This window comes from Actinomyces qiguomingii (assembly GCF_004102025.1).
GTDB classification, from domain to species: domain Bacteria; phylum Actinomycetota; class Actinomycetes; order Actinomycetales; family Actinomycetaceae; genus Actinomyces; species Actinomyces qiguomingii.
This window is the reverse complement of record NZ_CP025228.1, coordinates 3,573,634-3,630,181: the sequence shown is the minus strand read 5'-3', so window position 1 is coordinate 3,630,181 and position 56,548 is coordinate 3,573,634. Positions and strand designations below refer to the sequence as shown.

Here is a 56,548-nt window from a genome sequence, read left to right as displayed (position 1 = left end):
GGGCAGGTACGGCACCGCCGTCCTGTCGGCTCCGGTGCCGGAGGGCGTGCGTGAGCGCGTTCTGGCGGCCCTTGGGGGACCCGACGGTCAGGCCGCTTCGGGCGAGGGCGAGAATGCGGCCGCCATGGCGGACGGATCTGATGGTGAGGCGGCGAGGCAGTCGGTGGAAACGGCCGATGGGCGCACCGCGAAACCCCCCGGCGGCGATGAGCTGCTTGAGACCGGCGTGTGGGTCGACCCCGACTACGTGCCACCGCCGCACACCGGTGTCAGGACGCAGGATGCGGAGGAGACCGCCGTCGATCCCCTACCGCCGCATCAGGCCGCGCCGTATCCGGAGCCGGCGCCCGGCTCGGGCCGGCGTCGGCGCCGCAGCTCGTCGGCGGTGACCCCGGAAGCGTGCGCCACGGCGGACTCGGCGCGGTACACGCCGGATGCGGCCCCGCAGGAGACAGGATCCGGGGTGGGGCCGGCGCCGCCCCCACCGCAGACGCCCAAGTCCGCAACCTCGGCGGCGCAGGCCGCCGGGGCCGTCGCCGCCGAGGACTCCTCCGGCCGGAAGGTTGACGACGCCGTCGCGGATGACGCCGTCGCGCCCTCCGCGGGGGAGGCCACCCAGGCACTCACCGATGTCGTTGGCGCGGGGCGGCCGGAGACGCAGGCCGCAATGGTGTCCGCCGCCATGTGCGCCGCCGGGCACCCCAACCCGCCCGATGCCGTCGCCTGCCAGTCCTGCTCCGCCCCACTGACCGGCGTCATCAGCCAGGTGCCCCGCCCGGTGCTGGCGGTCCTGACCGTCTCCACCGGACAGACCGTCCCCGTACGCGGCGATGTCATCGTCGGGCGGGCGCCCCAGGCGCCCCCGGGCGCCGCGGCCGGCACCCAGCTGGTCGCCGTGCCGAGCCCGGCTCATTTCGTGTCCCGCTCGCACCTGGAGATCACCGTGGCCGGCTGGAACCTGCTGGCCCGCGACCTGGGCTCTGCCAACGGCACAGTTCTGGTGCGCTCGGGCATGCCCCCCGTGCTGTTGGCCTCCGCCCTGCCCACGCCGCTGCTGGTAGGAGATTTGCTCGACGTCGGCGACGGCGTGACCCTGTGCGTCGAGCCGCCGCTGTGAGCCGCCCCCCGGTCGGCCGCAGCCGGAGGTCTGGGAGACGCCGTCGCAGGCCGGGCGCTCGCTAAGCGGAGCGATCGCGGCGGCTATCCGTTACGCTGTTGTTAGTCGATTAGGCAAGGCAGTGAGCCGACGCGCGCAAGGAAGCGAAGGACCGAATGGAGGAACCAATGACTGACCTGACCTGGACCGAGCTGCCCGAGGTCGACCCCGATCGTCCCGACGAGCTCGTTGTCGACTTCTCCGGGGAGGTCTACCGTGCGGGTACCGATGAGACTTTCGTCATAGGTCGTGGAGGCGACCTGGACATCGACGACAACCCCTATTTGCACCGCCGCTTCCTGGTGCTGCGCCACGACTCCGGCCTGTGGTGGATCGCCAACGAGGGCTCCCACCTGTCGGCAACGCTCACCGACGGCGACGGGCTGGTGCAGTCCCGGCTCGCCCCCGGGGCCAGCATGCCGCTGGTGTTCTCGCGCGTGATCCTGACCTTCTCCGCCGGCCCCACCACCTACGAGATCGATCTGATAACCGCTGAGGCGGGGCGCTTCACCGGCATTGAGGGAGTGCAGGAGTCTCGCGGTCAGACCACCATCGGTGCCACCCCCATGACCCGTTCCCAGCGTCTGCTGATTCTGGCGCTGGCCGAGCCGGTTCTCAAGCGCGCCGGGACCGGTGCCGCGGAAATCCCCTCATCGGCGTCGGCGGCCGCTCGTCTGGGCTGGTCGCTGACCAAGTTCAACCGCAAGCTCGACAACGTCTGTGAGAAGCTCGACCGGGTCGGTGTGCGCGGACTGCGCGGTGGGCGCGCCGGCGGCGTCGCCTCCAACCGGCGGGCGGCGCTTGTCGAGCACGCCGTATCGACCCTCATGGTCACGGCCGAGGACCTGCCCCTGCTCGATGAGGAGTATCAGGTGAGTCGGGCCGCCGAGGGCTCTGCCAGCGGTGAGGCGCGTATCGACACCGCCCCGGTGCCGCCGCCGGGCGGGAGCCGAGCAGGGGAGGATGCGTGAGAGAACCGGAGTCGATCACGCCCGATGCGGCAGTAGATCTTGCGGCCGACTCGCCAGATGCCGGCGGCTCGGGCGCCGTCGAAGAGGCGCGGACGGATGACGGGGCCGTTTCTGGGCGGCTGCGGCGTCGACGGCGGTGGTGGCGTGCGCTTGCGGTGCTGATCGTGCTCGCGTGCCTGGCGGGGGGCGGTCTGGTCGGCGCCGAGCACTACGCGCGCGAACGCATCGGCCCGACCGTGCGCGCGGCCCTGCCCGGATTGTCTGATGACGCCGTCGTTGCCACCGAGGGCCTGGTTCTGCCGCAGTTGTTGCGCCATGAACTGACGACCCTGAGTATCCGCGCCGACAGTCTTACTCTCACGTCCGACACCGCCGATGGCGCGGATTCCGGTCTGGCGGCGGTCACCAGCCTGGAATTGAATGATGTGACGGCGGATCTCACCGGGGTGGGCACGCGGCCTCCCCACCGGGTCGACCGCATAGACGCATCCGCCGTCATCGGCTTCGCCGAGCTGGAGTGGATCGTCGCGGCGGCCGTCCCCGACGCCCCCGATCTGACGATCGCGCCGCACACCTACGGGTCCGCCACCGAGCCGGGCCAGGTCAAGGCCGCCACCACCGTCCTCGGACTGGAGGCCTCCCTGACCATCGAGCCGAGGGTGACCGATGCCGGCGGTCTGGAACTGCTGATCGTCAATGTGAACGTGGCGGGAATGAGCGTCGACGTGGATCCGGATGATGACGGTTCCTTCGGGGTGCCCTCGGTGCTGTCGCACTTGGGGCTGACCACACCCGTGATCGAGGTGGGGCCGGAGGTGCTGCCCGACGGGATGACGCTGTCTGAGGCCTATATCTCCCGTGATGGTGCGCGTCTGACCCTGTCCGGCACCGAGGTCACGCTCGCCGACTGGTAGCCGGGGGCTGTACCGCCCGGCCGTTACGTCGACCGAACTCGGCAGTAATATCTACCGAACTCGGCAGGGCAGTACTTCCCGCCACACTGCCATGAAACCTACAGGCGGCTCGTGTAGCCTCCCCGAGACAATGTTCTTGCGGCGTCCGGTATTAGGCGGGCGCTCCGGTGAAGAGCCAGAGGAGAGCCATGAGCATTCAGCCAAATCCGTCAGGAGTCGGCCCCGGCATGTCGGGCGCCGGATCCATTGGCGGGGCTACGCCGGGTCCGGTGTCCCCGGCCGCTCAAGCCGTCATCCCGCCGTCCGTGCCGCCTTCGGCGCAGTCCCTCCCCAGCCGGTCTGGTTCCGGACGCCGCTCCCGCCGGGCCGCCGGGCGCAGCGGTGCCAGCCCCGACACCGGTTACCCCAGCACGCAGTCCCTGCCCTCCTCCGCCGAGCTCGAGCGGGAGGCCGAGCGGACCTCCCGCTCCAATGCCTCCCCGCGCGCCGACGTCGAACGCGCCGGGGAGCTGCTGGGTCGCGTCACCCAGATCTTCTCTCAGCGCCTGGTCGGCCAGGAGCAGCTGCGCCTGGCCCTGGTGTCCACCATGATCGCCGGTGGGCATATCCTGCTGGAGTCCGTGCCCGGCCTGGCCAAGACCACCGCCGCCCAGACGCTGGCGGCCGCCGTCTCCGGCAGCTTTCACCGCATCCAATGCACCCCTGACCTGATGCCCAATGACATTGTCGGCACCCAGGTCCTCAACTACGCCACCGGCGAGATGACCACCCAGCTCGGCCCGGTCCACGCCAATATCGTCCTGCTCGATGAGATCAACCGTTCCAGCGCCAAGACCCAGTCGGCCATGCTGGAGGCCATGCAGGAGCGGCAGACCTCCATCGGCGGCGTCGTCTATCCCCTGCCCCACCCTTTCATGGTGCTGGCCACCCAGAACCCCATTGAGGAGGAGGGCACCTACGTTCTGCCCGAGGCGCAGATGGATCGCTTCCTGATGAAGGAGGTGCTCACTTACCCCAAACCGGCGGAGGAGGCCGACGTCCTGGATCGCATCTCCATCGGTGCCTTCGAGGAGCCCATCCGCACCCCCCCGATCTCCACCGAGGACGTGGAATGGCTGGCCGGTGCGGTTGAGCGCGTGTACGTCGACCCGGTCATCAAGCACTACATCGTCGCCCTGGTCAACACCTCCCGTGGCGGCGGTCCCCGGCCCGTGCACGGGTTGGATCGGCACGTGCGTGTAGGCGCCTCCCCGCGTGGCGGTATCGCCCTGATGAAGATCGCCCAGGCGGTGGCCCTGCAGGCCGGCCGCACCTACGTAACCCCCGACGACGTGCGCCTGCTGCGCCACCCGACTCTGCGCCACCGCCTGGTGCTGACCTATGACGCCTTGGCCGACGACGTCGCCCCGGAGTCCATCATTGATGCGATTTTCGCGGCCGTGCCCACGCCCTGATCGGAGTGTAGGCAATGACCTTCGACCCAGTCTCCGCAGGCGCTCAGGAGCCGTACCCCGCCCGTCGGCGGTCCGGATCCCGGGTGGCGCGTGTGCGCGGTCGCCTGTCGCTACCCACCCTGCGCCGCTCCACCACACTGCTCGATGGCCGCCACCGTTCGGTGTTCATCGGCCACGGCCAGGACTTCGATGACCTGTCCGCCTACCGTCCCGGTGACGATGTCACCGACATCGACTGGAAGTCCTCCGCCCGCCTCGGCCAGCCGGTCATTAAGCGCTACCAGCGCGAGTCCAATCTGCCGCTGGTGCTCGCCGTCGACACCGGCCGCACCATGGCCGCACAGGCGCCCAGCGGCGAGGACAAGCGTGACCTGGCCCTGGCGGTAGCCGAGGTCTTCGCCTATCTGGCGCGGCTGCGCGGGGACACGGTAGCGCTGGTCGCGGCCGACACCTCCCGGGTGGTTTCGCGCCCGCCGCGCTCCGGCAGTGAGCACGCCGAGATGATCCTGTCCCTGCTTCAGCGCCAGTTCGATGACCTGACCAGTGGCGACGCGCTCGTCCCCGGCGCCCCCGGCCCGGCCCTGTCCACCCTGCTGGAGCGGGTGAGCACCTGGCACCGCCGGCGCAGCCTGGTCGTGCTGATCACCGACACCTCCCACCCCGACGCTGCTGGTGATCCCGCGGTGGTCGACCGGCTGCGTCGCCTGTCCGCCCAGCATGAGCTCATCACCATCCAGATTGCCGACGACGTCCCGCTGGCCCCCGGCCGTGGCCGCACCCGCGATGTGGAACTCGATGGCGAAATCCCCGCCTTCCTGCGGGAGGACGTCGCCCTGGCGGCCCGGCTCACCGCCGCCGACGATGCCCGCCGGGCCGCCGTGACGGCCCTGCTCGACGCCCGTCACATCGAGCACGCCGCGGTGCGCTCGGATGCCACCTTGGTTGACTCCATTGCCGCACTGCTGGCCCGCCAGCGCCTGGCCTCCAGTCGGGGTAGAAGGAGGCACTGATGGAAGTCAATCCGCCCGTGCTGATGCCGCTGTGGATGCCGATACTCGGGGTGGTCGCCCTGATCGCCGCAGCCGCCATCGTCCTGCGCATATTCCTGATCACTCGCCGTGACACCGCCCGCACGGTCGGGGACATCCCCATGGCGGCTTCAGAACGCGGCCAGTGGGTGCGCCGGGTCGACGACGCCGCTGCCCGCTACCGAAGTCACGAACTGGACCTGCGCGGCCTGCACCTGGAGCTGGCCGGTACTCTGCGCGGCTTCGCCACTGCCCGCAGCGGCGAGGACATCGTCTCTGCCACGGTGCTGGAGATACTCGATATGGCCGACACCGCCGGACCGCCTTCGATCGCCGAGCGGCTGCGTCTGGTACGCGCCAACCGTCGGCCCCTGGACACCAACCCGCTCGGGCATGTCGGTGAGCTGTTGGCCGTGTGGGAGCAGCCGTCCTTCGATCGTGATCCCGACGCCGCGGCAGACGCGGCGATCGGCCAGGCCAGGGAGGTGGTTGCCCGGTGGTGATGTCCTGGCTCGTCTGGCTGATCGTCCTGCTCGCCGTCGTCGTCCTGGTCATGGCGGCCACGGGGTGGCCGCACCGGCTTAGGCGGCCGCGGCCTGAGCGCGGCCCCGCCCCCCGGCGGGTGGCCAATTCCTCCGCTCTGCTGACCAGCCCGGTGTTGCGCGAGCGCCTGACCCGCCGCCGGATGCTTTACGCCTGGATGGGGGTCGCACTCGTCGTCGCCCTGGCCGCCTCTGCAGCCCTGGCCGGCCGGCCCGTCCAGCGCATCGTGCGCAATGAGTCCCTGGCCAGCCGCGACATTGTGCTGTGCCTGGACGTCTCCACCTCAATGGTGACCACGGATTCGAAGATTCTGGACACCTTCGCCCAGCTGCTGGACACCTTCGAGGGGGAGCGGGTGGCGCTGGTCGCCTGGAACTCAACCGCGCAGACGATGGTTCCGTTGACCGACGACTATGAGCTGCTTAAGGATCAGTTCGAGGAGATCGCCGACGTCCTGGACTTCCGGCCCAGGCGCGGGGACCCGGCCTTGGACCGCTACTACCAGACCTTCCCCGGCACCCTGTCCGAGGACGTCGTCGGCTCCTCCCTGGCTGGGGATGGGCTCGCCTCCTGCACGCTTGCCTTCGACAACCAGGTCTCCGACCGCTCCCGTTCCATCATCCTGGCCACGGATAACCAGATCATCGATCCCTTCCGCCAGCAGATCTACTCTGTTTCCGCCGCCGCCGACCTGGCTCAGAAGGACTCCATTCGCCTGTTCTTCCTGTTCGGCGCCGACCCGGAGATGGCCGATCCGGACGTGTCCGGAAAGGACGTGGATGCGGCACGTGAGGATCTGCGCGATATCACCGCCGAACATGACGGGCGCTTCTACGAGGTCGACGACGCCGACACGGCCGGCCGGATTGTGGAGGAGCTGGAGTCCGACCAGGTTGACGAGCTGAACACCAACACACAGGTGCGCATCACGGATGTGCCCGAGCGGCCCGCCGCTGTCCTGGCCGCCATTGTGGTGGTCTTCCTGGCCGTGGCCGCCTGGAGGCGCGCATGAGACTGGTTCCCCTGTTCGGTTGGCCGCTGACGCTGGTGGCCGTGGCCGTGGTCGCCGCCGCACTGATCGCCTCCGCCCGCTGGCTGCTGCGCGCCGGCGCCGACCCGGGCGCGCGCACGAGCTGGTGGCGGCGCACGGCGCTGGGAGTGGTCACGGTCCTCATCCTGGCCGGCCCCAGCCTGCCGGTGTCCGAGGCGGTGCTGGTGTCCAATGTGGAGATTTACCTGGTGGTGGACCGCACCGGATCCATGGCGGCCGAGGACTGGGCGGGCGGCCCTGACGCCGGCGGCGGCACCCGCCTGGACGGGGTGCGCGCCGATCTGACGGCCATCCGCGAGGCCTACCCCGACGCCCGTTTCAGCGTGATCGCCCTGGACTCCGCCGCCGCCCGCGAACTGCCCCTGACCCGCGACACGGACGCGGTCAGCGCCTGGATCGGAGCCCTGCAACAGGAGGTCACTGACCGTTCCCGGGGCTCGTCTCTGGAGCGCGCCCTGCCGCTGCTGGCGCAAACGCTCACCGCAGCGGCCGAGTCCAACCCCGAGAACGCCCGGCTGGTCTACATCCTGTCCGACGGCGAGGCCACCGACGACGGCGCCGGCGCTGCCGAGGCGGCGGCCGCCGGGGTCAGTTGGGAACAGTTGGGGGAGCTCACCGATGGCGGCGCGGTGCTCGGCTACGGCACCGAGGACGGCGGGAATATGCGGGCCTTCAATGGCACGGACGATCCGGAGGCCGATTACATCACCGACCCGGATACCGATCAGCCCGCGGTGTCCGTGCCCGATACCGGCGAGTTGCAGGCGGTGGCCGATGCTCTGGGTTTGACTTATCTGCAGCGCACCGGCACCAATGACGAGCCCGCCGGTGCCTTCACCGATCAGGATGTCGACCAGGTGCTGTCCGACGGCCGTGAACGCAAGCATTACGTGCGTTACGTGGTCTGGCCGCTCGGCCTGCTGGTCGCAGGCCTGCTCGTCTGGGAGGGCGTGGCGCTCATGGGCGCGGACCGGGCCGTGCGGGATCTGACCCGTCCAGCCGCGGACGCCCCGCCGGCGGGTCAGGTAGGAGGAGCAAGATGACTCAACCCGGATACACCGCCCCTGACGACCCGCGCGTTGGCTCGGGGGCGGGCCTGCCCGGGGGTGACGACGCCTTCCGCCCCGGCGCCCACGGTGAGCAGGAGGCCGCGGACTATGCCGCACGTGTGGGCATTAGTGGTGCCACCGGCGCCGACACCGAGTCCGTCCACCATCGAAGTGCCCGACTCGCCCGGCGTCGTCGGCTGTTGACCTGGCACGGGATACCGGCCGCGGTTGTGGCCGCCGCCGCGGTGTGGTTACTGGTGCTCGTGGGGATCACCTTTGCCGGTAACCATGCCGCCCTGGGGGGCGATTACGCGGCCGCGGTGAGTCGGTATCGAGCGGTGGCGCGCCTGAATCCCTGGCTGGAGCAGTGGCGCGTTCACTACAACCTGGGCACTGCCCAGCTGATGAACGACCAGTTGGACGCCGCTGTGGGCGAGTTGGAGGAGGCGCTGGGGACCGCCCCGGCCGCCCAGCCGATTCAGGTGCAGGACGATGAGGGGAACACGGTGACGATCCTCGACCCGGCGGCGCCGGAGTGCCTGGTGCGCAAGAACTTGTACGTCACTCATCTGTCGCTGGCCGCAGTGGCTGCGGCGGCCGGAGATTCCGGCACTTCCGAGGCCGAGATTGAGGCCGCCGTGGAGGCAGCCGGACAGTGCGAGGTGCCGCCTCCGCCGCAGTCCTCTGAGGAACCAGAGCCGGACCCCGACGCATCCTCGTCTCCTTCCGCCGAGCCGACGCCGTCGGATGGGGCTTCTTCCACGCCTACCCCCCAGCCGACTTCCACCGGACAGAGCGATCAGGAGTCGACGCCGTCGCCGAGTCCGTCACCCACTCCCACCGACTCCAAGCGCAGGGAGCTGGAGGACCGCAACAGCGACGCCAATGCCACCGACGGCGCCCGCATAGACGGCGGAGACGGCCGCAAGTGGTGAGGCGCCGCCGGTGGGCGGCCAGAGCTTGCGGCCAGTAGAACTTGCGGCCAGTAAACTTGCGGCCAGTAGAACTTGCGGCCAGTGCTGTGCGCGCCCGCCGGTGGAGCTCGGCCTCGGCGCGCCTCAGCCGGCGGCCCGAGCTGGACGGGGCGGGGACTGCGTGCCGTGCGGCTGGTGTACGGACGGCACGGCGTGGTCCGGTTCGGGTGCCCCCACGGCGCGCAGCACAAACATGTCGAGAGCTTCCAGGTAGGCCGCGCGGGCACGCGGGTCGGTCGGCGTGGGGCGGCCGCCTAGGACGCAGGCGTGAATCAGCGGGATGAGCAGCGCCGGGTCCTGGCGGGGGATGGCACCGGCCTCCATGGCGTCGGTCAGGATGCGGGTGAGCATCTGCGTCATGTGTCCGGCGTGGGCATGCAAACGGCCGGCGGTGTCGCGCGACACGGAATTGGCTAGGGGGCCGGTGGTGGGGAAGTGGTAGTGACGCTTGACAAGGGCCTGCTGGCGCACATAGATGCGCAGCCGGTCGATGGGGTCGGCCACATCGGTGAGGATATGGGCAAGTTCCCTGGCGTAGCGGCCCGTCTCGTGCTCCATGAAGGCCAGGAGGAGATCCTCCTTGTCCGTGAAGTGGTTGTAGACGGCGGTGCGGCCCACGCCGGCGCGGGTCGCCACGTCGGACAGGGTGATCTTGTCGAAGGGCTGCTTGCTCAGCAGGTCGGACAAGGCGTCGAACAGGGCGCGGCGGGTGCGCTCACGGTGTTCGGCGAGGGAGTTACCCAAGATCTTCGGCATGAGGACATACTAACCCACGAAGTGACGGAATGAAGGGAAGTGTCAGCAACCGAATGACGTCACCTTCTCCCTTCGCCTGCGTGAGGTCAGCCGGGACTGCTCGCGATTCATGTTCCGGGGTGTGCTGGCGGTGACATGCCGGTTCATTGGCCGGGCTGTCGGTTGGGCGGCGGGTTGGGTTGCGGGCAGGAAGTCGGTCGGATGGGCAACCAGATGCGTGGGCCGTTCTCCAGGCCCCAACCCGGAAGAGCCTGTCATCCACAAGAAGACCCAGGCGGATGCGGAAACGATCCTCACCGCCCCGGTCGCAGTAGTTGAAATAGCCCTAGGATTCGTGATGACCTAAGTATGTTCCCTGTTCAACCGACTGTAAAGCTAGAGACTCAAGTGGCCCGTATTAGCTGCCTGTGAGCAATCCCGTCGTTCTCTGCTGCCACTGTAGCTGCGGTGGCGATCGGGGTGACCTCGGCGAAGGCCGATGACCTAACTGCAGGTATGCGGTCTACCGTATCCATTTCGGATGATGACCTGCTTAAGGGGCTCTTCGGGTTTGAGGGTGTGGTGGTTCGGGTGTGGGGTGGTTGTCGGTGTTGGGCGTTGTTGTTTGCCCGGGTGGGCGCGGTGGTGGGGAGGCGTCGAGGAGGTGAGGTTGGCCGGCGACGATGTGACCCGGCCTTCCAGGATGCCGCCCGGGAGGGCGGTGTCGACGGCCGGCCGGCGTCCTGGAGGTCTAACCCGCGTCCTCGAACGATCCTCGGCCCGGGAGCGACAACTACCTGGCCAGCCCGAAAACGACCCTCGCGGCCAAGCCCTGCGCCGAACCACCACGGGCTATCGACGCGGGCATGGTGCCCCGGTCCGGCGTGTCGTGGGCAGGCCCGCCGTCAACCCCTCGGCGTTCGCACCGGAACCCCCGCACTCCCACCGGAACTCCCGCACTCGCACCGGGGCCCCCGCACTTGGAGCAGGTTTCTTCTGTTGGGCCGCATCCCTGCACTTAGGCCGTCTGAAAGCGCGTCTGAGACGGTCCAACCGCAGACAAGCGGTTCAACCGCAGGAGCCCGGTCCAACCGCAGGCAGGCAGTCCAACTGGGAGCGGGCGGTTCAAATCCCTGGACGAGGGGGCGCCCACGAGCGCCTGGGAGCAGCACGCCTTGCCTACGCCATCTAGGCAGGGGCGGGAAACATGCTGGCGCCGGGCGGCGATCCACCGGGACACGGTCTGGGCAGTGGCGTCAGGTACGTCAAGAGTGGCACGATAGGACGGCACGCGGGGCCTCTTTTCGGGCTTGGTTTTTTGGTCGAAACACATGCTGCCGGAAGGCTCCGCGTGCACCCACCAACGACACATCCACCTTCCCGCACCACCCCAACGATCCCACCCCCCGCCCTCAACCCTGACGAGAAAGGCTCAACCATCGAGTTCGGTTGGTGGGGCTGGCGGGGTGGGGGAGGTGTCCGGATTCGGCATGAACGATGTTCCTCTGTCCGGCGTCGCCCACCAGGTCTGCATGGTTCCAATGAAGCTGAGGGCGCCTGCCGGCACGGGTGGGGTGTTTGTGCCGATTCTGGGCACTTTGGTTCTCAGGTGCTGGCTGATCGCCATCACATGGCGAGCAGGCCAGTGCCTTTGGTCACCCGCCTGACCGGCTGCCCGGCCTCGTACTTGGACCGTGTCCCTGCGGTTGGACCGCGCTACTGCGCTTGGACCGTCTGAGAGTGCGTCTCAGGCAGTCCATCCGCAGCCAGGTGGTCCATCCGCAGCCAGGTGGTCCATCTGACCGCGCCGGCGCACCCGTCACCTCATGCCACTTCCAACTCGGCATGCTTATCTTCGCGCCTACCTCAACCGGTGGGATCGGTGATCGTGTGGCGGAGGACTTCGAGGATCGGCAGGTCGGCGGGCAACCATGGCAGGGTGCCGACCTGGTCTAAGGCCACCCAGTGCACGGCGGCGTGGGCGGCGCCGAGACGGGGAGGAGTGTCTGCGGGCTGGGCCAGCCACACACGCATCCGGTGTCCGTGCATTGCTGGCCAGGCGGGCTGGTCATCCTCGGGAAAGTGCGCGGTCTCGAAGGTGTCCGCGGGGGCGGTCGGCATCGGCGGCTCCACCGCCAGATCGGGGGTAGGAAGGATCTCATCTCCCAGGCGCACCGTGAGGTTGAGCTCCTCAACCAGTTCCCGCATCAGGGCCGCAGTCGGCGTCTCTCCCGGTTCCACCTTTCCGCCGGGAAACTCGTACTGGCCGGCATGCTCGGATGGATAGGCGCGGGCTGCGCACAGCAGCTCCGATGGCGGGCAGGCGCCCGGCAGACGGTCGACAATCGCGGCTGCCACCACCAGGCGGCCGGGGTGGGTGCGGTGTGACATGGGTCGACCCTAAGTTACGTCGCTCCTCCGGTCCCCGGGTGTCACCGACGTCGGGCAGTGACCACTAGCATCCCCGCACAGGTCCGCCTGGCAGACTGTTGCCGGTGACCACTATCAGCATGTTCCCGATCGGCGCTGCGGCACTCGCGGCAGTGAGCCCGACCTCCGGCGCAGCCGTGCACCCGGGAACCGCTTCCGTTTCCGACGTCGCCAGTCTATGGGACGAGGTCTTGCTGCGTCTGGCGGCATCCGCTGCGCCCAACCCGCGACTGCTGTGGCCGGCGGCCGCGGTGGTGGCCCTGGCGTGGGCGTTGCCGCAGGTGCGCCGATGGTCCCGGGCTCTGACCACACTCGTGCACGAGGCCGGGCATGCCGGAGTCGGCATACTGGTCGGACGCCGCTTCCACGGCTTCGTGGTGGAGGGAGACCTGTCGGGCCGGGCGATCACCTCCGGCCGCAGCCGCGGCCCCGGCCGCTGTGTGACGGCCTGGGCGGGCTACCCGATGCCGGCGATCATCGGGGCGGGGATGGTGCTGTCATCCCTGTCGGGATGGGCAGGGCTAGTGTTGGCTATGGCGCTCATCACCCTGATTGCCCTGCTGGTGATGAGCCGTTCGCTGCGCACCGCGGGCCTGGTGGCGGCGTCGGGGGCGGTCGTGGCGGCTTTGTGGTGGTGGGGCGACGACGTCGTGGCGGTGCCTCTGCGTGCGGGTGTGGTGGCGGGAGTCGGGTTGCTGCTGCTGGCCGGTGCCTGGGAGTCGCTAGGCGATGTCGCCCACTCGCGCGATGCGGGCGCCGACCATCGCACGCTGGCGGCATTGACGCCCTTGCCCGCCGGCTTGTGGTGGGTCACGTGGCTGCTGATCGACGCCGGTGCGACCTGGTTGGTGGTACGCGCGGTAAGCGGACTGTGGTGAAGCCCCGGTACGGGGATGATGTGGTGGGGGTAACAAGCGGCCCGAGATGGAGCGGGTGACGGGAATCGAACCCGCGCTGTCAGCTTGGGAAGCTGAAGTTCTACCATTGAACTACACCCGCGTGCCTCACCGGGGTGAGGTGCCGGTATAGGTTACCACGCCGTCGGCCCGGCGCAATGCGGGCGAGTGCTCGGCGAAGGCCATAGTGGGGAGAACCACCCACCGTTCAAGGTGCACGCAGGCTTAAGGACCTGGCAGCATTAGTTTCATGACTTCTTCGCCCTTCAGCGCACCCGAACCGCAGAACATAGCCGACTCGTCCGGGGCGAGTACGACTAGCTATGCTCCCGCTGAAGGGACGGCGGCTGCCAACCAGCAATTCAACGCTTCAGGTGGCGCCTACCCGCCCGGGTATGAGCAGACACAGCAGTTCGGCCAACAGCAGCCCTACTATCAGGACCCCGCCGCGGCCTACGGCCAGCCCTACGCCACGTACTACAACCAGAAGTCCAAGGTTGCTGCGGGCCTGCTGGGCATCTTCCTCGGCGGCTTCGGCATCCACAACTTCTACCTGGGCTACAACGGCAAGGCGATCGCCCAGCTGCTGATCACGTTGCTGTCGTTTGGCTTGCTTGCTGTGGTGTCGGGGATCTGGGGCCTGGTCGAGGGCATCATCATCCTCACTGCCACCCCCGGCGCCCAGCCGTGGGGCGTCGATGCCAGAGGCGTGCCGCTGAGCAGCTGAGTCGGCCGCGGCGCCCCGACCCGGGTGCCGAGGCGTCGCCGACCTGGCACAATCGGGTGCGTGCTGCTTTCCGACCGTGACATCCGTGCAGAACTCGAATCCGGTCACGTCGGCCTCGAGCCCTACGACCCGGAGATGATTCAGCCCGCCTCCATCGACGTGCGCCTGGACCGCTGGTTCCGCCTGTTTGACAATCACCGCTACCCGGTGATCGATCCCGCCGTCGAGCAGGACCGGCTCACCCACCTGGTCGACGTCGGCCCCGACGAGCCGCTCGTACTGCATCCGGGCGAGTTCGTGCTCGGCTCCTCCTATGAGCGCGTCACCCTGCCCGATGACATCGCCGCCCGGCTGGAGGGCAAGTCCAGCCTGGGGCGCCTGGGGCTGCTCACCCACTCAACCGCAGGTTTCATCGACCCCGGTTTCTCCGGGCATGTCACCCTGGAACTTTCGAACACCGCCACCATGCCCATCAAGCTGTGGCCGGGCATGAAGGTCGGGCAGCTGTGCTTCTTCAGGCTGTCCTCGCCCGCCGTCGCCCCCTACGGGCAGGGCGCGACCGGTTCGCGCTATCAGGGGCAACGGGGTCCGACGGCGTCGCGCTCACACCTGTCCTTCCACCGTATCCGCATCACCGACCCCGGACCCCCAGTCGACGACGAGTCGGCACGTGGCTGGGCGTCGGACTCCGAAGGTGCCGAGGCATGAGCGCGCCGCAGGACACCCCGCGCGGCCCCGCCCGATCCGGCACCGACCGGACCGGCGCCGCGGCGGGCGATGCCGCCGTCGCGCTCCCGGATTTCTACTCCGCGGGCGCCGACCTGGCTGCCACCCTGCCGGATGCGGCGCTTTCAGCCGTTGTTTCCTTCCCCGTGGGCCGCGCCGACACCCAGCATCTGTTGGTGCTCGCCGACGACGTCACCGTCGACGAGGTCGAGGCCCTGGCACTGTCACAGGATGAGCACGCCGGCTGGGTGGGGGCCTCCCGCCTGCAAGTGGCTCCCGGCGCCGAACTGCAGGGGCCCTGGGACGTCGATGCGGAACTGCGTCGGGTGCTGGACCTGCCCGAATGGGTCAGCCAGGTCATGGTCCTGAACTGCCTGCCACAGCGGGCTGGGGCCCTACCTGCGGCACTGACCGGCGTCGACCCGCTCACCGACGCCTTCCCCCTAGCACAGCCGACCGGAGCCGAGCTGCTGGCCCTCACCAGGTTGCGTGCCATCGCCCGGCGCCTGGCGGGCGGGTTGCGACTGGCCGGAGACCCGGCCGAGCCTGGCGGCCCCACCACTCCGGTGCTGGTGGTCCCCAATCCTGAGCGGTCTACCACATTGACCGTGTATTCGCCGGTTTGGATCGTGCCCGACGGCGTAGTCGCCCTTGCCGCCCCGGTGGCTCCGGGCGCCCGTCTGCTGCTGCAGGCCGAGCCGCCGCAGGGGCCCACCGGCCTTGCCGCCGTCCCACAGGAGGAACTGGTTCGGCTCGCCGAAACGCTCGGGGAGGACGTGTTGGACGCTGCTTGGCGGGATGCTGAGCGCCGTCGTCACGAGCAGGCGGATGAGGAGGCGCGTGCTCGGGCGGCGGGCGCTCCGGTGGAGGAGCTGCGTGACGGGTACGGCGTGGTGGCCAACGTGGATTCCGCCCATTTGGATTGGGGCGTGGTTGAGATTCGGGTTCAGGCGGCGGAGGAGGTGCCGCTGGCCGTGCGCGGTGAGTCCTGGTCGCGCGACGGCGTAATCGCCTACCAGGTGGTCTGGTCGCCGTTGGAACCGGCTGACGCCCATCGCGAGGAGCTGCCCGACGGCATTCGGCAGGCACGTACGGCCGCCCGCGATCTCATCGAGAACATTGCTGCCGCACTGCAGGCTGCCGCCGGGGGAGTGGTGGTTGACGACGACGGATTCTTGGTCGGCCTGTAGACCTAATTCGGTTTTATTCGGCCATTTCGTCGGCCCTGTCGGTTATTGCTGGCGGGGCCATTGGTTGAGGGTTTGGGTGTAGGTGTCGGGGGTGCCGTAGGTGAGGATGGCGCCCTCGGCTACGGGCATGGTCTTGTTGGCTAGGGCGTGGGCCTGGGGCCAGTGGGGGGAGTCGCGGTGGAAGAACATCTTCCAGCCGGGTCCGTAGTCGTATGGTTCGGGGTCGGGGTTGAGAGGCTCGCCTTGTCTGCTCAGTGCGCCGATGGTGGGGTTGATAATGCGGGCGCCGGTGTATATCAGCCAGTCGGCGAAGTCCTCATCGGTGTCAATACGCGCCCCCAGTGCGGGGCCCGTCTCCAGTTCTATGGAATGGGTGTCGGGACGAGTCAGGCCCAGTTGGATGTATAGGTTGCTGCCTCCGGTGCCAATGTCGCCGCTGAAGAATGATCTGATGACGCCGGGGAGTTCGGGGTCGGCGCTTGCGTAGACGGCCTGGCGGAGTTGGTCGAGGGTTTCGATGTTGGGGTTGGCCTCGGCCTGGGCCTTGGTGCGGGCGGTTTCCCGCCACCGGTGGAAGGTGGGGTCATACGGCTTGATCGCCTGCATGAACTCCCACGCCCTGGCGATCGACTCATCCATGTGCTGGTCCAAACCCGGACGGTAGATGTTGAAGTCTAGATACCATTTCATGACGGCTGGCCTTCTTGTGGGTTTTGGGGGCGGGGCCATTGGTTGAGGGTTTGGGTGTAGGTGTCGGGGGTGCCGTAGGTGAGGATGGCGCCCTCGGCTACGGGCATGGTCTTGTTGGCTAGGGCGTGGGCCTGGGGCCAGTGGGGGGAGTCGCGGTGGAAGAACATCTTCCAGCCGGGTACGTAGTCGTATGGTTCGGGTCCGTCGATGTTGATGTTGCGGGGCTTGTAGTCTTCTCTGGTCAGTGCGCCGATGGTGGGGTTGATAATGCGGGCGCCGGTGTATATCAGCCAGTCGGTGAAATCCTCATCGGTGTCAATACGCGCCCCCAGGGTATGCCCTGTTTGCAGGCTTATGAAATGGGTGTCGGGACTGGGCATGCCCAGCTGGATGCTGAGGCTGCTGCCGTCGGCGTCGATGTCGCCGCTGAAGAATGATCTGATGACGCCGGGGAGTTCGGGGTCGGCGCTTGCGTAGACGGCCTGGCGGAGTTGGTCGAGGGTTTCGATGTTGGGGTTGGCCTCGGCCTGGGCCTTGGTGCGGGCGGTTTCCCGCCACCGGTGGAAGGTGGGGTCATACGGCTTGATCGCCTGCATGAACTCCCACGCCCTGGCGATCGACTCGTCCATACGCCGGTCCAGGCCCGGACGCTGATTCTTGAAATCTAGTTCCCATTTCATGGTGTCTTTCCTTTCCTGTTGGCTGCGGTTGTGGACTGGTTGTGGTTGCTGGTTAGTAGTAGTTGGGCGGGGTGAAGAACAGCTTGACCTCGGAAGCGAATTTACCTTTTGTTTGGAGGTACAGGAGTCGGTCGTAGAATTCTTTTTCGGCTATGTGCCAGTGTATGGGGGTGTTGGTGCCGGTGGCGCGCACTGCCGCGACCTGCTCCCACGCCTGGTCGACGGCGTCATCGACAACATGTTCGCCCCAGGGTTTGTTCATGAGGTTGGCCAGGCCCTCGCCCTTTGCCTCGATGAGCGCGCCGTCTTTGAAGCCGTCGAACTCCTTGCCGCCCACGAAGTAGGAGTCTTGCACGCGTACGCCGGTGACCTGCTCCTCATAGGTCGCCGAGCGCCAGGAGGGGCTGTTGTTCTTGCCCTTGCCCCAGGTGCCCACCCCGCCCTCACTGGACCCGCGTACGGGTTTGCGCACGCCGGGGTAGTGCTTGCCGGCACGCGGATCGAACAAACCGGGCTTTACCCCACCTGTCTCATCGGCCAGGTGGGCGCGCACAGCCCGGTTGCGTTGTTTGACGTAATTACGCCAGGCGGCCCGGTCATTACGCCACAGCCAGTACTCGTAGCGCGCCTGGCGGGCGGCCTGGCGGGACGCCCAGTGAGCGCCGCGGGCGACCTGCCCGCCCATGGCGCTGGCAGTGCCTCCACCCAGGATCGTCAGCCCCGCCAGTGCCAGATCCATGACGATCTCAGCGGGCGTGTGAGTAGACAGGTAACGCCGCACCGTCCCCAACGGGTCGCGCATCAGATCAGCGGCCCCGTGGGCGGCGTCGAAGAAGGTGGCAGCACCCATGCCGAGCTCGAAGGCCAACCCCAAGGTCCCGCCGGTGAGCACCACCACCGCCCCGACGAAGAACACCAAGGCGGCCTTCTGCTCCAGGCTCAAACTCTCCCACCAGGTCCCCAAGGCGTGGAGAATCCCCGCCAACCACCACAAGGAGCCCGAGTCGTTCAACTGCGCCTCCAACACGCCGGCCAGGGCGGGTGTCAGCGCCACCAGGCCGGCCGCCGCTCCCAGCACCCCCATACCGGCGAGCCGCCAGGGCCACCAGCGCTGCGGCACGGAGTCCAGGACTGCGCGAACCGCCTCCTCCCGCCCAATACGCAACCTCGCCGGAGCGATCGCCAACAGCCCCGGCCGGCGAGTACCGGCCGCCTCCAACAGCGTGCGGTACGCCCACCGCCACTCAATTCCGGTGGTGGCTACCAGATCGATCGTCACCGCCCGCAACGACCGCCAACGGTCATAACGCAGCGCCTTGATACGCCGCAGACGCCACGGCCCCCACCGGCCACCGCCGTCGTCGCCCTCAAGCGACAGCGTATAACCCCCCTCCCACAAGACGCGCACGTCCAACAGCCACGCCACACCGAGCAGTCCCAGCAGCATCCAGCCGCGCCCGTGCCCGCCCAGCGTCAGCGTTGAGGTAGCTCCCACCGGCCACCACGGCGCCTGGTCCCCGGTCTGCGACCAAGGCCCATAGTGACTGGCGTTGCGGCCAGCGTGATCCACCATCACGACCCACAGTGCCCACAACGGCGCCAGCGTGCACGCGGCGCGCACCACCACCCGCCTCCAACCGACCATGCCTCCGCACCGGCGCCACACGGCGATTGCCGTCCCCAACGTCCCGGCCACCAGGCCGGTGAGGATCGCGTGTCCCGCGAAAACCAGATACTCCCCCGCCTGCCCCGAAAACGGACTGAGGGAAAACATGGTCGCACCCAAGCACTCCAAATCACCGACACCCTGGTAGGAACATGTCAACAAATCCAGCGCACCGAACAGGCTCGGCTGTGTCTCCAAGATGACGATACGACGCGCCATCTCCTCAACCGCCTCAAACCCTGCACCACAGGCAACACCCAGCACCAGCCAGTCGCTCGCCAGCAGCCGCCGTATCCGCCCCGGAGCCGCCAAAGCCAGCGCCGCCAGCGGCACCAGCTTGCCCACCTCCTCCACCAACGGGGCCACCACCACCGAAGCGGCCGTAGAGGACACCCCCACTTCCGCCAGTTCCGAGATCCACGTGCTTGTCGCAGCGATAACCCCCGCCCACACCATCGCCGCCGCCAGCATCCCGGACACCAACGCCCAAGACACTGTCTTCGCCCGTGCCAGGACAAACCAGCACAGCAGCAGCCACAGGCAGCCGATCCACGCGCCCAGGGCCGCCCTCAACGTCGGCGATACAACCAGCCCCACCAGCACCACCACCGCCGCCAACCACGAACACACCACACGAAACCGCACCAAACGCCCGAACCAGACCGTATCGCTCAACCGGTCGCGCAGCACCTCCCACCACTCCGCACGACCCTCAGTCAATGAAGCAGACGACGATCCAGCTGCCGCCATGGGGGATGAAGCCATCAGGGAGCCTCTCGGTACGATGTGCAGATACGAACCCGCGGCAGTAAATCACAAATCAGAATCCAGGTACTACGCAGGGGTCTGCTAACGCACATGTGTAACGCGCGGTTGCTAGGTCCTGCCGATCCTTGCCGTGACGCCCGTGCGCGTATGCCGGCCCGCCCTGGCCGGGGCAACGGGGCGACCGCCCGCCCTAACGGCGGACGCTGTCGACCTGTCGCAGCACGCCCTCGCCGCGGCGCGGCATCAGATGGGACTCCTGGGCGCGGGCGGCCGTCTCACTCCAGCGCCAGCCATTGAAGGCCGCCGCCTCCGCCAGCGAGCGCGACCAGGCAACCGGCTCTTCCCCGCGCTCACGCCCCACCGCCAGGTAATGGCGCAGCAACCCGGCACTGGCCAGAGCATCATCGAGCGCAGTGTGGTGTCGCCCGATCTGAACCCCGGCAGTCTCACAGCAGGTCACCAGTCGCCGTGACGGGGTGGCCATGAAATGCCGCGCCAGCTCCATGGTGCACACCCTCGGCACCCGCGCCCCGCGCTCCAAATGATCCAGACCGCCCAGCGCCTGGGTGAGAAAACCGACGTCAAAGCGCGCATTGTGGGCCACCACCGCCCGTCCCGCCAGGTCGCGCACCAGCAGGTCGGCGACGTCGGCCAGGGTCGGAGCCCCCGCCAGATCCGCGGCCACGAGCCCATGAATATGTGTGGGGCCCACGTCGACGGTGTCTCCCGGGTTCACCAGGGTCGACCAGCTCCGCTCCACCGCCCCGTCCGGTCCGGTCAGCACCAGCCCGATCTCAATGATCCAGTCCGCCGCCGGAGACAGTCCCGTGGTCTCCAGGTCGACTACGGCGTAGCCCACCTCAGAAAGGTCGCCGCCCACGGCGGCCTCAGCCGGACGGGGTTGAAGGGTCTGACGCAGCGGCAGACGCGCGCGGTGATAGAAGGGCATCGAGACCATCGTAGGCCTTCGGCGTTGCCGGGTCCCTACCCGTCGCGTCGCCCCGGTCGTCTGGCCCGGGGCCGGGCCGAGAGGGATAGAGTCGAGGTTATGACGACCACGCCCGACAATGAGCCCGCCGCGCCGGCTGGAGTCACCAGCGCCCCCACCGACGCCTTGACCACCCCCGCGACCACCCCGGTCACCAACACCACCATCGCCACCCAGCTGGCCCACCGCACCATCCGCGCCTACACCTCCGAGCCGGTGGCTGAGGACGTGGTGTCCACCCTGCTAGATGTCGCCCGTCAGGCTGCCAGCTCCTCCTTCCAGCAGCAGGTCACCGTCATCCGGGTCCAGGACCCCGCGGTGCGCGAACAGCTCCACCTCGCCTCCGGCCAGCCCTACGTGGGTGGGGAGCGCGGCGAACTGTTCGTGTTCGTCGTGGATCTGCACCGCAACGCCGTCATCCGCGAACGGGCCGGTGCCTCCCTGGAGCCGCTCGAGCGCACCGCCCTGTTCCTCCAGGGCGTTGAGGACGCCGTCATCGCCGCCCAGAACATGGTGGTCGCGGCCGAGTCGCTGGGCCTGGGCACCGTCTACCTCGGCTCCATCATCGGTGATGTGCGCCGCGTCATCACCGCCCTGGGCTTGCCCAAGCGCACCTACCCGCTGCTCGGCCTGCTGGTGGGCCACCCCGCCCAGGAGCCCCAGTACAAGCCCCGCCTGCCCCGCGAGATCGTCACCTCCGTGGACACCTACCCCGACCTTGACGCCCACGTCGACGCCTTGGCCGCCTACGACTCCGAGGTCCAGCAGTACTACGACCTGCGCGACACCAACAACCGCGTCGACTCCTTCACCACCCAGATCACCCGCGCACTGGGCGGCGGCCCGGCCTCGCAGGCCCCCGTGCTAGACGTCCTGCACGAGCAGCTGCTCTGCCTGCACTGAGGAAGCGCTGTGCCTACCGCGTCCGCGCCGGAGGCCCTCCCCGCTGGGTTTGGCGCCGTGCCCGCCCCGGTCGGGCCAGAGGCCCTCCCCGCTGGGTTTGGCGCCGTGCCCGCCCCGGTCGGGCCGGAGGCCCTCCCCGCTGGGTTTGGCGCCGTGCCCGCCCCGGTCGGGCCGGAGGCCCTCCCCGCCGTAACGGCTTTCGACTTCCCCATCGCGCTCATCGCCAATGAACTCCGCACGGACGCGGACACCGGCGCCCCCTCAGCTCCCGACACGCGACCCCGCTTCCGCACCCTGGCCGAGGTGGGCGATGTTCGCGCCATATTTCCACTCGCCTCCCTGACCAAGCCGCTGGTCGCCTGGAGCGCACTGGTCGCCGCCGACCGGCACCTGCTGGACCTCGGCGCGCCCGCTGCGCCCGGGCTTCCCGGCGCCACCATCTGCGACCTGCTCGCCCACGCCTCCGGTATCGCCTTCGACTCCGACTCCGTCTTGGCGCCGCCGCGCCACCGCCGCATCTACTCCAACCGTGGCTTCGAGATCCTCGGTCGGCTCTTGGAGGAGGCGACCGCCACCCCACTCGAGGCGTGGGTAGAGACCAGCGTACTCGAGCCCCTGGGCATGGAGAGCGTCCGTATCCCCAGTTCGCCTGCCCACTCGGGGACGGGTTGCGCCGCCGACCTGGCCGCCTTCGCCCGCGAGCTTGCGGCCCCAACCCTCGTCTCGCCCGCTCTTGCCGCAGCCGCACGCCGCCCCGTCCACCCCGGCCTGTCGGGCGTACTGCCCGGATACGGGCGTCAGGTCGCAAATGACTTCGGCCTCGGTCTGGAGGTCCGCGGCGCCAAACAGCCGCACTGGACCGCCCCGACGAGCAGCCCCGAGACCTTCGGCCACTTTGGCCAGTCCGGATCATTCATCTGGGTCGATCCGGTGGCTCGCCGCCAGGCGGTGTTCCTGGGCGCGCGCTCCTTCGGCGCCGTGCACCGGGAAAATTGGCCCGCGCTCAACGCCCAGCTACTCGCCCTGTGACTCGGACATCGCAGCCGCGCACGCTTAGCTGCTCGCCTCAGTTGTCCCGATTAGGACTTTTCATTGGAAAACAGCCATTATTGGAATTGCCCGGTTTTCGGTGCCGACGCTCCCATGTGCGGCGAAGGTGCCGGCGCACATGGGAGCCTTCCAGCGCTCGCGACTCGCTCGGCGAAACCGCGGAATTTCGCGGTTCTTGTGACACGCGCCGACGGCTAAGCGTGCGGCACTGGTATTAGTGCGTCTTGGCGTGCCGTGGGAAGGCCGGCGCGGATGCGGACCCCGGGCCGTCCCGCTCAGTCGAGGTCGACCACGACGGGCACGTGGTCGCTCGGGCCCTTGCCCTTGCGCTCGTCCCGGTCGATGGAGGCGCCGCGTACGCGCGCCGCGAAGGCCGCCGAGCCGTAGACAAAGTCGATGCGCATGCCCTCATTACGCGGGAAACGCAGCTGCTGGTAGTCCCAGTAGGTGTAGTTGGTGACGCGCTCGCGCGTGACCTCGGTCAGGCCGGTCGCCTCCAGCTCCTCCAGCGCCGCCCGCTCCGGGGCGGACACATGCGTGGCGTCCTCGAAGACGCTCATATCCCACACGTCCTCGTCTCGCGGTGCCACATTCCAGTCGCCCACCAGCGCCAGTGACTGGCCCGGCTCTGTCGCCAACCAGGCGGCCGCGGCGTCGCGCAGCGCCGCCAGCCAGGCCAGCTTGTACCGGTAGTGCGGGTGGGTCAGTTCCCGCCCATTGGGCACGTACAGGCTCCACAGCCGCACCGGGTCGCCTGTGGAAGTGCCGCCCACGGTGGCTGCAAGTGCCCGCGCCTCCACCACCGGCTCAGCCCCCGTCTTCGCCGCCCAGCCGGGCTGCCCGGGGAAGGCGGTGACAACATCTACCAGCCCCACTCTGGAGGCGATGGCCACGCCATTCCACTGGTTCAGCCCATGCACGGCCAGTTCGTAGCCGGCCGCCTCGAAGGGGGCGCGTGGGAACTGATCGGGGCGGCACTTGGTCTCCTGCATGGCCAGCACGTCCACCTCCCGGCGCTCAAGGAAGTCCACGATCCGATCGACTCGGGTGCGGGCGGAGTTCACGTTCCAGGTGGCCAGACGCATGCAGCCAGGCTACCGCGGTCGCTTGCCGACGGTGACGTGGTCGGGCGATTAGGCTCCCCCCATGGGAACCGCACTCATTACCGGTGCCACCAGCGGCATCGGCCTGGAACTGGCCTGGCAGCTGGCCGAGGCCCACCACGACCTCGTCCTCGTCGCCCGCACCCGGGAGCGATTGGACCAAATCGCCACCCAGATAAGCCAGGCAGCGGGCGTCGGTGTGCAGGTGATCGCCGCGGACCTGTCGGTTGCTGACAACGTCACCCGCGTAGCCGAGCGGCTGCGCGTTGGGCGTCCCGCCACCGGCCTCTCGGCGGGAGCTGCGCGCCCGGATGTTCCGCACACCGTCGAGCAGGTGGCCGCCCGGCCCATCGACCTGCTGGTCAACAATGCCGGTTTCGCGGTCGGGCAGTCCTTCACCGCTGGGGATCTGGGCCAGGAGCACCGCGCGCTGAACGTCATGGTCGGTGCCGTCCTGGAACTGACCCATGCCGCCATCCCGGGCATGATCGCCCGCGGTCACGGGGCGGTCCTGAACGTCTCCTCCGTGACGGCACTGACCGCCATGGGTACCTATGCGGCGCATAAGGCGTGGGTGCGCACCTTCACCGAGGGGTTGGCTAGCGAACTGCGCGGCACGGGCGTCACGGCCACCGTGGTCAACCCCGGCCTGACCCGCACGGAGTTCCACGATCGTGCCGGCATGGAGGCGGATTGGCCCCGAGTCGCCTGGCTGCGCACGCAGGACGTGGCCCGAGATGCGCTCGCGGCGGTGCGGCGCGGTCAGGTCATCTGCACGCCATCACTGCGTTATCGCGGCGTCAACGCACTGCTGCGGCTGGCGCCCCGCGGAGTGGTGCGGCGCGTTGCGGGCCACGCCGGCGCGCGGACTCGCTACTGACCGGAAGGATCATGACTTTCGTGACGCGCTGTGATATCCTTGGTGAGGTCAGCAAGCCCTGTGTCGGTCCGCTTCCCCGGCGGACGGGGCGTGACATTCCCGGAGCGTGAGGGGGTGCCGCGTGGTACGTCTTGTTAAGGCGATATGGCGCGGTTACACGCGCCTGTTCACCGGCTGGGCGCGGGTAGCGCTGGCGGCGCTGCTGGGCGTCGTACTGGGGGTGGGCGGCTTCACGGTGTACTACTCGGGAGTGATCGACTACCTCGGTGACGATCCGGCCACCTGCGCCAACTGTCACGCGATGGATGATCACTACGAGGCCTGGCAGCGCAGCAGCCATCACGACGTTACCACCTGCAACTCCTGCCACCTGCCGCATGACAACGTGGTCCACAAGTACCTCAACAAGGCTGACAACGGCTTCTGGCACGCGCTGAAGTTCACGTTCCAGAACTACCCGGAGAACATGCAGATCCGCGAGCACAACCGTGAGATCACCGAGGCGGCCTGCCTCTACTGCCACGGCGACTTCGTCGACCAGGCCACCAACAGTTCCACCCACAAGGACGAGACGGTGTCGTGCATCCGCTGTCACGATGGCGTCGGGCATATGAGGTGATGCGACATGAGTACCCAGAGGGATGACGCTGCGATGGATGACCCCGAGAACCACAAGGCCGCCGAGGCGGATGACGTCGAGACGACCGCCTCCGAGCCGGATGACGCCGCCGAGGCGGATGAGGTGACCGACCCCGATCTGGATGACGGGGAGGACACCGACTCCACCGCGGGCGCCGCCGGCGGGAAGACCCGCTCCGACCGGTCCCGAAAATGGGTGCCGGCCGTGGTGCTGGTGACCGTGGCCGTGGCCGCGGGCGCCCTGACCTGGCTGCTGACCACGATTTTCGAGCACAAGCAGGAGTCGGCGGCCTCCTTCACCGAAGTGGTGGAGCTGACCGACACCTCCTACGATCCGCAGGTGTGGGGGCAGAACTTCCCCATCCAGTACGAGCAGTACCGCAAGACCATCGAAGACACCGACGGCGACTTCATCGCCGTCACCCCCACGGCCGACGACCCGCGCGAGTACCACACCGTTTCACGCATTGACGCCGAGACTCGGGCGCAAAGAATGTGGCGCGGCTACCCCTTCTCCTACGATTACACCGAGCCGCGCGGACACGAGTGGGCACTGGTGGATCAGCGCTACACCGAGCGCACCGATGATCGATTCAACCAGCCCGGCACCTGCCTGAACTGCCACGCCTCCATGCCCGCGGTCTACGACGAATTGGGTGACGGCGACCGTGAAGCGGGTTTCCACGCCATGAACGCCATGAGCTTCAAGGACGCCTACGAGCACACCTCCGGCTCCATCGCCTGTATCGACTGCCACGATCCGCAGACCATGGAGCTGACCATCACTCGTCCGGCCTTCGTCGACGGCATCCGCAAGGCCAAGGCGGCCGAAGGCATTGCTGACTATGACGTCAACCGTGACGCCACCAACCAGGAGATGCGCACCTACGTGTGCGCCCAGTGCCACGTCGAGTACTACTTCGCCGGCGACTCCAAGACCCTGACCTTCCCGTGGGACAAGGGACTGACGGTTTACGACGCCATGGACTACTACGACGAGATCGGCTGGACCGACTTCACCCACGAAGAGTCCGGAGCCGACGTACTCAAGGCGCAGCACCCCGATTTCGAGACCTGGGCGCAGGGCATTCACGCCGCCAACGGCGTGACCTGTGCCGACTGCCACATGCCCTACAACCGGGTCGGTGCCGCCAAGGTGTCCAACCACCAGATCATGAGCCCGATGGCCAATGACGAGACCATCAACGCATCCTGCCTGACCTGCCACCACTCCACCGCGCAGGAGATGCGCGAGCGGGTGGACGGCATCCAAACGCGTTGGCAGGGATCGCTGAATGTCTCCTTCACCGCCCTGGACGCACTGATCACCGACATCACCGACGCCGCTGCGAACGGAACCGCCTCCGCGGATGATCTGGACAAGGCCCGCGACTACCAGCGCAAGTCCCAGTTCGTAGTCGACTACTCCTTCTCCGAGAACGGCCGGGGCTTCCATGCCCCCGACTACTCGATCTCCATCCTCAACCAGGCCACCGACTGGGCCCGCTCCGGGCAGTTGGTGCTGCGCGGCGTGGACGTCGAGAACGGGGTCGGCCCGGTGGTCTCCTTGCCGAACATGCCCGGTGACGGGAACTGACGGGGCGCCTGCACGGTATGGGGCAAGCGCGGGTGAGTAACGGGCATTCGGCGAGTCAGGGTGCCGGCGGACCAGATCGGGAAGAGCTGGCCGCCTTCCTCGCCCAAGCCCCGGAGGGGCTGAAGGAATGGGCGGCCGAGCAGCTGGCCGGCCTCGGTGAGGACGGCGATCCGGGCGACGACGAGGTCCCGGCCGACACCGAGGACGAGGCCGATGTGGAGGATGTTCTCGCCGAGGATGAGGAGATTGACGCCCCGCCTGCCGCCACCGGCCGGCGCGGACGCGATCGCGCCTCCTCCACTTTGGAACGTCGCACCGGGGTGTCGCGCCTGAACCTGATCCTGGTGGCGTTGCTGGCCGCCGCGGTGGTCGTGATTGTTCGGCAGGCGGGCCAGGACAATGCCTCGGTGGGTATGGTCCTGCCCTCGGGGCATCCCTCGATCTCCGCCACCATGTCCGCCAGCGAGATCGCCGCGCTGGACCAGGCGGAGCCGGTGGATCCCGAACGGGAGGCGGAGCTCCTGGCGCAGGCCGAGGCGGACCCGGAGGACTTGGAGTCCCGGCAGGAATTGGGCGTCATGTACCTCAGGGCGGCCCTGTACCAGAAGGCCGCCATCTGGCTGCAACAGATCCTTGACGTCGACCCCGACAACCTGGCCGCCCTGCTGGCCATAGGCGTCGTCGAATACCAGTCCAATCAGTACGAGCAGGCGGAGACGCACTGGTTGCGCGCCTCCGAACTCGCCCCGCAGGCGGCCGAGCCCTGGTACAACCTCGGTTTCCTGTACATGGCGCGCACCCCTCCCGACACCGAACGGGCTAATGAATGCTGGGAGAAGGTGCTCCAGCTCGCCCCTGATTCGGCGATGGCCACCGAAGTACGGGAGCATGTCGGCACCATGGGATCGGCCACCGCGACGCCGAGTGCGGGGTGAGATCGTGGAGCTGACCCTTCCGGTTGCCCTGCTGGCGGGCCTGGTCTCCTTCGCCTCGCCCTGTTTCCTGCCGATCGTGCCCGCCTTCGTGGGGCAGCTGGTGGGAGCCGATGCGGGACCGGTGCGCCGCCGCACCGCCCTGGCCAACTCGGTGAGCTTCGTGACCGGATTCTCCGCGGTCTTCATCGCCCTGTGGGCCTCACTCGGACTGCTCGGGCGCTCGCTGGGACCCTACGTGGTTTACGCGCGCATGGCGGGCGGGGCGGTGCTGGTGCTGATGGGGCTGCACGTGGCGGGCATACTGACGCTGCGCGCCTTCGACACCCTGGTGCGCGCGGCTGGCCCCGCGCAGGTAGCCGGGTCCCCGTTGCGCGCCGCCCTGATGGGAGTTGCCTTCGGGGCGGGCTGGACCCCGTGCATCGGCCCAATCCTGGGCGGTATCCTCGCATTGGCCACGGCGAGCCCGACGGCGTGGTCCGGCGTGGCCCTCATGGTTGCCTACTGCCTGGGTTTGGGAATCCCGGTAGTCGCGGTCGCCCTGGGCTCGGCACAGGTGACGCAGAGGTTCAACTGGTTCCGTCGCCACCATGTGGGCGTGTCCCTGGTCAGTGGGGGCATGCTCGTCGTCGTCGGACTGCTTATGGTCAGTGGCATGCTGGGAAGACTGTCCGCCCTGATCCCCGCCCTGGGGCTTTAAGGAGGCATCGAAGGTGAAACAGACCGACACGCAGTCGGCCGGATCCGCACAGCCCCCCGCCGCGGGGCGGACGGGGACGGCCACGGCCTCGCGCGGCTCCGGGGCAGTGGACGGCCTGGATGATCAGGCCGCGCTTTCCCCGGGCCAGATGCTCAAGCAGATCTATGCGTTCTTCTACAACAAGACCGTGGGACTGGTGTTGATCCTGCTGGCTGGCCTGCTGGGCCTGCTGGGAGCGATCTTCCCGCAGATGCCGGATTCCGCCCGGGTGGATCCGCAGGCTGCCGAGCAGTGGCTGGAGCAGGTGCGTCCGGTGTTCGGGGGCTGGACCGGCATTTTGCACACGCTCGGGGCCTTCACCATGTTCACCTCGGTGCCGTTCCTGGTGGTGATGGGGCTGCTGGCCGCCTCGATCCTTGCCTGCACGGTGCACCGCCTGCCGGTCATTTGGCGCGCTGCCCGGCACCCGCGTACGCGGGTGACCGCCCGCTTCTTCGACCGGGCCCGGCTGCGCTCCCACTTCACGGCGCCGGTCAGCGCCGCCGACGCCTTCGAAATCGTGTGTGCCGATGCGCGCCGGCACCGCCTGCGGGTGATCGTGGATGAGCGCGGCCCCGGGCACAACGCCTACCTGGACCGCAACTACTGGGCGCCCTTCGGCACGGTCTTCGCCCACGTCGCCTTCGTGGTGGTCATGGCCGGCTTCGTGGTCTCCTCCCTGACCGGATTCCGTGACCAGCAGTTCACGCTGACGGTGGGCCATCCCAAGGACGTTGGTCACGGCACCGCGCTGACAGCGCAGGCCAACAGCTTTCAAGACATCTATTACGAGGACGGCTCGCCGAAGGATTATGTAGCCGACCTGACCCTGCTGGACGCCGGCCGCGAGGTCGCCTCGCAACAGGTACGCGTCAACACGCCGCTGAGCTACCAGGGCGTGATGTTCCACCAGTCCTACTTCGGGGTATCCGCCGTCATGCGGGTGGTCGACGCCTCCGGCGCGCAGGTCCTCCATGACGGCGTCGCCCTGGAGTGGACCACCGCGGACAAGATTTTCAACTATGGGCACACCACCCTGCCGGACGGCACGGTCATGTACGTGGTGGAAGCGGCCTCAGGGCAGGTCGGCACCGGTATCGAGCCGGGCCAGGTGCGCGTCGAGCTGTACCAGGGTGACGCCACCACACCCAGTGCCGAGGCCATTCTGGATCAGGGTGCACCCAGTGTGGTGGGTGCCTACACTCTCACCTTCGAGCGTGAGCAGCAGTTCACCGGGATGATTGTGCGACGCGACCCCGGCACCCTGATTGTGTGGGTCGGATTTGGCCTGCTGGTGATCGGCATTTGCATGACCATGTTCTTCCGGCACCGGCGCATCTGGGTGCGGGTCACCGAGGTCGACGACGGCGCCCTGGTGCAGATGGCCTCGCCCGACCGCCGCGACTTCGGATTCAGCGAATTCTTCACCGACATGGCCGTCCGCCTGAGCGGACGAATGACCCGGCACGCAGAAAGGACCGCCGCCGATGCTTGAGTACTCCCAGGCCCTGCTGCTGATCACCACCGCCCTGGTGGTGGTATCCACCATCGCCTACCTGGGTGCGTTCTTCGCAGCCCGCATGTCTCGGGCCGCCGTCACGGCTCCGACGGAAGGGACGGGTGCGAGCATCGTCGTCGACACCGGCGCGGGTGAGCGCACCGTGGAGGTGACCGGCGGTGTCCAGCGGGCCCCGATCAAGCGCTTCACCATCACCTGGTGGGCCGCCAAGTCCACCCAGCTGGGCCTGCTGCTGCTCACGGGATCGCTGATAGCCCGAACCATCGCCACCGGGCACCCACCCTTCTCCAACCACTACGAGTTCGCCATCTGCTTCGCCTGGGGGATGATGCTGGCGCAGGTAGTCTTCGAGTGGCGCTACCGGGTGCGTACGGTGTCAATCATCGTGCTGCCGGTGATCCTGGCGATGCTCATCTACGCCTCCACCCTGTCCTACCAGCCCAGCCCGCTGATGCCAGCACTGCAGAATTCCCCGCTGCTGACCCTGCACGTGTTCACCGCGTCGCTCGGGTACGGGGCCGCGGTGGTCTCTTTCGCCGCCGCGATCATGTACCTGCTGGCCCCCCATGTGCGCTGGCGGGGATGGCCCCGCCAGGAGGTGCTCGATGACCTGGCCTACCGCGCCACCGTGGTCACCTTCCCCATGCTTACGCTGATGCTGATCCTGGGGGCGCTGTGGGGGAATGTTGCTTGGGGACGTTACTGGGGGTGGGATCCCAAGGAGACGGCGGCCCTGGTCACCTGGCTGATCTACGGCGCCTACCTGCACGCCCGCGTGACCCGGGGCTGGCGGGGCAATCGCTCCGCCTGGTTGCTTATCCTGGGTTTCGCCGCCGTGCTATTCACCTACCTGGGCAACCTGTTCTTCGGAGGGCTGCACTCCTATGCGTGACGAAGTGTCGGAAGACATCCCCGCCGACGACGGCGACCTGCTCGACTCTGCCGACCCGGCCACTCGGGCCGACGAACCCGATGAGCCCGCCTGGCGCGCCGGCATCCGCGGCTCCCACTTCGGGCAGGTGGCCGTGGTGATAGTGGCGGCCTTCGCCATAGCCATCGCCGCCTGGTGGGCGGTCAAGCCCGACGACGCCGGTCCGGCCCAGGCGGAGATCGCCGTGGTCACCGAGGTGGATGTGGAGGGGGCGGGCAGTGCGCCGGTGGCGGGGCAGACGCCCCCGGCTTTCACGGCCACCGACCTCGGCTCCCAGGAGGTGGTGCTTGACCCGCAGGCCATGGAGGGGCGGCCGGTGTGGCTGATGTTCGTGGCCACCTGGTGCACGGGCTGCCGGACCGAGATGCCGGACGTGCAGGCGGCGGCCGCCGAGTACGGGGATGACGTGGAGGTGATCGTGGTTTACGTGGGGGAGGATGCCGCCGCGGTTAGCGCCTACTCCGAGCGCGTGGGAAATGAGTTCACGCAGGTGCCCGACCGCAGCCAGGCGATCTCCGCCGCCTACGGGATCATGGGGGTGCCCTCGCACTTCTTCATTGGTGCTGACGGAGTGGTGCAGCAGGTGCATGTGGGCCTGTTGACCCCTGCACAGATGGAGGAGTCCCTGCGCGCCCTCACCGAGATCGGTTGAAATCACCACCGAGATCGGTTGAAGGTGCATAGCTCTTCCGTTTTGGGGCTGTGGTTGGGGGTGTTCGCTGCTGCGCCGACCCGGCCGGCGGCCACGGCGGAGCCCCCGGGCCGACGACGATCTCTCCTGTTAGATAACGAACTCATCGGCCCGACCGCGAACCCCAAACCACTGTCCGGACAGCAGCCACCAAACCCCTAAACCCAAAGAGCCGGGTTAGCCTTTGCGGCGTGAGTACCGATGTGATTGCCAACGACTCCCACCGCGCCCGCCTGTCCGAACTGATCCGCGAACTCGCCGTCGTGCGCGGAAAAGTCACTCTCGCCTCCGGAATGGAGTCCGACTTCTACGTGGACATGCGCCGCGCCACCCTGCACCACGAGGCTGCCCCCCTCATCGGACACGTCATGCTTGACATGCTTGAGGAGGCCGGGCTTGGCACCGAGGACGTCGACGCCGTCGGCGGGCTGACCATGGGCGCCGACCCGGTGGCCACCGCCATGCTGCATGCCGCCGCCTCCCGCGGACTGGACTTGGACGCGTTCGTAGTGCGCAAGGCCGCCAAAGATCACGGCATGAAGCGCCGGATCGAGGGCCCCGACGTCGTCGGCCGCAACGTCGTCGTCCTGGAGGACACCTCCACCACCGGCGGCTCCCCCCTGGAGGCCGTCGCAGCCTTGCGTGAGGCGGGTGCCAAGGTTCTCGCCGTCGCCGTGATCGTAGACCGAGCCACCGGGGCACGTGAGCGCATTGAGGCTGCCGGCCTGCCCTACTACGCTGCTCTCGGACTTGCAGACCTGGGACTTGACTGACGCCTCCGACCCGAATTAGCCGCCGACGCAGCAGACTGTCTTCGCATAAGCGGGCCAGCAGGCGTTCGTGAGCTGCGAGTCGGCGATCGTCAGGCACTTTTCGGGCTCAGCCGGTTTAAGGGTGTAGGGGTGGATGGTCGCGGGTGTGGGGATCTCGATGTCGGTCGGTAAGTTGGCCTGGTCGGTGACTGGATGCGCTGCCTGCTCGTGGTGTGCTGGCGGCCCTACCAACCGAACTCGACGGTTATATCGACCGAACTCGACGGTTATATCGACCGAACTCGACGCCCTTGAAACTGGAGGAGCCCATTAAGCTACCGCAGGTGCGATCGTGGAGGTGGTCGTACGTCGCGTACTGGCAGGGGGCAGATGATGTCGGGTTATCGAGGTAAGCGGTGTGCGGGTAACGCCTTCGGCTCCGATCCGGACATCCCGGACATCCCGGACATCATGGACGTCCGCGAGGCCGCCGACCGCCAGAAGCAGCCCGAGCCGCACGCGTGGACTAATGAGCGCGCGCCGCGCGAGGTCGGGGTTGGCCCCTGGCCCGGCGGACCGGGCGCTTGGCCCGATGACCTTCGCTACGACCCGGAGCTGCTGGCCGACGGTGACCGCCGCAACGTGGTAGACCGCTACCGTTACTGGACCATGGAAGCGATCCGCGCGGATCTGGCTTCACGCGCGCATGCATTGCACGTGGCCGTGGAGAACGTCTCCCAGGACCTGAACATCGGCTCGATCGTGCGTACAGCCAATGCCTTCAATGTCTCGGCCGTGCACATTATCGGGCGGCGCCGCTGGAACAAGCGCGGTGCCATGGTCACCAACCGCTACCTGGATGTGCGCCACCACGCTGAACCCGACGCGCTGCTGGAATGGGCGGACGACGTCGGCTATGAAGTCATCGGCATCGACAACGGCCCGCGGGCGGAGCTGCTGGAGGAGGCGGCCTTACCGGAGCGCTGCCTGATGTTGTTCGGCTCCGAGGGGGAGGGGATCAGTCCCGCGCTGCTGGCGCGCTGCTCCCGGGTACTGCGGATCGGCCAGTACGGATCCACCCGCTCCATCAACGTGGCCGCGGCGGCCGCCGTCGCCATGCACGCGTGGATTCTGCAACACGCCGGGCCCGCACCCGACTGAGCGGATACGGGCCCGGTGGTGAGCAAGTGGACATGCCCGGGCTGGGACGAGCCCGGCCGGGATGGCGGCGGGGCTCGTCCCGGCGCCGCCGTCAGTTCTGCTCGGCCTCGATGACCGGGTGCTTGGCCGAGGCGTGCGTGACCTCGATCTTGCGCGGCTTGGCCTCCTCGGCCACCGGAATTGTGAGCGTGAGCACGCCGTCGGTGTACTGGGCGGAGATGCGGTCCAGTGCGAGCCCGTGGCCGAGCGTGAGCTGCCGGGCGAAGGTCCCGGTCGGACGCTCGTGTGCGAGCCACTGCACGTCCGCGGCCTCGTGAGCCGGGCGCTCGGCGCGCACGGTCAGGGTGCGGTCCTCGACGTCGACGTCGATCGTGGCGGGGTCAACGCCGGGTAGGTCGATGCGGGCTACGAAGGACTCGCCCTGGCGGAACAGGTCCAGGGGCATGCCCACGGACGCGGGGGTGCGTACCATGCCGCCGCTCAGCCAGCGGTCCAGGTCGCGGAACGGGTCGAAGGATGTTGTTGCCATGTAAACCACCTCCAGTGGTTACGGCCTCGGCGTCTCCGAGAGCCGAGTCAGGGGCGTGCGCGCCGCTCCCGGCTAACTCAATTTTGGCACTCTCACCTTGAGAGTGCTAACCCTAATCGCCACGGGTGAACGGGGGGCTCCGGTGGGACGGCTGCCGGCCTCCTGCCGCGAACCGGGACCATGATCCGGTTCACGCGGGCGTGAATCCGTGACAGAATCAGCGGTGCACCACTGACTATTCACTTTCATCAGGAGGCACCCAGTGGCCATTGCAACCCCGGAGTCCTATGCCGACATGCTTGACCGCGCCAAGGCCGGCAAGTACGCCATCCCCGCGATCAACGTCACTTCCTCGCAGACCCTGTCTGCGGCACTCAAGGGTTTCGCCGACGCCGAGTCTGACGGAATCGTCCAGATCTCCAACGGCGGCGCCGCCTACTGGTCCGGATCCTCCCGTCTCGACCGCGTGAAGGGGTCCATCGCCTTCGCGGCCTATGCCCGCGCCGTCGGTGACCTCTACCCGGGCGTGATCGGCCTGCACACCGACCACTGCCCCAAGAAGATGCTCGAGCCCTGGATCCTCCCGCTGCTGGAGATCGAGGCCGAGCAGGTCAAGCGCGGCGAGCAGCCGATGTTCAACTCCCACATGTGGGACGGGTCGGCCGAGTCCCTGGACGACAACATTGAGATTGCCGTGGACATGCTGGCGCGCGCCAAGGCCGCCAACACGATCCTGGAGATCGAGATCGGCGCCGTCGGCGGTGAGGAGGACGGCATCTCCGGCGACGAGAACGCCAACCTCTACACCACGGCCGACGACGCCTGGCGCGCCATCGAGGCTCTCGGCCTGGGTGAGAACGGCCGCTACATCACCGCCCTGACCTTCGGTAACGTGCACGGCTCCTACAAGCCTGGGCATGTCAAGCTGCGCCCGGAGATCCTCGGCGACATCCAGAAGGATGTCGCCGCCCGCCTGGGCGACCGCCTGTCCACCAAGGTCGGGGACACCAGCTCCCCCTTCGACCTGGTCATGCACGGTGGCTCCGGTTCCACCGACGAGGAGATCGCCACCGCGGTGCGCAACGGCGTCATCAAGATGAACGTAGACACCGACACCCAGTACGCCTTTACCCGCCCGGTTGTGGACCACATGCTCAAGAACTACGACGGCGTGCTCAAGATCGACGGTGAGGTCGGCAACAAGAAGACCTACGACCCGCGTGCCTGGGGCAAGGCCGCCGAGGAGGGCATGGCCGCCCGCGTGGTCGAGGCCTGCGAGCGTCTCGGCTCCGTCGGCTCCGCCAAGCGCTGATCGGTCCGACGGCGAGGGCGTTTGCCCGGCGCGGCGTCGTCACTCTCGCTTCAGTCCGGCTGCTCGAGACGCCTGTAGGCAGGTGCGCGAGCCTCCCGGTATGGCGTGAATATGGTTGTGGCCCCGGCACCGGTGCGGTGTCGGGGCCACAACCATTGGCGGCCGGTTGGATCGAGCTCTTTGCGGGTCGTGCGCGAGTAGGGGATGCTGACTGCGGATCTCCTACCTGCGACGGTTGTTCGGCTGTGCCGAGAGGGTAATCATGGTTGAGCCGTAATGTCGCCGCTGAGTTATTGTCCGGCAACTCAGCACATTCCATGGAGGACCGATGTCTCGCCGACGTTCCACCTTGCTGGTTGCTCTTGCTGTGCTGATCGCGCTCGCCTGCGGGCTGGGATTGCGTCAGCTCTTGATCGGCTCGGCCTCCCGAGGGTTCGTCGAGGGTGTCGATGCGGGGATCGTCAGCGCCGTGCAGGTGCGCTGGTAACCATTCTTGGCCGGGAGGGCCTGCCCGTGACGGCCGGGTCTCGCCGACGCGATGGGCCGCGGCCGCCAACGGATGCACACACCTACATTCGTCGGTGGTGCCGCGGCCGGGCGCGAGAGAGAATGCCCCGGGATAGTCGTCAATGCTGAGACGGACGGGGCGCACCATGATGAAGCGAGTAACGGCCGGGATGCTGCTGGTGGCGGCACTGGCGGGAGGCGCGGTACCACAGGCGACGGCTGAGCTGGCGGAGACGTCGACCGTTCTGGAAGCATCGACAGGGCGGGTGACGTACTCCTCGGGAGGTGATGCCGATGGCGGTCGCATTGCACTATGTTTGCTGTTCCCCTCCTGCTGCGAGCGCCGACGGTGATGTGCATGCCTCCGGAAATCGGTCGTAGGACGTCACTCGGGAAGAGGATCGCCTACATCGCTCTAGGCGCAGGCTTTATTGTTTTTGACGCGGACACCTGGGCTGGTAATACGCCTATAGTGCTCTGGGTGACGCTGACGGTTCTGATGGGTTCAGGCGCCGTGTTGCTGGGATGGTACCCGAGGACTGCCGGGGTATTAGTCATAGTTTGTAGTATCGCAGATGAGATACTGTCAGCGGGCGTTGGGGTGGCTTCCATCGCGTTGCCGCTTGTAGTGGTGGATTGGTTGTCCCGACGCTGGGATGCTGCCGTAGCGGGCGCCGTCGTAGCACATACGCTGATCGGCACTGCTTCTGCTGAAGACCCCGGGTGGTTCCTACAAGCGCAGGCGTTGTTGATGTCGATCGCCGTGATTGTCGGCATGGCGTTGCGGCAGTACGAACACAGGCTCGCTGAACTGGCGGAGCGGGAGGCCAGGTTGCGCTTGGAGTTTGAGAACGAGGAGCTGCGGGTGCGCTCCGAGATCGCCCTGGCACTGCATGACTCAATCGCGACAGATCTGGCGCAGGTCGTGGTCACCGGGCAGAACCTCTCCCAGGATCTGCCCGCTGGTTCCGAGCGGGACCGTGCGCGTGCCATGGTGGAGGCGGGGCAGCAGGCCATGGTGCACCTGCGGGGGATCATGGAGGGACTGCGCCAATCGAGTTCGGCGCTTCGAGACGAGCAAGTGGATCTGGCCGCGACAGTGGCGGAATGCCGCCGGATGCTGGAATCAAGAGGGCTGGGACTCGAAGTGGATGCCTCCATGCCTTGGGAGGAGCTGCTGCGCGGTGTTGAATTGCCGGCGCGACGACTCCTCGCGCTGGTACTGCGGGAGGGCGCCGTCAATGCGCTCAAGTATGCGCCGGATGGATCAATGGTGCGTGTGGAGGTTGAACGGGTTGAGGGGCGGGTTGCGCTCGAAGTTTCGTCTGCGAGGGGTGCTGGCCAGACCCGGTCGGACAGCGCGGAGACGATGCGGCGGCGCGGCCTGAGCGGAGGCACCGGCCTCAGTGGTCTGGCCATGCGTGCGGCGCGCTTCGGTGGCAAGGTGGTCTACGGACCCGCAGGTGATCGTTGGCTGGTGGGAGCGACCGTTCCAGTGCGCTCGCGTGCTCAGGTCGATTACGGGGCGCCTGATACCTCCCAGATTGGAGAGCACCGATGACTCCAGCAACTGGCGGCATGGCCGCTTCATCCGGCGTTGCATCGGCCTCACGGGGTGCCCCTTTGCGCGTGCTGCTGGCCGAGGACAATGCTCTTGTGCGTGAGGGCTACGCGGACATGCTCTCCCGGGAGCCGGGTATAGAACTCGTGGCCGCCGTGGAGGATGGATTTGCCATATTGCGTGAACTCGATCTGCACCGTGTGGATGTGGCCCTGGTGGACGTGGAGATGCCTCGGATGGACGGCGTGGAGGCGGCTAGGGCGATCGCGTCCCGACATCCCGACGTCGTCGTGGTCATGCTGACTGCCTTCGAGGAGAGAACCCGTCTGGAGGAGGCTCTGGGGGCGGGGGTGCGCGGCTTCCTCACTAAGGACATGGACATTGAGCAGATCATCGCCGGTGTGCGCGATGCGGTGGCGGGCAGGACGGTTCTGGGCCCGGAGCCACTGGAAGTCGCGGCGCAGGGCTTGCGACGGCGGGCTGCGGAGCGGGAGGCCGGCGCCGAGTTCATCCGTGGTGTTGAAGCGTTGTCTCCCCGCCATGCGGAGATTTTCCACCTGGTGGCGCGAGGACTGAGCAACCGCCAGGTGGCGGCGCAGGCCGGGCGAACAGAGTCGACTGTGCGCACATACCTGTCTGAGATTCTGCAGTCCCTGAACTGCTCCTCCCGCACCGAACTCGCGGTCAAGGCCAATCGTCTTGGGCTGGTGAAGGACGAGCCGACGTGATGATCGCTCCCGACCAGGCATCAGCGGCGTTGCTGCAGAATGGGCCACCCGCAGGAGACGCATCGGCGCGTTGCCGAGGTTGCTGACATTCATCGATGGTCCGCCGTAAGGCCGAACCGTAGTCTTATATCGCATCGGCCAGAGGTTGGTCGATGAGCGCATGAATGCTCGTTCTAAGGAGAATCATCATATTGGTCAAGAGTGCGGGACGCGTAGTAGGGTTCTTGTTGGCCGCGTCGCTCTCGATCGGATGTGGGGGAATGGCTGTGGCTGCTCCTTCATCCGATGTCGTGCGGAGCGGATCGGTTTCTGAATCCACATCCACGGGCTTGTCCGAGGCGGAGACGGAGGAGCTCGCCGATGATCTCGAGGTTCTTTTCACCCGCTACATCCCCATGGGTGCGGATGGGAAGCTGGTTGTGAATGAGGGCGCCGTGATTGAAGACGGGTTTGAGAGCAACCTTCCGGAACTCCGCCTCCTTGCCGAGGCGTTGAACGAGGCTGGCGAGACGAGTTCGGCCCGTGACGGTGGAGCACAAACCGAGGGGGCCGGATCGTTCGCTCTCTGTGTGGCGCTCAAGGGTCTGGGAATCCCCGCTGGCAAGGCTTCCCCGGGGCTCATTGCGGCCATTAAGACGGGTATCAAGGCTTGGAACTGGGGACTGACGGCTAAGACTGTTGCGAAGATTCTCGGCGCTTCCGCGGTCAAGGCACTTGGTGGTCCTGTGGCAATCGGTGTGCAGCTGGCTGCCGCGGCTTTCACTTGCAGAGGAGAGTTGTGAGCTTGAAGGCGCCTCAGCGCCGTAGGCCACCGGCGTGGCGGTTGGTGGTGGAGTTCTTCTGGGGACTGCTGTTGGCTAGGGTGGTACTAGGCCTGATTGACGGTGACAACCTGAGGTCGACTGAGGCCTGGCTGACGCCCCGCGTTTGGGGATATCCGCTCTTCTTTGCGGTCGTCGGGGTGTACTCCTACTTGTACTGGGTGCGCCACCGGGATGAATGACAGCTCTGGCCGGGAGAACCATGTGATCCGAGCTTTTGCTCTCCTGTCTACGGTCGACCGCCGTACACAGGAGAGCAAAAGCCCGTGCGGAAGCATAATGGCTCGGGACACGGGTGAGGAGGAGTGGGGGAGAGACAGGCATTGGGTGGCATGCCCCGGTCCCGGCTCGCGCGCAGCGGGCGAACTGCGCTGCCCGGCGACCGTACCCCTCGACTCAGGCATCCGAGCGCAGCCGGCGCTCATCGGTCCTGACTCGCTCGGCGCCGACAGGTCCAAGTTTGCATGGACAGAATCGTGAGGCGCCAAGTAGAATGGAAAGCGTTTATTTAGGAGGTTGCAGATGACTGCTGTCAGTGGACGTTTGCATCGCCGTCGGCCGACGGCGTGGCGGTTGGCTGCGCAGTTCTTCTGGGTGCTGCTGGTAGCCAGAATCATCACGGGACTAACGCTCACCGGGTTGTCTCTTGAATCTTGGTTGACTCTTCGCACTTGGCTCTTCCCGTTGGGCTTCGCGGTCATCGGGGTGTACTCCTACCTGTACTGGATGAGCCACCGTGACGACTGAGCGTCCCGGTGTCTCGGAAGTAGTGGTAACAGCGGGAAAGCCGGCATCCGCCGCTGGTGCGGCGCTCTCGGGCTGCCGTACCTATGATGCAGGTACACGCCTTTTTCCTCTGGTACGAGCTTTTGTGTCCTGATTCGATGGGTGTGCCCGCACGCCAGGGTGCAAAAGCTCCCGACTCGTGCCACTTTTGGTGACATGACGTCGGGGTCGTGGTTTTTCGTTGGTGTGGCGTGGTTGGGTTGGTGGTTGTGGGGCACTAATCCGGTGGCCTGTAGAGTGATGGCGTGTGAGCCCGTTTATTCGGAAGGTGCGTACAGCGTCGGGGGCTACGGCGGTGCAGATCGTGGCCAAGGAGCACGGGGTGCGCCGGATTGTGCAGCACCTGGGCTCAGCCCACAGGTGAGGCGGAGCTGGCGGTCCTGATGGAGGCGGGACGGGAGAAGATCCGGGGCGGCCAGGGTGTGCTGGACCTGGCCGGCCTGACACCTCAGGCCGCCGGCCAGGTCACGCAGGCGGTAGTCGTCGGGCAGCGCTCGGCTCTGCTGTGGGATGTCCTGTGTGCGGCCTACGAGGCCCTGGGGCTGGGTGAAGCGGTGGGTGGGGATGAGGGTTTCAGGCAGATGATGCTGGCCCGGCTGATCGAGCCCACCAGTAAGGAGCAGGTACCCCGGGTGATCTCCGAGCTGGGTGTGCAGCCGGCCTCCAGGAGGACACTGTTCCGCTCGCTGGCGCGCTGCGCGGGCCGCCAGTGGCGGGAACGGATTGCGGACGCCTGCCTGCGGCACGTCACCGGCCGCGGGGATTTGTCCTTGTGTTTGTATGACGTGACGACCCTGTACTTCGAGGCGGAGAAGGAGGACGACCTACGGCGGGTGGGGTACTCCAAGGAACGCAGGGTGGACCCGCAGGTCATTGTGGGGCTGGTGGTGGACCGGACGGGCTTCCCCCTACGTGTCGGCTGCTGGGAGGGCAACAGGGCCGAGACCGGGCGTGTTCAATGGTCTGTGTAAGCCCTGATTGAGAGGACCTACTGTCATGACTGTGACTGACGAGAAGAAGACCGCCCCCTCCGGGACCGTTCCGACTGGTAGTGGTGTGGCCCGGGAGCTAGCCGCCTCTGGTGCGTTGGATGATCTGTTTGAGCAGGTCGAGTCCGGCAAGGTGGAGCTCACCGGTTCTGCCGGTCTGCTGCCGGCGCTGTTGAAGGAGGCGCTGGAGCGGGGCCTGCAGGCGGAGCTGACCGACCACCTGGGCTACGAGAAAGGCGAGCCGGCCAAGGCTGCCCGTGGTAACGCCCGTAATGGCACCACGACCAAGATGATCGATTCGGAGGTGGGCTCCTTCGAGATCGAGGTCCCCCGGGACCGGGCCGGCTCGTTTACGCCCCGCCTGGTGCGTAAGGGCCAGCGGCGCATGGATGGCCTGGACTCGATGATTGTGAGCCTGTACGCGGGCGGCATGACCGTGCGGGAGATCCGCCACCACCTGGAGACCACCCTGGGTGCGGGTGCTGTCGGCCGGGACGATCAGTAAGGTCACCGACGCGGTGTGCGATGCGGTCATGGAGTGGCAGAACCGTCCCCTGGAGGAGTTCTACCCGGTCATCTACCACGGGTGCCATCCGCACCCAGGGTCCGTGCCGACCACCGCGTGACCACCCGGTCAGCCCACATCGCCGTAGGGGACGGGCATGGACGGCTATCAAGCACGTGCTGGGTATCTGGGTGCAGGCCGAGGAGGGCGCTTCGTTTTGGGCGCACGTGTGCGCGCAGCTGGCCAACCGTGGCGTCCAGGACGTGCTGATCGTAGTGGGGGCACCTCCCGCACGAGAGCGCCAGCGCCGCGGGGGAATGCGACGGACTTGTCGGCCTGCCCGAGGCGATCGAGGCGACCTGGCCCGACTCCCTGGTCCAGACCTGCGTGGTGCACCTGATCCGCGCCTCGATGCGGTTCGTGGCCTATGGGGACCGCAAGCAGGTCGCTAAAGCGCTCAAGCCCGTCTACACCGCCCCCAACGAGGAGGCCGCCCTACAGGCCCTGGCCGACTTCTCCGACCAGTGGGGCTCCAAGTATCCCGAGGCGGTGGCGACCTGGGAGAGGGCCTGGGAGCGGTTCACGCCGTTCCTGGCGTTCCCGCCGATGCTGCGCCGGGTCATCTACACAACCAACTCCATCGAGTCCCTGAACTACCAGCTGCGCAAGGTGTCGAAGAACCGGGGACAGTTCCCCTCCGATGAGGCAGCGGTGAAGCTTTTGTGGCTGGCCATCTGCAACATCGAGGACAAGCGCGCCAGAGAACGGGACAAGGAGAAGAACCTACCCGCCAGCAAACGCAAGGCCAAGGGCCGCATGGTCGAAGGACAAGTCACCACCAACTGGAAACAAGCCCTCGCCCAGCTCACCGCCGCCTACCCCGAACGAATCCGCCCCTACCTGTAACAACAACCCGCTTACACAGAAACCTTGACAGGCTCCCGAGACCAGCACGATCGTGCCGATGATCGAGGAGTTCGGGGAGGCGTCGGGGATTGATCACCTGGTCGTGGTGGCGGACGCCGGCATGCTCTCGGCCGGCAACCTTCAAGCCCTCCACCAGGCCGGCTTGGGGTTCATTGTGGGGTCCCGCATGACCAAGGCGCCGGCGGACCTGGAGGCGCACTTCGCCTGGCACGGGGACGCGCTGGCCGACGGGCAGATCATCGACACCATCACCCCACGTAAAGGTTCCATCAGCAGGGAACGCGACAGCGGTCTGCGTGATGAGCCCGTGTGGGACCCTGCCACCCATCCGGGCTCGTGGCGCGCGATCTGGGCCTACAGCGCGCGCCGGTTCGCCCGGCACCAGCAAGACCCTCACCACCCAGGAGAACCGGGCCAGGGCGGTCGTCGCCGGGGATCGGCGTCCCAAGGCCACCCGGTTCGTCACCACCCGCAAGGGCGACCAGGTCCTCGACGAGAAGGCTCTTGCCCGCGCCAAGACACTGGCCGGGCTGAAAGGCTACGTGAGCAACATCCCCGCCGGCATCATGCCCGCCAGTGAGGTGATCGCCTCATATCACGAGCTGTGGCACGTGGAGCAATCCCTTGCGCATGTCCAAGCACGACCTGAAGGCCAGACCCGTCTTCCACCACACCCACGACGCCATCCAGGCCCACCTCACCATCGTCATGGCATCCCTCGCGATAGCCCGCCACCTACAAGCCGCCACCGGCATCAGCATCAAACGACTTATCCGCGAACTGGGACCACTCCAAGAAGTCACCATCACCATCAACGGCCACCACATCACCGCCCAGCCCCAGACCACCCAGACCGCACAGCAAATCCTCGACAACCTAAACACCGCAGGGCACTAAAGTGGCACGAGTCAGGTCGGAGTGGGGTTCACGGTCCTGATGGTCTCGGGTTCTGTGCTGTTGGGCTGGTTTCCGCGGCTAGCCGGAGCGCTGGTAGTCGTTTGTGGCATCGCGGATGAGTTGCTGTCCGCTGGTGTTCTAGTCTCATCGATCGCGTTACATTTGGTTGTGGTGGACTGGTTGTCCCGGCGCTGGGATGCAGCCGTAGTGGGCGCCGTCATAGCACACACACTGATCGGTACTGCTTCCGCTGAGGACCCCGGGTGGTTCCTGCAAGCGCAGGCGTTGTTGATGTCGATCGCTGTGATTGTCGGTATGGCGCTGCGGCAGTACGAACACAGGCTCGCTGAACTGGCGGAGCGGGAGGCCCGGCTGCGCTTGGAGTTTGAGAACGAGGAGCTGCGGGTGCGCTCCGAGATCGCCCTGGCACTGCATGATGAACTGCTCCTCCCGCACCGAACTGGCGGTCAAGGCCAACCGTCTTGGGCTGGTGAAGGACGAGCCGACGTGATGATCGCTCCCGACCAGGCATCAGCGGCGTTGCTGCAGAATGGGCCACCCGCAGGAGACGCATCGGCGCGTTGCCGAGGTTGCAGACATTCATCGATGTCGACGGCGGGACGCTTTGGTGGAAACTTGATTGCGAGGCGAAGGGTCTCCAGGTACGAGAGGAGAATGAAGTGACTGGAGCATCAGTTATCAGGAGGATTCTGCGATTGGCGCTGGTTGCGGCATTGCTGATTCCTGCGGTCGGTGCGGTGACGACGACATCAGCACTTGCTGGTGTCAGCGCGCGTACGCACGGTTGCTATGTGCAATGGTGGAATACGGCCTGGGCCGGGAAGTGCAATCCGGCCGGGTACTCGGGGCAGTACCGCGTGCATGTGGCACGTGCCAACCAGCCGGACTACACTGGGGCTTGGCGCTCGATCACCAAGGGCGCGCGGACTACGTTCGACTCGGGACAGGCATGGAGGCGTGTTCAGGACAGCGGCAACTGGGTGGAGTACCGCGGGTGATGTCTTCGGCAGCCGAGTACTCTCAGACGGTTGCGGTACTGGCGCATGTGTCGCGAGACTTCGGTCGGCTGCAGGCACTCGCCCCGCTCGATTTGGAAGTCGCTGCGGGGCGAGTGCTCGGCCTGCTCGGACCCAACGGCGCCGGCAAGACCACGCTCATGTCGATCATGGCCTGTGAACTGGCGCCAAGCACGGGGACGGTAACGGTCGGCGGCACTACGGTCACCGACGCATCTATCGCTCGCCGGGCCCGCCGCCGGCTCGCGCTGATGCCCCAGCGCCCGGCGTCGGTCCCGGGATTCAGCGCCCTCGACACCGTCGAGTACGCGGCCTGGATCAAGGGCCTCCCCGCACGCGGACGGCGGGAGGCCTGCATGGAAGCGCTCGACCGGGTGGGACTGGCGGCGCAGGCCAAACGACTGCTGCGCACCCTGTCCGGCGGCATGGTCCAACGTGTGCACCTGGCCGCCGCCCTCGTCAGCCGGCCTGCCCTGCTGTTGCTCGATGAGCCAACCGTCGGCCTGGACCCTGCCCAGCGCATCGCCTTCCGCTCCCTGATCGAGGAACTACAAGACACCGCCACGGTGTTGGCCACCCACCTGGTTGAAGACGTGCGCGCCCTCAGCGATGAGCTTCTGGTGCTCGACGCCGGGCACATCCGCTTCCGCGGCACCACCGCCCAGTTGGAGGCTCGGGCGACCCCCGACGCTCCCGGTGACAGCCAACTCGAGCGCGGCTACATGAGCGTGCTCAGTCGGGAGCAGCCATGAGCGGTGTTTTCCGCATCGAACTGCGGCGTTCCATACTGCTGCGCGTGGCGCCCCTGGCCGCAGCAGCGCTGGTGGCCCTGATGCTCGGCGACCGTCACCAGTGGCAGGGCATATGGCCTGAGGCTTCTGCAATCATCACCGCCCCACTGTATTACCTCGGCCCCGCCCTGGCCGGGGCGGCCGCCTGGGAGGTACGCCGCCGCTGCGGGGAACGCGAGTCCCGCAACGGCGCCCATCCCTGGGCCGGGCCGTTGCTGGCCGCCCATCTGCTGGCGGGCGCGGGAGTGATCGCGGTCGGGGCTGCGTGTGCCGTAGTGGTCAACCTATCCGCCTCCGCCCCGGCGGGTTTCCTGTGGCCCTCCTACCTGATCATCGCCCTGGCCGTGATCAGCGAATGCCTGGCCGTCGGCGTCCTGTTGGGCAGACTCGGCGGCCCGGCCTGGTTTGCGCCCGTGGTCGCCGTGCTGGTCTGCTTCCTCAGACTCATCACCACCCAGGGGACGGCCGTGGGCACGCCGGAGAGCCGACTGACTCGAGTGTTCCTCTCAGGCCATGCCTGGGTGGAATTGACGCCCGCAGGAGTAGCGCTTGCCGTCGTCGAAGCGACAGTAGTGGTTGCCGCCGCCCTGGCGCTGCCGAACCTGCTCGCCGCCCTGCGAGCCCGCCGTGAACGCACCGCCTTCCCCTGGTCGCGGCGGATCCGAGCCGCAGTCACCGCGGGCTGTGTGCTATGCGCGCTCGGCGTCGGACTCGTGCTGACCGGTCCGCCGCTGACGGTCGAGCGCGCTATTCCCGAACATCCCGTGTGCACCGATACGCAGCTGCGGCTGTGCGTGTGGCCCGAGGACGCCGCCCGGCTGCCCGCGCTGACCACGCTTGCCGAGCGTGCCGGGGCCCAGGCGGAGGCTCTCGGCCTGGAACTCCCCGACCATGTCAGCGCCTACGGGCTGGAGCCGGGAGCCTCCAACTTCACCATCGAGTCCGACTCCGTCTGGTTCGCCGCCAACGACCTGGCAGGACTGATCGTCTCCTCGGCGGTGCCGGTCGACTGCCTGCCGACGGACGCCGATCCTGGCGCCGCGGCCTTTTACCGGGCCTATGGTGAACTGCAAGGCCTGATCGAATTGCGTTTGCAGGCCGCCGACGCCCGTCCTGCCGGCATGGGGGACACCAGGCAGATCGACCGCGCAGAGATTACGCGCGCGGCCAAGTCCGATCAGGCCACACAGGACGCCTGGATGCAGGAACGTCTCGACACCATGCGTGACAGCGCGGCGGAGCGGTGCCGGTGAGACTCTACGTGCGCTCCCGCCGACTGTTCGCAGCGAGCGCGGTCATGGCGACCCTCGCAGCCATCAGTGCTGCGGTCGGCACCAATACGCTCACGCTGGTCTCCCGCGGCGACCCCGTGGCCGTGCCCTACCTGCTGGTACTCGACGCCTTCATCGCGGTGCTGGCAGTCGGCAGTCTGGCGTCCCCGGTCCCCGCCATGGACCGCGGAGATGTCGGCGTCGTCGCCCGGGCCCGCTGGCTGCACTTGGCGGGCATGGGAGCGCTGGGATTAGTGCTCGTAGCGGCGGCGTCCCTGCCCCGTTCGGCTGTCGTAGCGCTTGAGGCCGGACGCGCCTACCTGGCCTGGCTCGGCCTGGCACTGCTGGCGGCCGGCGTGCTGCGCGAATCCCTGGCCGCGATCGGACCCTTGGCGGGATTCTTCATCATTGCCTGGTTCGGGCACCCGGCGGGAGCGCCAGCGCCGTGGAACTGGGGGCAGGCGCCTGCTGCCGAGGCCGTCTCTTGGCTGACCGCCGTCGGGCTGCTGGCAGTCGGCATGCTCGCCTGTGCCCGCCGCTGGTGCGGCGCTCTCGGGCTGCCGTACCTATGATGCAGGTACACGCCTTTTTCCTCTGGTACGAGCTTTTGTGTCCTGATTCGATGGGTATGCCCGCACGCCAGGGTGCAAAAGCTCGTAGTTTAGGAGCAAGGGGTCGGAACGGGCGGTGAATCCCGTGATGTCCGGGAGGCCGGCCCCGCCGTCGCCGGGCCGGCGGCTACACGGCGATGAGGCGCAGCCCAGGGTCGACGGCGTGCAGGTCGCCCGGGTCCGAGGTCGCCACCGCATGACCATGCTCGCGGGCGTGCAGCACCACATGAACGTCGATGACATCGGGGTGTCCGCCGCGGCCGCATAGCAGCCCCACAGCCCGCGCCGTCACATCGTCCAGTGGGATGACCTGAACCGCGGGGTCGCCGAGCAGGCGGGCGACTCGCGCTTGGCGGGGTCCTCCTCGCCACGCCTGGGCGACGACGCCGGCGGGTACCGCCAGCGCGATCCGGGCCTCGACCGCCCGGCGCAGCAGGGCTCGCATTCTGGCATCGCCGCGCTCAAGCGCCAGCAGCGCCCCCGTGTCCAGGGTCAGGCCCGCGACCTCGCCATCCATGTTCACCCCAGTCCCAGGGCGCGGTCGGCCCAGGCCAGGTCGGCGTCGTCGACCGGGCCCAGCTCGCGGTCCAAGTCATCGAGTAGCTCCGTCAGGCGGTCCTCGCGTTCGGCGCGGGCGACCGCCGCACTGATGTATCCGGACACCGATGCCGCCCGCCCCTGCGCAACCGCGCGCCGGATCGAGCTGACCTGCTCATCGGGGAGGCTTACCGCAATCTTCTGAGTCATACTGGAATCATACCGGTCGGGGTGATGGTTCAGCCGGGGACAGGCGGAGCGGTGGGCGGGGACGTTGTCTGGCCGCCCGGGTGTCCACGGATGAACAGTTTTAGCTGCCCTTCTCCTGGCCAGACCGGCACTAATAGCGCTCTGAAATGGCGGCTACCAGTGCCGGTCTAGTGGAAGGTGCGTGGGCTCAGTGGTTGAGTTCGGCGTCGATCACCGCCATCTCATTGGGTACCACGCTCAGGTCCAGGCTGGAGAGCAGCTTGCCGGTGGAGATCTGCACCAGGTGCAGCTTCTTGGTGGCGTGATCGGTGACGTAGGCGAAGTCGCCGGCCGTCTTCACGTTCGGCCCGGGCTCCTGCCAGTTCTCGTTCTCCGTCCAGGGGGTCACCACATCCACCTGCTTGGTCACCGCGGCTGAGGAGGTGTCAATGATGTTGAGCTTGCCGTCGTAGGTCAGTACCACGCCCTCGCCCGCTTCGCCGCGGCCGAAGGAGCGGAACCAGTAGGCCGAGCCCAGCTCCACGGTCTTGGTGGTGGCGTCGGTCGTGTTGATGATGCCGACCTTCGTGGGGTGCTCCGGCTCGGCGCCGTCCACGGGCTCCACGGTCTTGTAGTCGGTGAGCACGTAAGGGGAGCCGTGGGAGCCAAACTGGTTGCCGCTGCGCTGGTACGTCTCCGGCACCGGCACCTTGTGGAACTGCCCGTCGCGGAATACCACTGAGCCGTTGGTGCAGCCGAAGCTGACCACATCCTCACCCTGTGCGGTGGCCTCACCGTGAACGCCGGGGCAATCGGTGGACTCGGCGCCGATGGAACCGTCGGCCTTGCGCTCATGGACCGTATGACGTTCATCCTCGGTCCCCTCGGTCACCAGGACGCTGCCACTGGTCAGGGGGACGGCGACGCCGTGATGCGGGTCTTTGGTCTGGAAGCTGGTGAGCTCATCCGGGCTGAGCTGGCCGTCCTCCAGGGCATCGGTGTCAAACATGGTGACTGTGCCGGTGCCGTCATCGAACACCGCGGTCTTCCCGGCATTGGTGACGACGTGTCCGGGCTTCTCGGCGGCGATGACGGCGCCGGTGAGTTTCGGGGTGGTCGTGTAGTAATGGTTGTGGTCCCCGTGAGGCGTGACGATCATCCCCAGGTCCAGGACCTCAAAGCCCTCGGAGGAGGAGACGAGCACGTGGCGGCCGTCTCCGGCGGGGTTCAGCCGCAGGAAGCCCTCCTTCTCGATGTCCGCTACGACGGATCCGTCCGAGGTGTCCACGATCTGGATTCCGCCGTCGTAGGTGATCGCGGCGCGCGGGTCTAGGTCGCTGACCTCTACGGGTTTCTCTGAAGCGGACGCGGACGTCTGCGCGCCAGCGCCGTCGGCGGCGTCGGTGGATGCGTCTGATGTCGGCGTGGAAGTATTGCCGCAGGCAGCCACCGACAGTGCGAGTACCGCCGTGGCCGCGAGGGTGCGGACAGGGGAGGGATGACGAGTTCTCATGGTGCAGACGGTAATGATTATCGTTAAGGCGTGCAACTCTGTGTTCCCGCGCCCGCCGGTGTTCCCGCGCCCGCCGGTGTTCCCGCGCCCGCTGGTGTTTCCGCGCCCGCTGGCCGGTCCGCCAATCGACCTCGCCCGAAAACGGCTACGGACGCGGGGTAGGCTGACCTGCGGCGCGCCCAGGCCGCGCCTGTCCCAAGGGGCGCTAAGGAGCACCAAGGGGCACTCACTCAGTCAGGGAGTAGCAATGCCAGCCGTCGTCGTCGTCGGGACTCAATGGGGAGACGAAGGAAAGGGCAAGGCGACCGACCAGCTCGGCCAGGACGTCGACTATGTGGTGAAGTTCAATGGCGGCAACAACGCCGGCCACACGGTGGTGATCGACGGCGAGTCCTTCGCCTTCCACCTTCTGCCCGCGGGCGTGCTCACCCCCGGGGTCACCCCGGTGATCGGCAACGGCGTGGTGGTGGACCTGGAGGTCCTGTTTTCCGAGATCGAGGAGATCACCTCCCGCGGCAAGGACGCCTCCACACTGAAGATATCCGCCAACGCCCACCTGATCCCCTCCTACAACCGGGTCATGGACCGCACCACCGAGCGCTTCCTCGGCGCCCGCCAGCTGGGCACCACCGGCCGCGGCATCGGCCCCACCTACGCGGACAAGATGAACCGCGTGGGCCTGCGCGTACAGGACCTGTTCGACGAGTCGATCCTGCGGCAAAAGGTCCACTCCGCCCTGGACCAGAAGAACAGCCTGCTGCTGAAGGTCTTCAACCGCGCCGCCATCGACCCCGACGCCGTCGCCGACGAGCTGTTGTCCTACGCCGAGCGCGTGCGCCCCATGGTCGTGGACACCTCCCTGCTACTCAACCAGGCCCTGGACGCCGGCAAGACCGTCCTGTTCGAGGCCGGCCAGGCCACCATGCTCGACATCGACCACGGCACCTACCCCTTCGTCACCTCCTCCAACCCGACCGCCGGCGGCGCCTGCACCGGCACCGGCGTGGGCCCCACCCGCATCGACGCCGTCGTCGGCGTGGTCAAGGCCTACACCACCAGGGTGGGCGAGGGGCCCTTCCCCGCCGAGCTCACCGACGCCATGGGCGAGCGGCTGCGCGCCGAGGGCGGCGAGTACGGCGTAACCACCGGCCGCCCGCGCCGCTGCGGCTGGCATGACGCAGTCGTCACCCGCTACGCCGCTCGCGTCAACGGACTCACCGACCTGGTGATGACCAAGCTCGACGTGCTCACCGGGCACGCGACCATCCCCGTATGCGTCGCCTACGACGTCGACGGCGAAGTCACCTTCGAGATGCCGCTGACCCAGACCGACTTCCACCACGCCAAGCCTGTCTATGAGGAGCTGCCCGGCTGGAGCGAGGACATCACTGGCGTGCGCGACTTCGACGACCTGCCGGCCGCCGCCCGCGACTACGTGCTGCGCATCGAGGAGCTCGCCGGCTGCCGCATCTCCGCCATCGGGGTGGGCGCGGGCCGCGAGGCCACCATTACCCGTCACCGACTGCTCGGCTGAGCACGGCGGTGAGTGACGACGACGGGAGTCGCATTCCCAGCAACCGAGCGGTCACCGTGCATGCGCAAACATCCCGGGCGTAGCGAACTCAGCGTGGAGCGTAGGGGTCGCTGGGCGGTTGGTCGTACGGTGGCTGAGGCTCACCCGGCTGGTACGGCTGCGCGGCGCCGTAACCCGGTTGACCGGGCTGAGGCTGGCCCGGCTGGTACTGACCCGGCTGGTACGGCTGAGGCTCACCCGGCTGGTACGGCTGAGGCTCACCGGGCTGGTACGGCTGCGCGGCGCCGTAACCCGGTTGATCCGGCTGGTACTGGCCCGGCTGAGGCTGGCCCGGCTGGTACTGACCCGGCTGGTACGGCTGAGGCTCACCGGGCTGGTACGGCTGCGCGGCGCCGTAACCCGGTTGACCGGGCTGAGGCTGGCCCGGCTGGTAGGCGGCACCGGGGTAGCCGGCCACCTGCGGTGACTTCTTGCTCGCGTTCCGGGAAATGACGAAGGCAACAATGCCACCGATCACCACAAGAACTAGAAGCCCAAGCAGAACCCAGATGATCGGCTTGATGCCGGATGAACCCGTATCAGAGGGAGCGGCGTTGGAGGAGTCGTCTGCGGCCTGGGTGGCGGAGTCCCAACCGGTTGCCTCGAGAGACTGAAGCGTGGCGATATCCTTCCAGCTGGCCTTGTTGCCGGAGACCTTGGCGTTGTCGTCAGCTTCGATGACATCTCCGGGGAAGGTGACGGTCATGGTGGAGGAGTCGTAGTCCTTGAAGTCGGATAAGCCCGTGATCTCAACGATGTAGGTGTTGTTCTGGTGCTTGATGGTGAAGTCGCCGTCGCTGGAGCCCACGACGGGGATGCCGGTCATCTCCAGGATGCAGCTGTTGCCCTCGGTTCTGAGCGTGACGTCGACGTCGTCATCGTGTTCGCCGATGCTCGTGAGGTCGTCGACCTCAAGGACGTCATCCGAGCAATACAGATCGGGTTTTATGCCTTCGAAGCTCATGTTCAGGATCATGTCGGCGGTTTTGTTCTCGTACAGCACGATGTCGAACTGGGCGCTGGAGGTGTCGTCCGCAGCGGCGGTCGGACCCAGCAGCACGGATCCGAGAAGAAGCACGATGCCCGCTGCCGCGCCGGCGACGCGGCGCAGAGGCGATGATGAGAAGAAGTTCATGAGGGGGAGTGTACGGAACTGCACTCCCCCTCATGAATGTTGGGTCGCCTGGTGGTCTCGGCGCGGTTGCAGGCTGCAAGCCGGCTCGGTCAGTGCTGCCCGTTGGGATCGTAGGGCTGCTGCTCCTGCCCTGGCTGCTGCTGGCCGGGCTGGCCGGGTTGCGGCTGCTGGGGCGCCCCGTATCCGGGCTGGCCCGGCTGGCCGGGTTGCGGCTGTGCGACGTAGGGCTGGCCGGGTTGTGGCTGCTGGGGCGCCCCGTATCCCGGCTGGCCGGGCTGATAGGCGGCACCGGGGTAGCCGGCCGCCGGATTGGCCTTCTTCTTGTTCCTGACGACGACGGCGATCACTGCCCCTGCCGCGGCTGCCAGGACCACGACACCGATGATGATCCACGGCAACATGCCCGAACCGGGGGAGTCCTTGCCGACAGCACGGATGGAGCCATTGTCGACGACGTTGTCCCAGCTGACCTTGTTGCCGGAGATCTTGGCGCCGTCATCCGCTTCGGTGACCTTGCCTGGGAAGGTCACTGTCAGAGAGGCGCTGTCATACTCGCTGAAGGTGTCTGAGCGGCCCTCGACGATGTAGTCGCTGTCGACGTGCCTGATGCTTAGATCGCCGTCGGAGTTCTCCACGAACCTGTAGCCGATTAGGCGTACGGTGCAGTGGCCGTCGTCGCGGGAGACGGTTACCTGCTCCGCTTCCTCTTCCTCCCATACACCTTCCGTGCAGACGAGATCAAGGGAGAAGTCATCCATGCCGATGACGAAAGTCATGTCGGCGACATTATCTTCGTGGATCACGATGTCGAAGTTGCCGGTGAGTTCGTTATCCGCGGTGGCGGTCGGGCCGATGAGGACGGATCCGAGTAGGAGCCCGGTACCGGCCACGAGGGCGCCCGCGCGGCGTAGGGAGACTGAGGAGAAGATGCTCATGGGTGGGAGTCTACGGACAGGTCCCTCTTTGGCAACAGCGTGCCGGATGTGAATGGGCGAGAGTCAGTTATGCGAGCGCCGTCGGCGTCGCAGCGCCATCGCGCCCACCGCGGCACCAGCGGCGACCAACCCCGCCACGAACCACCAGCCGTAGCGGTCCCAAATAGACACGCCCTCGCCTGCGACGGCTCTTCCGGAGGCGGTCACGCCGTCGTACAGCAGATCGGCGTCCTCCCAGGTGACGGTGGTGCCCGACACGCGGCCACCGCCGGCGTCCACCACGGCTCCGGGGAAGGTTATCGACACCCGGGCGTCCACAACCTCGTTCAACGACCCTGCTGGAGAGGGGGCCCCGCCCGCGCCGTCCGGCACGCCGTCGGCACCTTCTGCGGCGCCATGAGAATCCGCCGGAGCGGTCCCGTAACCGGCGATTCGCACCACGTACAGATCTCCGTCGCGTACCACCAGCTGGTCCTCCGCCGAGCCGTCGGCCAGGCCAGCGGCGTCGGGAATAGGCACCCCGCTCACACGCACCTGGCAGCCCAGCCCCTCGTCGTCGTCGGCGGACCCGATCCGGGAGGCGGTGACGTTCACGCCGTCGCCGGGGCCGACCAGCGACTGTGAGGCGTACTCCTGGCAGTCGGTGTCCGCGCCGAAGACCGTGCCGGTGGTGTCGCGCATGACCAGATCTACGTCATAGGTGCCCGCGTCGTCCAGATGCATATCCATGTGGGCGGTGCAGGCCGAAAGCGCCAGCGCCGTAGCCCCGAGGGGTAGGAGGCGGCGCAGGTAGGTGGGTACACGGTGAGCGCAGTTGGCGGACGGGTCGGTGGGCACGCCCCGACGCTACACGGCAGCAGGTGTGGCGCGAAACACCGCCCGTGAGAGGGGTCAAGACGCGCACGAGGGACCTTCGGACGTGACCTGGGGCGCCGGATGAGGAAGGATAGGACCCGACCCCGTTGAGTCATGAGAATCAAAAGAAAGAAGGACTCACATGACTGTGTCTGAGCAGGATGTCCGGGCGGCTGCGCCGGCCAACGCCCCCGAGGACGTCATCGCCTTCGCCGTCCGTCTCGCCGAGCTCGGCAAGCCGGAAGACATCTACTTCTGCGACGGATCCGATGAGGAGTGGGATCGCCTGACCACCGAGATGGTCGAGTCGGGCATGTTCGTCCGCCTCAACCCGGAAAAGCGCCCCAACTCCTTCCTGGCGCGTTCGCTTCCCAGCGACGTCGCCCGCGTCGAGTCCCGCACCTACATCTGCTCCGAGAAGGAGGAGGACGCCGGCCCGACCAACAACTGGTACGACCCGGCCAAGATGAAGGAGATCCTCAACGAGAAGTTCGACGGCGCCTACGCCGGCCGTACCATGTACGTGATCCCCTTCTCCATGGGCCCGCTGGGCGGCCCGATCTCCCAACTGGGTATTGAGATCACCGACTCGCCCTACGTGGTGGTCAACATGCGCATCATGACGCGCATGGGCGCCAAGGCCATGGACCTGATCAACGAGGGCCGCACCTGGGTTCCGTGCGTGCACTCCGTCGGTGCTCCGCTGGCCCCCGGCCAGGAGGACACCACCTGGCCCTGTAACGACGAGAAGTACATCACCCACTTCCCCGAGACCAACGAGATCTGGTCCTACGGCTCCGGTTATGGCGGCAACGCCCTGCTGGGCAAGAAGTGCTATGCGCTGCGCATCGCCTCCACCATGGCTCGCCGCGACGGATGGATGGCCGAGCACATGCTCATCCTGCGCCTGACCGATGAGAAGTCCGGCAAGCAGCACCACGTCGCCGCCGCCTTCCCGAGCGCCTGCGGCAAGACCAACCTGGCCATGCTCCAGCCGACCATTCCCGGCTACAAGGTCGAGACCGTCGGTGATGACATCGCCTGGATGCGTCCCGGTGAGGATGGCCGCCTGCGTGCCATCAACCCCGAGGCCGGCTTCTTCGGCGTCGCCCCGGGCACTTCCTACAAGACGAACCCGATGGCCATGGACACCATGAAGTCCAACACCATCTTCACCAACGTCGCCCTGACCGACGACGGCGACGTGTGGTGGGAGGGCATCGACGCCGAGCTGCCGGACCACCTGATCGACTGGCAGGGCAACGACTACACCCCCGCCGACGCCGAGGCGGGTAAGAAGGCCGCTCACCCGAACTCGCGTTTCACCACCCCCGCCGCGCAGTGCCCGATCATCTGCCCGGACTGGGAGGCCCCCGAGGGCGTCGCCATTGACGCCATCCTCTTCGGTGGCCGCCGCGCCACCAACGTGCCGCTGGTCGCCGAGCAGTACAGCCCCGCACACGGCGTGTTCATCGGCTCCGCTGTGGCCTCCGAGGTCACCGCGGCCGCCCTTGACGCCAAGGTCGGCTCCCTGCGCCACGACCCCTTCGCCATGCTGCCCTTCTGCGGCTACCACATGGCCGACTACTGGGGCCACTGGCTCGAAATGCAGGAGCAGCTCGGTGAGAACTTCCCGAAGGTCTACCAGGTCAACTGGTTCCGCAAGGACGCCGACGGCAAGTTCCTCTGGCCCGGTTTCGGCGACAACTCCCGCGTGCTTGACTGGATCGTGCGTCGCTCCGCCGGTGAGGTTGAGGCCATTGAGGGCGTGACGGGCCTGTACCCGAAGCTGGAGGACTTCAACCTCGAGGGCGTGGATGTCGACGAGTCCATCTGGAACCAGATGTACGACATCGACCCCGACGCCTGGGCCGCCGAGATGGATTCCACCGAGGAGTACTACGAGCAGTTCGGTGACAAGGTCCCGGCCGCTATCCGCGAGGAGCTCGCCAAGTTCCGCGAGCGCATCGCCGCCGCCAAGGCCTGATGCCTGAGCGAATGTCTGTGGGCGCCTGAGCGCCTCGGGGTCCCCGGCCCATTGGGTCGGGGACCCCGTCGCATTCGGTGGGCGAAATGTCCAGAATTGGCGGGAACGGCCGCCAATTCTGGACAGTTTGCCGGCCGCATAGGGGCGCCCACAGAACTCAACGGCGGTGGCGCCGCCGGCCGTTAGGCTGCATCCCGTTGTGTCATGACACATGGGTGGATAGATTGGTGTCATGACACCTGTGAACCGGCATCGCGCCCTGATCATCGTGGACGTTCAGCCCACCTTCTGCGAGGGCGGCGCCCTGGCCGTGGCGGGCGGCAACGCGGTCGCCGAGCGGGTGGCCGCCTACGCCGCCGCTCACCGCGGCGACTACGACCTGGTGGTCACCACCCAGGACTGGCACATTGATCCCGGCGAGCACTTCTCCGAGACTCCCGACTTCGTGGACACCTGGCCGCCGCACGGCGTCGCCGGAAGCGCCGAGGCGGAACTGCACCCCGCGCTGGCGGAGTTGGCCCCGGATGTGAGTGTGAAGAAGGGCCGGTACGCCGCGGCCTACTCCGGCTTCGAGGCTGTGGACGAGTCCGGCGCGGGCCTGGACGCGGTCCTGCGTGCCCGTGGCATCGAGGCCCTGGACGTGGTTGGCCTGGCCGAGTCCCACTGCGTGAAGGACACGGCGCTCGACGGCGTGCGCGCCGGTTACCAGGTCCGCGTCCTGACCGACCTGACCGCGCCCGTCAGCGCCGAGCAGGGTGAGGCGGCCCGCACCGCCATGGCCGAGGCGGGCGTGGACCTGGTGCCCTCCGCCCGGGCTGCCGGTTGAGACGGTCAATCCCCCAGCTGGGCACGCGGCGCCCGCCAGATGCCGAAGCGCTCGATCTCGGCGCGCAGTGCCGGCCGTGCGGCGACCTCGTCCCAAGGCAGAAATACGTGCCGCATGCGGTCGTCAACGAGCATCAGCACCTGGCTGTCGGCGTCGTAGCTGGTCAGCTGCAGGCGAGACATGTCGGCCCAGC

At 67.4% G+C, this 56,548-nt stretch carries 53 protein-coding genes, 1 tRNA gene and 3 pseudogenes (2 of these 57 running past the window's edge); 41 read left to right on the top strand and 16 right to left on the bottom strand.

Annotation, left to right across the window (positions count from 1 at the left end; all coding sequences use genetic code 11):
• The 9 genes from CWT10_RS15205 to CWT10_RS15165 all read left to right on the top strand — a co-directional run.
• Positions 1–1,117: the 3' portion of an FHA domain-containing protein gene (locus CWT10_RS15205; protein WP_128683570.1), read on the top strand. Its footprint begins 32 nt before the window's first position; only the last 1,117 of its 1,149 coding nucleotides appear in the window; its start codon lies off the left edge, out of view; the stop codon is at positions 1,115–1,117.
• A gap of 167 nt (positions 1,118–1,284) precedes the next feature.
• Positions 1,285–2,127 carry an FHA domain-containing protein gene (locus CWT10_RS15200; protein ID WP_103063974.1) on the top strand — a complete coding sequence of 281 codons (843 nt, stop codon included), beginning with the start codon at positions 1,285–1,287 and terminating at the stop codon, positions 2,125–2,127.
• Positions 2,124–3,041, top strand: a complete 918-nt coding sequence (locus CWT10_RS15195; protein WP_103063973.1) for an LmeA family phospholipid-binding protein — start codon at positions 2,124–2,126, stop codon at positions 3,039–3,041. Before CWT10_RS15200 ends, CWT10_RS15195 begins: the two co-directional genes overlap by 4 nt.
• A 188-nt stretch (positions 3,042–3,229) precedes the next feature.
• A complete protein-coding gene (locus CWT10_RS15190; protein WP_103063972.1) occupies positions 3,230–4,495 on the top strand; it encodes an AAA family ATPase in 1,266 nt (421 codons plus the stop codon).
• Between the two features lie 14 nt (positions 4,496–4,509).
• Entirely contained in the window at positions 4,510–5,505 is a 996-nt protein-coding gene (locus tag CWT10_RS15185) for a DUF58 domain-containing protein (protein ID WP_103063971.1), read from the top strand.
• Positions 5,505–6,026, top strand: a complete 522-nt coding sequence (locus CWT10_RS15180; protein ID WP_103063970.1) for an alpha-amylase — start codon at positions 5,505–5,507, stop codon at positions 6,024–6,026. Before CWT10_RS15185 ends, CWT10_RS15180 begins: the two co-directional genes overlap by 1 nt.
• Positions 6,026–7,078, top strand: a complete 1,053-nt coding sequence (locus CWT10_RS15175; protein WP_233188303.1) for a VWA domain-containing protein — start codon at positions 6,026–6,028, stop codon at positions 7,076–7,078. The genes CWT10_RS15180 and CWT10_RS15175 overlap by 1 nt, the downstream gene beginning before the upstream one ends.
• Complete coding sequence (locus CWT10_RS15170; RefSeq protein WP_103063968.1) at positions 7,075–8,160, top strand: vWA domain-containing protein; 1,086 nt, start codon at positions 7,075–7,077, stop codon at positions 8,158–8,160. The genes CWT10_RS15175 and CWT10_RS15170 overlap by 4 nt, the downstream gene beginning before the upstream one ends.
• Positions 8,157–9,101, top strand: coding sequence for a tetratricopeptide repeat protein (locus CWT10_RS15165; protein WP_103063967.1), 945 nt, complete (start codon positions 8,157–8,159; stop codon positions 9,099–9,101). The genes CWT10_RS15170 and CWT10_RS15165 overlap by 4 nt, the downstream gene beginning before the upstream one ends.
• 123 nt (positions 9,102–9,224) lie before the next feature.
• Here the strand turns inward: CWT10_RS15165 and CWT10_RS15160 are convergent, their stop codons facing one another.
• Both CWT10_RS15160 and CWT10_RS15155 read right to left on the bottom strand, forming a co-directional pair.
• Positions 9,225–9,896, bottom strand: a complete 672-nt coding sequence (locus tag CWT10_RS15160) for a TetR/AcrR family transcriptional regulator (protein WP_103063966.1) — start codon at positions 9,894–9,896, stop codon at positions 9,225–9,227.
• A 1,845-nt stretch (positions 9,897–11,741) separates the two neighbouring features.
• Entirely contained in the window at positions 11,742–12,266 is a 525-nt protein-coding gene (locus tag CWT10_RS15155) for an NUDIX domain-containing protein (protein WP_103063965.1), read from the bottom strand.
• Between the two features lie 104 nt (positions 12,267–12,370).
• Between CWT10_RS15155 and CWT10_RS15150 the strand changes: the two genes are divergently transcribed.
• Positions 12,371–13,183, top strand: coding sequence for a M50 family metallopeptidase (locus CWT10_RS15150; RefSeq protein ID WP_233188301.1), 813 nt, complete (start codon positions 12,371–12,373; stop codon positions 13,181–13,183).
• Between the two features lie 47 nt (positions 13,184–13,230).
• Here the strand turns inward: CWT10_RS15150 and CWT10_RS15145 are convergent.
• Positions 13,231–13,304, bottom strand: a tRNA-Gly gene (locus CWT10_RS15145).
• Between the two features lie 147 nt (positions 13,305–13,451).
• On the opposite strand from CWT10_RS15145, the gene CWT10_RS15140 reads away from it, so the two are divergent.
• Genes CWT10_RS15140 through CWT10_RS15130 form a run of 3 tightly spaced genes read left to right on the top strand, consistent with a single transcriptional unit; the run spans position 13,452 to position 15,844 of the window.
• Positions 13,452–13,928: a TM2 domain-containing protein gene (locus CWT10_RS15140; RefSeq protein ID WP_103063963.1), complete on the top strand. Its 477-nt coding sequence runs from the start codon at positions 13,452–13,454 to the stop codon at positions 13,926–13,928.
• A gap of 60 nt (positions 13,929–13,988) precedes the next feature.
• Positions 13,989–14,636, top strand: a complete 648-nt coding sequence (gene dcd, locus CWT10_RS15135; RefSeq protein WP_103063962.1) for a dCTP deaminase — start codon at positions 13,989–13,991, stop codon at positions 14,634–14,636.
• Positions 14,633–15,844: a hypothetical protein gene (locus CWT10_RS15130; protein ID WP_103063961.1), complete on the top strand. Its 1,212-nt coding sequence runs from the start codon at positions 14,633–14,635 to the stop codon at positions 15,842–15,844. Before dcd ends, CWT10_RS15130 begins: the two co-directional genes overlap by 4 nt.
• Before the next feature lie 42 nt (positions 15,845–15,886).
• Here CWT10_RS15130 and CWT10_RS15125 read toward each other — a convergent pair whose 3' ends face one another.
• The 4 genes from CWT10_RS15125 to CWT10_RS15110 form a co-directional block, all read right to left on the bottom strand.
• Complete coding sequence (locus CWT10_RS15125) at positions 15,887–16,534, bottom strand: hypothetical protein (RefSeq protein ID WP_128683568.1); 648 nt, start codon at positions 16,532–16,534, stop codon at positions 15,887–15,889.
• Positions 16,531–17,214, bottom strand: a complete 684-nt coding sequence (locus CWT10_RS15120) for an Imm52 family immunity protein (RefSeq protein ID WP_128683566.1) — start codon at positions 17,212–17,214, stop codon at positions 16,531–16,533. Before CWT10_RS15120 ends, CWT10_RS15125 begins: the two co-directional genes overlap by 4 nt.
• Before the next feature lie 52 nt (positions 17,215–17,266).
• Positions 17,267–19,600, bottom strand: coding sequence for a PrsW family glutamic-type intramembrane protease (locus CWT10_RS15115; protein WP_244936752.1), 2,334 nt, complete (start codon positions 19,598–19,600; stop codon positions 17,267–17,269).
• 238 nt (positions 19,601–19,838) lie between these two features.
• Entirely contained in the window at positions 19,839–20,597 is a 759-nt protein-coding gene (locus CWT10_RS15110) for a 3'-5' exonuclease (protein ID WP_103063592.1), read from the bottom strand.
• A gap of 99 nt (positions 20,598–20,696) precedes the next feature.
• Here CWT10_RS15110 and CWT10_RS15105 point away from each other — a divergent pair, with 99 nt between their 5' ends.
• Positions 20,697–21,539: an NADPH-dependent oxidoreductase gene (locus CWT10_RS15105; protein ID WP_103063585.1), complete on the top strand. Its 843-nt coding sequence runs from the start codon at positions 20,697–20,699 to the stop codon at positions 21,537–21,539.
• Positions 21,540–21,692: 153 nt separating this feature from the next.
• Complete coding sequence (locus tag CWT10_RS15100) at positions 21,693–22,568, top strand: serine hydrolase domain-containing protein (protein WP_103063584.1); 876 nt, start codon at positions 21,693–21,695, stop codon at positions 22,566–22,568.
• A 296-nt stretch (positions 22,569–22,864) separates the two neighbouring features.
• Here CWT10_RS15100 and CWT10_RS15095 read toward each other — a convergent pair whose 3' ends face one another.
• Complete coding sequence (locus CWT10_RS15095; RefSeq protein WP_103063583.1) at positions 22,865–23,674, bottom strand: exodeoxyribonuclease III; 810 nt, start codon at positions 23,672–23,674, stop codon at positions 22,865–22,867.
• Between the two features lie 61 nt (positions 23,675–23,735).
• Here CWT10_RS15095 and CWT10_RS15090 point away from each other — a divergent pair, with 61 nt between their 5' ends.
• The 10 genes from CWT10_RS15090 (at position 23,736) to CWT10_RS15045 (ending at position 33,533) form a co-directional block, all read left to right on the top strand.
• The gene (locus CWT10_RS15090; protein WP_103063582.1) at positions 23,736–24,572 is read left to right on the top strand and encodes an SDR family NAD(P)-dependent oxidoreductase; all 837 of its coding nucleotides are present in this window, start codon (positions 23,736–23,738) and stop codon (positions 24,570–24,572) included.
• A 121-nt stretch (positions 24,573–24,693) separates the two neighbouring features.
• On the top strand, positions 24,694–25,191 hold the full coding sequence (nrfH, locus tag CWT10_RS15085; RefSeq protein WP_103063581.1) for a cytochrome c nitrite reductase small subunit: 498 nt from the start codon (positions 24,694–24,696) through the stop codon (positions 25,189–25,191).
• Between the two features lie 6 nt (positions 25,192–25,197).
• The gene (locus tag CWT10_RS15080) at positions 25,198–26,808 is read left to right on the top strand and encodes an ammonia-forming cytochrome c nitrite reductase subunit c552 (RefSeq protein ID WP_233188212.1); all 1,611 of its coding nucleotides are present in this window, start codon (positions 25,198–25,200) and stop codon (positions 26,806–26,808) included.
• Between the two features lie 17 nt (positions 26,809–26,825).
• Positions 26,826–27,743, top strand: coding sequence for a tetratricopeptide repeat protein (locus CWT10_RS15075; protein WP_103063580.1), 918 nt, complete (start codon positions 26,826–26,828; stop codon positions 27,741–27,743).
• A gap of 4 nt (positions 27,744–27,747) precedes the next feature.
• Positions 27,748–28,440, top strand: coding sequence for a cytochrome c biogenesis CcdA family protein (locus tag CWT10_RS15070; protein WP_103063590.1), 693 nt, complete (start codon positions 27,748–27,750; stop codon positions 28,438–28,440).
• 13 nt (positions 28,441–28,453) lie between these two features.
• On the top strand, positions 28,454–29,974 hold the full coding sequence (locus CWT10_RS15065; RefSeq protein ID WP_233188211.1) for a cytochrome c biogenesis ResB family protein: 1,521 nt from the start codon (positions 28,454–28,456) through the stop codon (positions 29,972–29,974).
• Positions 29,967–30,890: a c-type cytochrome biogenesis protein CcsB gene (gene ccsB / locus CWT10_RS15060; protein ID WP_103063579.1), complete on the top strand. Its 924-nt coding sequence runs from the start codon at positions 29,967–29,969 to the stop codon at positions 30,888–30,890. Before CWT10_RS15065 ends, ccsB begins: the two co-directional genes overlap by 8 nt.
• The gene (locus CWT10_RS15055; protein ID WP_103063578.1) at positions 30,883–31,581 is read left to right on the top strand and encodes a TlpA family protein disulfide reductase; all 699 of its coding nucleotides are present in this window, start codon (positions 30,883–30,885) and stop codon (positions 31,579–31,581) included. The genes ccsB and CWT10_RS15055 overlap by 8 nt, the downstream gene beginning before the upstream one ends.
• Positions 31,582–31,823: 242 nt before the next feature.
• A complete protein-coding gene (gene pyrE / locus CWT10_RS15050; RefSeq protein WP_233188214.1) occupies positions 31,824–32,393 on the top strand; it encodes an orotate phosphoribosyltransferase in 570 nt (189 codons plus the stop codon).
• 369 nt (positions 32,394–32,762) lie between these two features.
• Positions 32,763–33,533, top strand: coding sequence for a TrmH family RNA methyltransferase (locus CWT10_RS15045; RefSeq protein ID WP_244936751.1), 771 nt, complete (start codon positions 32,763–32,765; stop codon positions 33,531–33,533).
• A gap of 91 nt (positions 33,534–33,624) precedes the next feature.
• Here the strand turns inward: CWT10_RS15045 and CWT10_RS15040 are convergent, their stop codons facing one another.
• Positions 33,625–34,062, bottom strand: coding sequence for an Hsp20/alpha crystallin family protein (locus tag CWT10_RS15040; protein ID WP_103063577.1), 438 nt, complete (start codon positions 34,060–34,062; stop codon positions 33,625–33,627).
• Positions 34,063–34,324: 262 nt separating this feature from the next.
• On the opposite strand from CWT10_RS15040, the gene fbaA reads away from it, so the two are divergent.
• The 13 genes and pseudogenes from fbaA to CWT10_RS14980 all read left to right on the top strand — a co-directional run bounded on the left by fbaA (position 34,325) and on the right by CWT10_RS14980 (position 46,766).
• A complete protein-coding gene (gene fbaA / locus CWT10_RS15035) occupies positions 34,325–35,374 on the top strand; it encodes a class II fructose-bisphosphate aldolase (protein WP_103063576.1) in 1,050 nt (349 codons plus the stop codon).
• Positions 35,375–35,702: 328 nt separating this feature from the next.
• Positions 35,703–35,861, top strand: a complete 159-nt coding sequence (locus CWT10_RS16890; RefSeq protein ID WP_158247668.1) for a hypothetical protein — start codon at positions 35,703–35,705, stop codon at positions 35,859–35,861.
• Between the two features lie 621 nt (positions 35,862–36,482).
• Positions 36,483–37,442: a sensor histidine kinase gene (locus CWT10_RS15030; RefSeq protein ID WP_128683562.1), complete on the top strand. Its 960-nt coding sequence runs from the start codon at positions 36,483–36,485 to the stop codon at positions 37,440–37,442.
• Positions 37,439–38,170 carry a response regulator transcription factor gene (locus CWT10_RS15025; RefSeq protein ID WP_103063574.1) on the top strand — a complete coding sequence of 244 codons (732 nt, stop codon included), beginning with the start codon at positions 37,439–37,441 and terminating at the stop codon, positions 38,168–38,170. The genes CWT10_RS15030 and CWT10_RS15025 overlap by 4 nt, the downstream gene beginning before the upstream one ends.
• A gap of 164 nt (positions 38,171–38,334) precedes the next feature.
• A complete protein-coding gene (locus tag CWT10_RS15020) occupies positions 38,335–38,952 on the top strand; it encodes a hypothetical protein (RefSeq protein ID WP_233188207.1) in 618 nt (205 codons plus the stop codon).
• A 2-nt stretch (positions 38,953–38,954) separates the two neighbouring features.
• Complete coding sequence (locus tag CWT10_RS15015; protein ID WP_128683560.1) at positions 38,955–39,173, top strand: hypothetical protein; 219 nt, start codon at positions 38,955–38,957, stop codon at positions 39,171–39,173.
• Positions 39,174–39,513: 340 nt separating this feature from the next.
• Positions 39,514–39,738 (top strand): hypothetical protein, encoded by a 225-nt coding sequence (locus tag CWT10_RS15010; protein WP_103063572.1) that lies wholly within the window; start codon positions 39,514–39,516, stop codon positions 39,736–39,738.
• A gap of 286 nt (positions 39,739–40,024) precedes the next feature.
• A pseudogene (locus CWT10_RS16970) lies at positions 40,025–40,724 on the top strand (IS1634 family transposase); the annotation flags it as partial.
• 49 nt (positions 40,725–40,773) lie between these two features.
• Positions 40,774–42,177 (top strand): annotated as a pseudogene (locus CWT10_RS15000) (IS256 family transposase).
• A 37-nt stretch (positions 42,178–42,214) separates the two neighbouring features.
• Positions 42,215–43,095: pseudogene (locus tag CWT10_RS18085) on the top strand (IS1634 family transposase); the annotation flags it as partial.
• A 1,018-nt stretch (positions 43,096–44,113) separates the two neighbouring features.
• Positions 44,114–44,884 (top strand): ABC transporter ATP-binding protein, encoded by a 771-nt coding sequence (locus CWT10_RS14990; RefSeq protein ID WP_103062913.1) that lies wholly within the window; start codon positions 44,114–44,116, stop codon positions 44,882–44,884.
• Entirely contained in the window at positions 44,881–46,176 is a 1,296-nt protein-coding gene (locus tag CWT10_RS14985) for a DUF7224 domain-containing protein (RefSeq protein ID WP_103062912.1), read from the top strand. Before CWT10_RS14990 ends, CWT10_RS14985 begins: the two co-directional genes overlap by 4 nt.
• A complete protein-coding gene (locus CWT10_RS14980; RefSeq protein ID WP_128683558.1) occupies positions 46,173–46,766 on the top strand; it encodes a hypothetical protein in 594 nt (197 codons plus the stop codon). Before CWT10_RS14985 ends, CWT10_RS14980 begins: the two co-directional genes overlap by 4 nt.
• A 166-nt stretch (positions 46,767–46,932) precedes the next feature.
• Here the strand turns inward: CWT10_RS14980 and CWT10_RS14975 are convergent, their stop codons facing one another.
• From CWT10_RS14975 to CWT10_RS14965, 3 genes are all read right to left on the bottom strand, one after another.
• On the bottom strand, positions 46,933–47,322 hold the full coding sequence (locus tag CWT10_RS14975; protein WP_103062910.1) for a type II toxin-antitoxin system VapC family toxin: 390 nt from the start codon (positions 47,320–47,322) through the stop codon (positions 46,933–46,935).
• 2 nt (positions 47,323–47,324) lie between these two features.
• Positions 47,325–47,552 (bottom strand): toxin-antitoxin system antitoxin subunit, encoded by a 228-nt coding sequence (locus CWT10_RS14970; RefSeq protein WP_103062909.1) that lies wholly within the window; start codon positions 47,550–47,552, stop codon positions 47,325–47,327.
• 187 nt (positions 47,553–47,739) lie between these two features.
• Positions 47,740–49,044 carry a hypothetical protein gene (locus CWT10_RS14965; RefSeq protein WP_233188123.1) on the bottom strand — a complete coding sequence of 435 codons (1,305 nt, stop codon included), beginning with the start codon at positions 49,042–49,044 and terminating at the stop codon, positions 47,740–47,742.
• A 247-nt stretch (positions 49,045–49,291) separates the two neighbouring features.
• Between CWT10_RS14965 and CWT10_RS14955 the strand changes: the two genes are divergently transcribed.
• Positions 49,292–50,578 (top strand): adenylosuccinate synthase, encoded by a 1,287-nt coding sequence (locus tag CWT10_RS14955; protein WP_103062908.1) that lies wholly within the window; start codon positions 49,292–49,294, stop codon positions 50,576–50,578.
• 88 nt (positions 50,579–50,666) lie between these two features.
• Here CWT10_RS14955 and CWT10_RS14950 read toward each other — a convergent pair whose 3' ends face one another.
• From CWT10_RS14950 to CWT10_RS14940, 3 genes are all read right to left on the bottom strand, one after another.
• Entirely contained in the window at positions 50,667–51,752 is a 1,086-nt protein-coding gene (locus CWT10_RS14950; protein ID WP_103062907.1) for a hypothetical protein, read from the bottom strand.
• An 89-nt stretch (positions 51,753–51,841) separates the two neighbouring features.
• Positions 51,842–52,687: an LppM family (lipo)protein gene (locus tag CWT10_RS16955; RefSeq protein WP_174721973.1), complete on the bottom strand. Its 846-nt coding sequence runs from the start codon at positions 52,685–52,687 to the stop codon at positions 51,842–51,844.
• A gap of 63 nt (positions 52,688–52,750) precedes the next feature.
• The gene (locus CWT10_RS14940; RefSeq protein WP_233188122.1) at positions 52,751–53,524 is read right to left on the bottom strand and encodes an LppM family (lipo)protein; all 774 of its coding nucleotides are present in this window, start codon (positions 53,522–53,524) and stop codon (positions 52,751–52,753) included.
• Between the two features lie 160 nt (positions 53,525–53,684).
• Here CWT10_RS14940 and CWT10_RS14935 point away from each other — a divergent pair, with 160 nt between their 5' ends.
• Complete coding sequence (locus tag CWT10_RS14935) at positions 53,685–55,529, top strand: phosphoenolpyruvate carboxykinase (GTP) (RefSeq protein WP_103062906.1); 1,845 nt, start codon at positions 53,685–53,687, stop codon at positions 55,527–55,529.
• Positions 55,530–55,761: 232 nt separating this feature from the next.
• Positions 55,762–56,355, top strand: coding sequence for an isochorismatase family protein (locus CWT10_RS14930; protein ID WP_103062905.1), 594 nt, complete (start codon positions 55,762–55,764; stop codon positions 56,353–56,355).
• 5 nt (positions 56,356–56,360) lie between these two features.
• On the opposite strand, the gene CWT10_RS14925 is transcribed toward CWT10_RS14930, so the two are convergent.
• On the bottom strand, positions 56,361–56,548 hold the end of the coding sequence (locus tag CWT10_RS14925; RefSeq protein ID WP_103062904.1) for a hypothetical protein. Its footprint extends 1,294 nt past the window's final position; only the last 188 of its 1,482 coding nucleotides appear in the window; the start codon falls outside the window, past its right edge; its stop codon occupies positions 56,361–56,363.

Excerpts from the sequence above, each read along its gene's own strand:
- CWT10_RS15200 (WP_103063974.1), top strand. The coding sequence starts at position 1,285 with ATGACTGACCTGACCTGGACCGAGCTGCCCGAGGTCGACCCCGATCGT.
- CWT10_RS15190 (WP_103063972.1), top strand. The coding sequence starts at position 3,230 with ATGAGCATTCAGCCAAATCCGTCAGGAGTCGGCCCCGGCATGTCGGGC.
- CWT10_RS15185 (WP_103063971.1), top strand. The coding sequence starts at position 4,510 with ATGACCTTCGACCCAGTCTCCGCAGGCGCTCAGGAGCCGTACCCCGCC.
- CWT10_RS15180 (WP_103063970.1), top strand. The coding sequence starts at position 5,505 with ATGGAAGTCAATCCGCCCGTGCTGATGCCGCTGTGGATGCCGATACTC.
- CWT10_RS15175 (WP_233188303.1), top strand. The coding sequence starts at position 6,026 with ATGTCCTGGCTCGTCTGGCTGATCGTCCTGCTCGCCGTCGTCGTCCTG.
- CWT10_RS15170 (WP_103063968.1), top strand. The coding sequence starts at position 7,075 with ATGAGACTGGTTCCCCTGTTCGGTTGGCCGCTGACGCTGGTGGCCGTG.
- CWT10_RS15165 (WP_103063967.1), top strand. The coding sequence starts at position 8,157 with ATGACTCAACCCGGATACACCGCCCCTGACGACCCGCGCGTTGGCTCG.
- CWT10_RS15160 (WP_103063966.1), bottom strand. The coding sequence starts at position 9,896 with ATGCCGAAGATCTTGGGTAACTCCCTCGCCGAACACCGTGAGCGCACC.
- CWT10_RS15155 (WP_103063965.1), bottom strand. The coding sequence starts at position 12,266 with ATGTCACACCGCACCCACCCCGGCCGCCTGGTGGTGGCAGCCGCGATT.
- CWT10_RS15140 (WP_103063963.1), top strand. The coding sequence starts at position 13,452 with ATGACTTCTTCGCCCTTCAGCGCACCCGAACCGCAGAACATAGCCGAC.
- CWT10_RS15130 (WP_103063961.1), top strand. The coding sequence starts at position 14,633 with ATGAGCGCGCCGCAGGACACCCCGCGCGGCCCCGCCCGATCCGGCACC.
- CWT10_RS15125 (WP_128683568.1), bottom strand. The coding sequence starts at position 16,534 with ATGAAATGGTATCTAGACTTCAACATCTACCGTCCGGGTTTGGACCAG.
- CWT10_RS15120 (WP_128683566.1), bottom strand. The coding sequence starts at position 17,214 with ATGAAATGGGAACTAGATTTCAAGAATCAGCGTCCGGGCCTGGACCGG.
- CWT10_RS15110 (WP_103063592.1), bottom strand. The coding sequence starts at position 20,597 with ATGCCCTTCTATCACCGCGCGCGTCTGCCGCTGCGTCAGACCCTTCAA.
- CWT10_RS15105 (WP_103063585.1), top strand. The coding sequence starts at position 20,697 with ATGACGACCACGCCCGACAATGAGCCCGCCGCGCCGGCTGGAGTCACC.
- CWT10_RS15095 (WP_103063583.1), bottom strand. The coding sequence starts at position 23,674 with ATGCGTCTGGCCACCTGGAACGTGAACTCCGCCCGCACCCGAGTCGAT.
- CWT10_RS15090 (WP_103063582.1), top strand. The coding sequence starts at position 23,736 with ATGGGAACCGCACTCATTACCGGTGCCACCAGCGGCATCGGCCTGGAA.
- CWT10_RS15080 (WP_233188212.1), top strand. The coding sequence starts at position 25,198 with ATGAGTACCCAGAGGGATGACGCTGCGATGGATGACCCCGAGAACCAC.
- CWT10_RS15075 (WP_103063580.1), top strand. The coding sequence starts at position 26,826 with ATGGGGCAAGCGCGGGTGAGTAACGGGCATTCGGCGAGTCAGGGTGCC.
- ccsB (WP_103063579.1), top strand. The coding sequence starts at position 29,967 with ATGCTTGAGTACTCCCAGGCCCTGCTGCTGATCACCACCGCCCTGGTG.
- CWT10_RS15055 (WP_103063578.1), top strand. The coding sequence starts at position 30,883 with ATGCGTGACGAAGTGTCGGAAGACATCCCCGCCGACGACGGCGACCTG.
- CWT10_RS15045 (WP_244936751.1), top strand. The coding sequence starts at position 32,763 with ATGATGTCGGGTTATCGAGGTAAGCGGTGTGCGGGTAACGCCTTCGGC.
- CWT10_RS15040 (WP_103063577.1), bottom strand. The coding sequence starts at position 34,062 with ATGGCAACAACATCCTTCGACCCGTTCCGCGACCTGGACCGCTGGCTG.
- CWT10_RS16890 (WP_158247668.1), top strand. The coding sequence starts at position 35,703 with ATGTCTCGCCGACGTTCCACCTTGCTGGTTGCTCTTGCTGTGCTGATC.
- CWT10_RS15025 (WP_103063574.1), top strand. The coding sequence starts at position 37,439 with ATGACTCCAGCAACTGGCGGCATGGCCGCTTCATCCGGCGTTGCATCG.
- CWT10_RS15020 (WP_233188207.1), top strand. The coding sequence starts at position 38,335 with ATGCTCGTTCTAAGGAGAATCATCATATTGGTCAAGAGTGCGGGACGC.
- CWT10_RS15010 (WP_103063572.1), top strand. The coding sequence starts at position 39,514 with ATGACTGCTGTCAGTGGACGTTTGCATCGCCGTCGGCCGACGGCGTGG.
- CWT10_RS14990 (WP_103062913.1), top strand. The coding sequence starts at position 44,114 with ATGTCTTCGGCAGCCGAGTACTCTCAGACGGTTGCGGTACTGGCGCAT.
- CWT10_RS14985 (WP_103062912.1), top strand. The coding sequence starts at position 44,881 with ATGAGCGGTGTTTTCCGCATCGAACTGCGGCGTTCCATACTGCTGCGC.
- CWT10_RS14975 (WP_103062910.1), bottom strand. The coding sequence starts at position 47,322 with ATGGATGGCGAGGTCGCGGGCCTGACCCTGGACACGGGGGCGCTGCTG.
- CWT10_RS14970 (WP_103062909.1), bottom strand. The coding sequence starts at position 47,552 with ATGACTCAGAAGATTGCGGTAAGCCTCCCCGATGAGCAGGTCAGCTCG.
- CWT10_RS14965 (WP_233188123.1), bottom strand. The coding sequence starts at position 49,044 with ATGAGAACTCGTCATCCCTCCCCTGTCCGCACCCTCGCGGCCACGGCG.
- CWT10_RS14955 (WP_103062908.1), top strand. The coding sequence starts at position 49,292 with ATGCCAGCCGTCGTCGTCGTCGGGACTCAATGGGGAGACGAAGGAAAG.
- CWT10_RS14950 (WP_103062907.1), bottom strand. The coding sequence starts at position 51,752 with ATGAACTTCTTCTCATCATCGCCTCTGCGCCGCGTCGCCGGCGCGGCA.
- CWT10_RS16955 (WP_174721973.1), bottom strand. The coding sequence starts at position 52,687 with ATGAGCATCTTCTCCTCAGTCTCCCTACGCCGCGCGGGCGCCCTCGTG.
- CWT10_RS14935 (WP_103062906.1), top strand. The coding sequence starts at position 53,685 with ATGACTGTGTCTGAGCAGGATGTCCGGGCGGCTGCGCCGGCCAACGCC.
- CWT10_RS14930 (WP_103062905.1), top strand. The coding sequence starts at position 55,762 with ATGACACCTGTGAACCGGCATCGCGCCCTGATCATCGTGGACGTTCAG.